The sequence below is a fragment of the Paenibacillus sp. FSL H8-0548 genome (assembly GCF_038630985.1).
GTDB lineage: Bacteria > Bacillota > Bacilli > Paenibacillales > Paenibacillaceae > Pristimantibacillus.
In genome coordinates this window covers 5,100,172-5,157,842 of record NZ_CP152049.1, presented here as the reverse complement: position 1 = coordinate 5,157,842, position 57,671 = coordinate 5,100,172, and the positions used below count along the sequence as shown (strand labels likewise).

50 protein-coding genes and 2 riboswitches (1 of these 52 running past the window's edge) are annotated in these 57,671 nt (G+C 46.0%); of the genes, 39 read left to right on the top strand and 11 right to left on the bottom strand.

From position 1 onward, the window contains the following. Nucleotides 1-490, top strand: partial view of an ABC transporter substrate-binding protein gene (locus MHI37_RS22385; RefSeq protein ID WP_076337945.1) — the end only. The gene continues 524 nt to the left of window position 1, outside the view; the window shows 490 of its 1,014 coding nt (coding positions 525-1,014); its start codon lies off the left edge, out of view; it ends in the stop codon at nt 488-490. Between the two features lie 229 nt (nt 491-719). Then, a protein-coding gene (locus MHI37_RS22380) for an IS3 family transposase (protein ID WP_342556510.1) occupies nt 720-2,275 on the top strand; the annotation gives its coding sequence in 2 pieces (ribosomal slippage) (nt 720-1,350 and nt 1,350-2,275; 1,557 coding nt in all). 143 nt (nt 2,276-2,418) lie between these two features. Here MHI37_RS22380 and hemQ read toward each other — a convergent pair. Beyond that, on the bottom strand, nt 2,419-3,165 hold the full coding sequence (gene hemQ, locus MHI37_RS22375) for a hydrogen peroxide-dependent heme synthase (protein WP_076337260.1): 747 nt from the start codon (nt 3,163-3,165) through the stop codon (nt 2,419-2,421). A 164-nt stretch (nt 3,166-3,329) separates the two neighbouring features. Here hemQ and MHI37_RS22370 point away from each other — a divergent pair, with 164 nt between their 5' ends. From MHI37_RS22370 to MHI37_RS22335, 8 genes are all read left to right on the top strand, one after another. After that, on the top strand, nt 3,330-3,620 hold the full coding sequence (locus MHI37_RS22370; RefSeq protein WP_076337259.1) for a YuiB family protein: 291 nt from the start codon (nt 3,330-3,332) through the stop codon (nt 3,618-3,620). Nucleotides 3,621-3,725: 105 nt separating this feature from the next. Beyond that, complete coding sequence (locus MHI37_RS22365; RefSeq protein WP_076337258.1) at nt 3,726-5,261, top strand: helicase DnaB; 1,536 nt, start codon at nt 3,726-3,728, stop codon at nt 5,259-5,261. An 18-nt stretch (nt 5,262-5,279) separates the two neighbouring features. Continuing rightward, nucleotides 5,280-6,236 (top strand): primosomal protein DnaI, encoded by a 957-nt coding sequence (dnaI, locus tag MHI37_RS22360; protein WP_076337269.1) that lies wholly within the window; start codon nt 5,280-5,282, stop codon nt 6,234-6,236. A 439-nt stretch (nt 6,237-6,675) separates the two neighbouring features. Beyond that, complete coding sequence (locus tag MHI37_RS22355; RefSeq protein ID WP_076337268.1) at nt 6,676-7,779, top strand: sulfate ABC transporter substrate-binding protein; 1,104 nt, start codon at nt 6,676-6,678, stop codon at nt 7,777-7,779. A gap of 34 nt (nt 7,780-7,813) precedes the next feature. After that, on the top strand, nt 7,814-8,647 hold the full coding sequence (gene cysT / locus MHI37_RS22350; RefSeq protein WP_076337257.1) for a sulfate ABC transporter permease subunit CysT: 834 nt from the start codon (nt 7,814-7,816) through the stop codon (nt 8,645-8,647). Between the two features lie 18 nt (nt 8,648-8,665). Continuing rightward, entirely contained in the window at nt 8,666-9,550 is an 885-nt protein-coding gene (gene cysW / locus MHI37_RS22345; RefSeq protein WP_076337256.1) for a sulfate ABC transporter permease subunit CysW, read from the top strand. Between the two features lie 26 nt (nt 9,551-9,576). After that, nucleotides 9,577-9,819, top strand: coding sequence for a YezD family protein (locus MHI37_RS22340; protein ID WP_076337255.1), 243 nt, complete (start codon nt 9,577-9,579; stop codon nt 9,817-9,819). A 546-nt stretch (nt 9,820-10,365) separates the two neighbouring features. Beyond that, entirely contained in the window at nt 10,366-12,351 is a 1,986-nt protein-coding gene (locus tag MHI37_RS22335; RefSeq protein ID WP_076337254.1) for a hypothetical protein, read from the top strand. 471 nt (nt 12,352-12,822) lie between these two features. Here the strand turns inward: MHI37_RS22335 and MHI37_RS22330 are convergent, their stop codons facing one another. After that, complete coding sequence (locus MHI37_RS22330) at nt 12,823-12,969, bottom strand: YqzM family protein (RefSeq protein ID WP_144023693.1); 147 nt, start codon at nt 12,967-12,969, stop codon at nt 12,823-12,825. A 206-nt stretch (nt 12,970-13,175) separates the two neighbouring features. Between MHI37_RS22330 and uvrC the strand changes: the two genes are divergently transcribed. Next, nucleotides 13,176-15,083, top strand: coding sequence for an excinuclease ABC subunit UvrC (uvrC, locus tag MHI37_RS22325; protein WP_076337253.1), 1,908 nt, complete (start codon nt 13,176-13,178; stop codon nt 15,081-15,083). Here uvrC and MHI37_RS22320 read toward each other — a convergent pair. After that, nucleotides 15,049-16,680, bottom strand: a complete 1,632-nt coding sequence (locus tag MHI37_RS22320; RefSeq protein WP_076337252.1) for a CPBP family intramembrane glutamic endopeptidase — start codon at nt 16,678-16,680, stop codon at nt 15,049-15,051. The two genes, uvrC and MHI37_RS22320, sit on opposite strands and share 35 nt — an antisense overlap. Nucleotides 16,681-16,925: 245 nt before the next feature. Beyond that, nucleotides 16,926-17,092: riboswitch (cyclic di-AMP (ydaO/yuaA leader) on the top strand. A gap of 87 nt (nt 17,093-17,179) precedes the next feature. On the opposite strand from MHI37_RS22320, the gene MHI37_RS22315 reads away from it, so the two are divergent. After that, entirely contained in the window at nt 17,180-18,520 is a 1,341-nt protein-coding gene (locus MHI37_RS22315; RefSeq protein ID WP_076337251.1) for a TrkH family potassium uptake protein, read from the top strand. A 12-nt stretch (nt 18,521-18,532) separates the two neighbouring features. Next, nucleotides 18,533-19,201 (top strand): TrkA family potassium uptake protein, encoded by a 669-nt coding sequence (locus MHI37_RS22310; RefSeq protein WP_076337250.1) that lies wholly within the window; start codon nt 18,533-18,535, stop codon nt 19,199-19,201. Between the two features lie 60 nt (nt 19,202-19,261). On the opposite strand, the gene MHI37_RS22305 is transcribed toward MHI37_RS22310, so the two are convergent. Next, nucleotides 19,262-20,170 (bottom strand): LysR family transcriptional regulator, encoded by a 909-nt coding sequence (locus MHI37_RS22305; RefSeq protein WP_076337249.1) that lies wholly within the window; start codon nt 20,168-20,170, stop codon nt 19,262-19,264. 303 nt (nt 20,171-20,473) lie between these two features. On the opposite strand from MHI37_RS22305, the gene MHI37_RS22300 reads away from it, so the two are divergent. Genes MHI37_RS22300 through sdhB form a run of 3 tightly spaced genes read left to right on the top strand, consistent with a single transcriptional unit; the run spans nt 20,474 to nt 23,694 of the window. Continuing rightward, a complete protein-coding gene (locus MHI37_RS22300) occupies nt 20,474-21,145 on the top strand; it encodes a succinate dehydrogenase cytochrome b558 subunit (protein WP_076337248.1) in 672 nt (223 codons plus the stop codon). Between the two features lie 24 nt (nt 21,146-21,169). Further along, complete coding sequence (gene sdhA, locus MHI37_RS22295; RefSeq protein ID WP_076337247.1) at nt 21,170-22,927, top strand: succinate dehydrogenase flavoprotein subunit; 1,758 nt, start codon at nt 21,170-21,172, stop codon at nt 22,925-22,927. A gap of 2 nt (nt 22,928-22,929) precedes the next feature. Then, entirely contained in the window at nt 22,930-23,694 is a 765-nt protein-coding gene (gene sdhB, locus MHI37_RS22290; RefSeq protein WP_076337246.1) for a succinate dehydrogenase iron-sulfur subunit, read from the top strand. Nucleotides 23,695-23,966: 272 nt separating this feature from the next. On the opposite strand, the gene MHI37_RS22285 is transcribed toward sdhB, so the two are convergent. From MHI37_RS22285 to corA, 5 genes are all read right to left on the bottom strand, one after another. Further along, entirely contained in the window at nt 23,967-24,275 is a 309-nt protein-coding gene (locus MHI37_RS22285) for a helix-turn-helix domain-containing protein (protein ID WP_076337245.1), read from the bottom strand. A gap of 91 nt (nt 24,276-24,366) precedes the next feature. Continuing rightward, nucleotides 24,367-25,212 (bottom strand): DMT family transporter, encoded by an 846-nt coding sequence (locus MHI37_RS22280; RefSeq protein WP_076337244.1) that lies wholly within the window; start codon nt 25,210-25,212, stop codon nt 24,367-24,369. Nucleotides 25,213-25,368: 156 nt separating this feature from the next. Next, nucleotides 25,369-26,178 carry a histidinol-phosphatase gene (locus MHI37_RS22275; RefSeq protein WP_076337243.1) on the bottom strand — a complete coding sequence of 270 codons (810 nt, stop codon included), beginning with the start codon at nt 26,176-26,178 and terminating at the stop codon, nt 25,369-25,371. 36 nt (nt 26,179-26,214) lie between these two features. Beyond that, nucleotides 26,215-27,117: a LysR family transcriptional regulator gene (locus MHI37_RS22270; RefSeq protein WP_076337242.1), complete on the bottom strand. Its 903-nt coding sequence runs from the start codon at nt 27,115-27,117 to the stop codon at nt 26,215-26,217. A gap of 139 nt (nt 27,118-27,256) precedes the next feature. Continuing rightward, nucleotides 27,257-28,192, bottom strand: coding sequence for a magnesium/cobalt transporter CorA (gene corA, locus MHI37_RS22265; protein ID WP_076337241.1), 936 nt, complete (start codon nt 28,190-28,192; stop codon nt 27,257-27,259). A gap of 305 nt (nt 28,193-28,497) precedes the next feature. Further along, nucleotides 28,498-28,607, top strand: a riboswitch (SAM riboswitch). A gap of 100 nt (nt 28,608-28,707) precedes the next feature. Here corA and metA point away from each other — a divergent pair. From metA to serC, 19 genes are all read left to right on the top strand, one after another. Further along, on the top strand, nt 28,708-29,625 hold the full coding sequence (gene metA, locus MHI37_RS22260) for a homoserine O-succinyltransferase (RefSeq protein WP_076337240.1): 918 nt from the start codon (nt 28,708-28,710) through the stop codon (nt 29,623-29,625). 28 nt (nt 29,626-29,653) lie between these two features. Continuing rightward, nucleotides 29,654-30,817, top strand: coding sequence for an aminotransferase class I/II-fold pyridoxal phosphate-dependent enzyme (locus MHI37_RS22255; protein ID WP_083676292.1), 1,164 nt, complete (start codon nt 29,654-29,656; stop codon nt 30,815-30,817). Continuing rightward, on the top strand, nt 30,818-31,987 hold the full coding sequence (locus MHI37_RS22250) for an aminotransferase class I/II-fold pyridoxal phosphate-dependent enzyme (protein WP_076337238.1): 1,170 nt from the start codon (nt 30,818-30,820) through the stop codon (nt 31,985-31,987). It begins immediately after the preceding gene. A 164-nt stretch (nt 31,988-32,151) separates the two neighbouring features. Continuing rightward, nucleotides 32,152-33,288 carry a cyclic dehypoxanthinyl futalosine synthase gene (mqnC, locus tag MHI37_RS22245; protein WP_076337237.1) on the top strand — a complete coding sequence of 379 codons (1,137 nt, stop codon included), beginning with the start codon at nt 32,152-32,154 and terminating at the stop codon, nt 33,286-33,288. 180 nt (nt 33,289-33,468) lie between these two features. After that, complete coding sequence (locus MHI37_RS22240) at nt 33,469-34,401, top strand: putative sporulation protein YtxC (protein WP_076337236.1); 933 nt, start codon at nt 33,469-33,471, stop codon at nt 34,399-34,401. 405 nt (nt 34,402-34,806) lie between these two features. Beyond that, a complete protein-coding gene (thrS, locus tag MHI37_RS22235; RefSeq protein WP_076337235.1) occupies nt 34,807-36,744 on the top strand; it encodes a threonine--tRNA ligase in 1,938 nt (645 codons plus the stop codon). Nucleotides 36,745-36,802: 58 nt separating this feature from the next. Continuing rightward, nucleotides 36,803-37,399: a 3D domain-containing protein gene (locus MHI37_RS22230; protein ID WP_076337234.1), complete on the top strand. Its 597-nt coding sequence runs from the start codon at nt 36,803-36,805 to the stop codon at nt 37,397-37,399. A gap of 62 nt (nt 37,400-37,461) precedes the next feature. Continuing rightward, the gene (locus MHI37_RS22225; protein WP_256710541.1) at nt 37,462-37,590 is read left to right on the top strand and encodes a hypothetical protein; all 129 of its coding nucleotides are present in this window, start codon (nt 37,462-37,464) and stop codon (nt 37,588-37,590) included. 642 nt (nt 37,591-38,232) lie between these two features. Then, nucleotides 38,233-39,246 (top strand): cell wall-active antibiotics response protein LiaF, encoded by a 1,014-nt coding sequence (liaF, locus tag MHI37_RS22220; protein ID WP_076337233.1) that lies wholly within the window; start codon nt 38,233-38,235, stop codon nt 39,244-39,246. Nucleotides 39,247-39,252: 6 nt separating this feature from the next. Next, nucleotides 39,253-40,296, top strand: a complete 1,044-nt coding sequence (locus MHI37_RS22215; protein WP_076337232.1) for a sensor histidine kinase — start codon at nt 39,253-39,255, stop codon at nt 40,294-40,296. Then, on the top strand, nt 40,283-40,948 hold the full coding sequence (locus MHI37_RS22210; RefSeq protein ID WP_076337231.1) for a response regulator transcription factor: 666 nt from the start codon (nt 40,283-40,285) through the stop codon (nt 40,946-40,948). Before MHI37_RS22215 ends, MHI37_RS22210 begins: the two co-directional genes overlap by 14 nt. Before the next feature lie 77 nt (nt 40,949-41,025). Beyond that, nucleotides 41,026-41,439, top strand: coding sequence for a YugN family protein (locus tag MHI37_RS22205; protein ID WP_076337230.1), 414 nt, complete (start codon nt 41,026-41,028; stop codon nt 41,437-41,439). A gap of 195 nt (nt 41,440-41,634) precedes the next feature. Continuing rightward, nucleotides 41,635-43,320, top strand: coding sequence for a trypsin-like peptidase domain-containing protein (locus tag MHI37_RS22200; RefSeq protein ID WP_076337229.1), 1,686 nt, complete (start codon nt 41,635-41,637; stop codon nt 43,318-43,320). A gap of 91 nt (nt 43,321-43,411) precedes the next feature. Beyond that, nucleotides 43,412-44,104, top strand: a complete 693-nt coding sequence (locus MHI37_RS22195) for a response regulator transcription factor (protein WP_076337228.1) — start codon at nt 43,412-43,414, stop codon at nt 44,102-44,104. A gap of 5 nt (nt 44,105-44,109) precedes the next feature. Next, nucleotides 44,110-45,627, top strand: a complete 1,518-nt coding sequence (locus tag MHI37_RS22190) for a HAMP domain-containing sensor histidine kinase (protein WP_076337227.1) — start codon at nt 44,110-44,112, stop codon at nt 45,625-45,627. A gap of 43 nt (nt 45,628-45,670) precedes the next feature. After that, nucleotides 45,671-46,657 (top strand): 4-hydroxy-3-methylbut-2-enyl diphosphate reductase, encoded by a 987-nt coding sequence (locus tag MHI37_RS22185; protein ID WP_076337267.1) that lies wholly within the window; start codon nt 45,671-45,673, stop codon nt 46,655-46,657. Between the two features lie 254 nt (nt 46,658-46,911). After that, nucleotides 46,912-47,973: a 3-deoxy-7-phosphoheptulonate synthase gene (gene aroF, locus MHI37_RS22180; RefSeq protein ID WP_076337226.1), complete on the top strand. Its 1,062-nt coding sequence runs from the start codon at nt 46,912-46,914 to the stop codon at nt 47,971-47,973. 333 nt (nt 47,974-48,306) lie between these two features. Beyond that, nucleotides 48,307-49,731, top strand: a complete 1,425-nt coding sequence (gene glnA, locus MHI37_RS22175; protein WP_076337225.1) for a type I glutamate--ammonia ligase — start codon at nt 48,307-48,309, stop codon at nt 49,729-49,731. 215 nt (nt 49,732-49,946) lie between these two features. Beyond that, entirely contained in the window at nt 49,947-51,032 is a 1,086-nt protein-coding gene (gene serC, locus MHI37_RS22170) for a 3-phosphoserine/phosphohydroxythreonine transaminase (RefSeq protein WP_076337224.1), read from the top strand. A gap of 289 nt (nt 51,033-51,321) precedes the next feature. On the opposite strand, the gene MHI37_RS22165 is transcribed toward serC, so the two are convergent. Then, complete coding sequence (locus tag MHI37_RS22165; protein ID WP_076337223.1) at nt 51,322-52,038, bottom strand: response regulator transcription factor; 717 nt, start codon at nt 52,036-52,038, stop codon at nt 51,322-51,324. Between the two features lie 149 nt (nt 52,039-52,187). On the opposite strand from MHI37_RS22165, the gene trmL reads away from it, so the two are divergent. From trmL to MHI37_RS22150, 3 genes are all read left to right on the top strand, one after another. Beyond that, nucleotides 52,188-52,652, top strand: a complete 465-nt coding sequence (gene trmL, locus MHI37_RS22160; RefSeq protein ID WP_076337222.1) for a tRNA (uridine(34)/cytosine(34)/5-carboxymethylaminomethyluridine(34)-2'-O)-methyltransferase TrmL — start codon at nt 52,188-52,190, stop codon at nt 52,650-52,652. A gap of 178 nt (nt 52,653-52,830) precedes the next feature. Then, nucleotides 52,831-53,079 carry an AbrB/MazE/SpoVT family DNA-binding domain-containing protein gene (locus MHI37_RS22155; protein ID WP_076337221.1) on the top strand — a complete coding sequence of 83 codons (249 nt, stop codon included), beginning with the start codon at nt 52,831-52,833 and terminating at the stop codon, nt 53,077-53,079. Between the two features lie 393 nt (nt 53,080-53,472). After that, nucleotides 53,473-54,669, top strand: coding sequence for a PLP-dependent aminotransferase family protein (locus MHI37_RS22150; RefSeq protein ID WP_076337220.1), 1,197 nt, complete (start codon nt 53,473-53,475; stop codon nt 54,667-54,669). On the opposite strand, the gene MHI37_RS22145 is transcribed toward MHI37_RS22150, so the two are convergent. Next, a complete protein-coding gene (locus tag MHI37_RS22145; protein WP_076337219.1) occupies nt 54,653-55,378 on the bottom strand; it encodes a DUF2161 family putative PD-(D/E)XK-type phosphodiesterase in 726 nt (241 codons plus the stop codon). The genes MHI37_RS22150 and MHI37_RS22145 overlap by 17 nt on opposite strands. A 240-nt stretch (nt 55,379-55,618) precedes the next feature. On the opposite strand from MHI37_RS22145, the gene MHI37_RS22140 reads away from it, so the two are divergent. After that, nucleotides 55,619-57,514, top strand: coding sequence for a PrkA family serine protein kinase (locus tag MHI37_RS22140; RefSeq protein WP_076337218.1), 1,896 nt, complete (start codon nt 55,619-55,621; stop codon nt 57,512-57,514). Nucleotides 57,515-57,671: the final 157 nt, after the last annotated feature.

Sequence of the window (57,671 nt, the reverse complement as noted above, 5' to 3'; positions counted from 1 at the left end):
TGCTACGATCATACAGCTGCTTGGGGAAGAGAAGGGCTTTGACTATTTTCGTAAGCTGAATCAATTAAGTCCGGTATACACGAGCTCCGGAAGCACATCTGGACGGGCCGCAGGCATGGGAGATGTCGGAACAGCAATTGCTTTTTCGCATGATGCCATTAAATTGTACAAGGAAGGCTTTCAAAACATCGTCATCTCGTTTCCGAAGGAAGGGACAGGCTATGAGATCGGCGGAGTCGGAATTATTAAGAATGGGCCGAACATGGAAGAAGCCCGGAAATTCGTCGATTGGTCACTGACTAAGCAGGCTCAAGAAATCGGCAAGCAGGTTGGCAACTATCAGATGCTTACAAATCAGGATGCTATACCGCCAGAGGAAGCTATTTCACTTCAATCCATAAATGTTATAACCTATGACTTTAATTGGGCAGGAAGCAATCGTGAGCGTTTAATAACGAAATGGAAAAATGAAGTGCTACAGAAGAAATGATGCTGAGGGTGTGCCAAAAGCGATAAATTCGGCTAGTGTACCCTCTTATTGGTTCCAATTAGCGGCGGGTTATGGTCATTCGGGCGGGTGGCTTTCACTTGTCCATAATCTGCTTATGAAAGCAGCCGAGAATAAATAAAGGAAAATGGCGGTGCAGGAATGATATGCTCCCCATACGGTAGACAGGTGAAATAATTAAAGCCTGTTTACTGTAGGGGGAGCATTTTTTATGCCTAGAAATAAACTGAACGCCTCGGAAAAATTGGCTATCCTTCAAGAGATCGAAGCTGGTCACATTGGAGTAAGGGCAGCTATTAAGAAGTATGGCTGTGCCATGTCTACGCTTGCAAATTGGCAACGTCGTTATCGGTTATACGGTTACGAGGGATTAGAGGTCCGCACACACAATCGTAGTTATTCCAAAGAAATTAAGCATCAAGCGGTTATGGATTATCTAAACGGGGGGTTGTCGCAGAACCAAGTCATAGATAAGTACAGGATCGCTAGTCGAGCAGCTCTCTTTCATTGGATTAATAAGTATAATGGTCATAGCAGCTTAAAAACCTATACAGGGGGAACAACAGCTATGACCACGGGACGCAAGACAACATGGCAGGAGAGGATCGACATTGTACTGTACTGCCTTGCGAATGGACAAGACTACACGAAGACAGCAAAGTATTTCCAGGTATCTTACCAGCAAGTGTACGGATGGATGAGAAAGTATACAGAGGGCGGCCAGGATGCTTTGCAAGATGGTAGAGGGCGTACCAAGACGCCTGAAGAGTTAACCGAAGTTGATGAGCAAAAGCTCGCGATGAAGAAGCTGGGGTACGAAATCGAGCGACTCCGGGCTGAGAATGCTTTCTTAAAAAAGTTACAGGAGTTCGAAAGGGGGCGACCTTAAGCCAACACCGACAAGAGAACATCTACCTTGCCATTCAAGCCATCCAGCAAACGGAGTCAATAACCATACAGCTCTTATGCAGCGTTGCTGGGATTCCGAGGTCGAGCTATTACAAGTGGCTTAATCGAACACCTAGTACACGTGAGGTGGAGAACAGAGAGCTGACGGAGATAATGATGTCTTTGTACGAGAAGGTTGAGGGTACCTTTGGTTACCGACAATTAACGTTGCATATGCGTCGAGAATGGCCACATCCGATTAATCATAAGCGAGTGCAAAGACTGATGAGAATTAAGGGGATCCAGTCTGTCATCCGCAGAAAGAAAAAGAAGTATAATCGTTCTACGCCGCAGCAAGTAGCTGAAAACGTGCTTAACCGCAACTTTCAAGCGGAAGCGCCGAATGAAAAGTGGGTTACGGATGTCACGGAGTTTAAGTTTGGCCATAGCCAGAAGGCTTATTTAAGCGCCATCCTCGATCTTAATGATAAATCGATTGTTTCCTATGTACTCGGTCACTCGAATAATAATCCTCTCGTCTTTCAAACGTTGGAGTTGGCTTTGCAGGCAGCACCTCATAGCAAACCTATGATTCATAGCGACCGTGGTTACCAGTACACGTCACTGCGGTTTAAAGAAATGCTGGACAAGGCTGAAATGACGCAGAGTATGTCCCGAGTGGGCCGTTGCATTGATAACGGTCCGATGGAATCTTTCTGGGGGACCCTGAAATGTGAAAAGTATTATTTGCATACCTATCACACATATGAGGAACTAAAGAAGGATATCGATGACTACATTCACTTTTACAATAATGAACGGTTTCAGGCAAAACTAAACGGCCTCAGTCCCATGGAATTCAGGACAAAGGCCGCTTAACTAACTTTTATTTTTTGTACTGTCTACTTGACGGGGCGCAGTTCACAGGAATGAACTGCACCGCCATTTTTTAAAAAAAGCTCTACTTTAATCCACTAATAGCGAGCTTACTACCCTTTTCTAAAAAAGGGAGGCAGCAGTTTCTATAGTGCAAGCAAAGCAGAAAACTTCTCGCTGTCCAAAATATTTCCGACATAAAACTCGCCGAAGTCCGCATAGCGCGCGCTCACTTCATCAAATCGCATTTCATAGATCAGCTTTTTGAATTGCAGTGCATCGTCTGCAAACAGCGTAACGCCCCATTCCCAGTTGTCGAAGCCGACAGAGCCGGTAATGATTTGTTTAACCTTGCCTGCGTAAGTACGGCCAATCATGCCATGGCTGCGCATAAGCGTCTTGCGCTCGTCCATTGCAAGCATGTACCAGTTGTCTTGTCCATCGCGCCGCTTGTTCATTGGATAGAAGCAGATATGCTTCGCTTTAGGCAGCGTAGGCTTCAACCTTGCGATGATGTCCGGATTTTGCAACGGATCAGTGCCTGGCTGTGCCATGTAGTTGCTAAGCTCCACGATGCTTACATAGGAGTGCACAGGGTAGGTGAAGCTTGCGAAGGTTGTTTTGTTGAAGGCCGTCTCAATCGCGTTTAGCTCCTCCAGCGTTTCACGCAAATGCATGAATACAAAATCAGCCTTCTGTCCTACAATGGAATAGACAGCTGTACTGCCTTCTTTATTTTCTTCTACGGCTGCCCATTGCTGCAGGAATGATTGCAGCTCGTCCTGCGCGCGGCTGCGCTCGCTTTCATCAGCCAATCGCCAAGCGGTCCAGTCGATGCTGCGGAAATCATGCAGCGCGTACCAGCCTTCTAATGTTTGTGCTGCTTCACTCATTGAATTAATGCTCCTTTCAAGCTCGATAATGATGCTGCCCTCATTGTATCGTAATCAGGGTGAGCTGAGCAAATGGCGGTCTTGTGACATTTGCCCGCGGCCAATTGACTTCCTCTTAACCATTAATTAAACTAATAAACGAGAGTCTGAGGAGGGAAGTTCGAATGCTTCAATTAATTATAGCGACAGTGTTGTTTTTAGTTATGATGTTTGGTATTGGATTTATTCTGAATATGCTATTAAAAACGACTTGGTTTCCAATATATTTATTTATTCTCGTCTTGATCCCGCTAGGCATTTGGGCGCCGTGGGATGACTCAGCGACAGCTACGATAGAGAATTTCGCCCATTACACGGTCATCGACTACATACCCGTCATTGGAGCGCTGATCGGCGCTTATGTGAGCGGCTGGGCCATTCAGGCGCTTCGCAAGGGCGGCTACAAAATGTTTTAATCGGGAAATCCCTCATTCGGGGGATTTTTCTATTTTTTGAGTCATCATGAACCGAGGTTTTTATGCTAAAATGATAGAATGAAAGTAAAGGATGGAGCTGATGCTATGCGCATCAATAATATATTGCAATATACGGAACATCATCGATATTACATATTTCGTGATTTTTCGCTAAGCAGCTTGGACTACAAAATGATGTCGCTAATCTATCAACCGATGATTGGTGCTTTTGCAGTCGCTTTTTACCAGCAGCTTTATCACGGAATTGCTGAGGGCACGTCAGGTTATTCTTCTATAGAACCGCAGCGAAAGCTGTTTCTCGGACTTGGGCTGGAGATGAACGAGCGCGGCCGCAAGCATCTGATTGAGCAGGCTTCGAAGCTCGAGGCGGTAGGTCTTCTTCAAACATCAAGACTAGGTGTGCCTGAAAATGCAGATGTTATATATGAATACGAGCTTGCACAGCCTTTATCGCCGTCAGAATTTTTTCGCAATATGCATTTGACGATGCTGCTGCGCGATAAGGTAGGGAAGTATGCGGTCATATCGCTGCGGGAATCCTTTGGCTCAAATGAACCCGATGAGCTCGCAGGTTCACAGCTGACGAAAGAAGATATATCTGTGCCCTTCTACGAGCTGTTTAAGCTTAATATGCAATCGGTAGATGATGAGCTTGAGCAGGCGCTCACCGAGGTTGCACCTTCACGTCAAGCTTCTGCAAGACCTGTACAAGCGACAGCGGGCATACCCTATGGGGAAATTATTTTGCGTTTTCCTCGCAATTCAGCGAATCGCAGATTCGTTGAGCGTCTAAGGAGCGACGAAGAGCAGCTCTCGCAGGTGAACTACGTGGCGTACAAATACAATTTAACGGTTGTAGATATTTGTCGATTGCTTGATGAGGACGGTATTTTTAGTGAGAGCGGAGCGCTTAATATTGATGAGCTTCAATTGCGTGCCAATCAATTTTATCGGCAGGATAAGAAGCGGGAGGGCGAGCAGCAGCGCAAGCTTTCGCGCATTCAAGTTAAGGCAAATGAGGAGCCTGCTGATTCTGATGAATTAACCGAAGAATTTGAAGTGCAGGAGCAGCATTATTTGGAAGTGCCTAATCAGCTGCTTGGACGCTGCGATGTTCAGCAGTACAATATGCTGATGAGAAATGAGCCGCATACCCGGTTTTTGCAGCGATTCTTTCCAGGAGCGATTCCAGATTGGATCGAGAGAGTATTCGAACGCATTGATCTTAATTATAAATTAGCAGGACCTGTTATAAATGTACTCATTCATTATGTAATTGGAGCAAATGATGCACAGCGTGTGACGAAAACTTTTCTGGATGCGGTAGCCTCGAATATGCTCGTTAAACAAATCGATAATTTCGAGAAGGCTGTCATCTATGTGCGTGAGCAAGCGCAGGTCGAGCAGGACAAGGAGCGCCGCAAGGAAGCGGCGCTCAGCTATGCCGGCGGTGGTTATAACAGTGCCAAGGGCGGTGTGCGCAGCGGAGGCGGCAATCGTGGCACCTCGCGCAAGCCTTCGATCCCGATCGTACAGGAGGATCATGCGTCTTCGGAGGTTTCGGCTGATGAGTTGGAAGAGCTCCGCAAGCTGGCGCGCAAATTAGAAGGCAAAGGATAGAGGCGGTGTGGGCAGATGATGGAATCCATGGGCGATTTGCTGAAGGCTTGGCCGTCGGGCAAAGCCATTACAGAGCAAGCGGAGCATAAGCTGACTGAACTGCTTGCAGATCCGCTTGTCGAGAAGCTGAAATTAAAATATCCGGATTTGGATAATCAGACGATCCGTCTGAATTTGAACCGTGTGTATCAATATGTAACAGAATATCGCAATTGTACGAATTGTCCAGGGCTTGATCTATGCCCGAATGATTTTGAGGGACATTATACATTGCTGAGCTCGGAAACGTTAAATGGCCTTACGCAGCTAAATGACCGCAAGGTAGCCTGTAAAAAATTCAATGCCCGTCAAACCGAAAATCAGATCCGCAGCCGTGTGCGCAGCTTCTATATTGATGAGAAGGCGCTGCAGCGCGGCTACTCCTTGGACGAGATCTTGGAAAGTGACAAAGAGCGAACAAAGGCTGTTGGTCAGATCCTTCGTTATATTGATCGAACAAAAGAGAATGGCTTGCAAGAAGAAGGCTTGTATTTGGCGGGACGCTTCGGAACAGGCAAGACTTATCTGATGTGCTACCTGCTGCACGAGCTGGCCAAAGCCGGTTACTCTGGCGTAATCGTCTATATGCCTGATTTTGTTGAGGATTTGAAGTCGCTGATGCATGAGCCGGGTAAGCTGAAGGAAACCGTCGAGATGATGAAGGAGACCGATCTGCTTATCTTTGATGATATGGGGGCGGAAAATTTGAACCCTTGGGTTAGGGATCACGTGCTTGGCGCAATTTTGAATTATCGGATGCAGCGAAAGCCGACTTTTTACACATCGAATTACGAGTTGGATGCGCTGGAGAAGCATTTCAGCTTCACGAGCAAGGACGGCGATGAGCAGCATAAGGGACAAAGGCTGATGGATCGTATACGCCCCTATGTAGAGGTTGTTATGGTAAAAGGCGAGAATAAGCGTGGACGTAAATAAAAACAACAATAGCTTTGGTTGGCAGAATCCTGCTTATAAGGATCTGTCTAACCAGAGCTATTATTGTTTTATCAGAGATGATCGCACCCTAATATTCATAAATAAAAATCAGCTTCTTTATTCCGCAACGGATGAAAGGGCTTCCAAATGAATGGGAAATACGAACAAGTTTAGTGATGTTACGCAAAAGTAAGCTAATTTAGCTAGATTATAAGGCGATCTTATCAAACTTATCATTTTTTTGAAATTAAGTATTGACAGTATATGGGGAGCGCTGGTAAGATTCTTTCATAACCAACTAAACGGGTAGGATTAGTGGTTTCCGACCGGACGAACCGGAGTAAACACCAATTTTGGAAGAAGCACGCAAAAGACGTTTAGTACAGATGTGCAAGTGTTTCTTATTAGCCTGTAAAAATCAAAAGGGGTGTATGGAATGTTGAAAAAAGTGTCTTATATTCGTTCGGTCGTTATCCTATTGGCTTTGGTGCTTGTTTTGGCTGCTTGCGGTCAAGGAGGCAATAATTCATCAAACAAACAAACGAATAAACCTGCGGCAACAAATACAGCAGCAACGGATGCACCGGTAAAAGAAGAGCCTAAGCCTCCAGTGGAGCTGCTCAATGTATCGTATGATCCAACTCGTGAGCTTTACGTAGCATTTAACGACGCTTTCTCGAAGCATTGGAAGGCTGAGACAGGTCAAGACGTTACTATCAAGCAATCGCATGGCGGATCTGGCAAGCAAGGCCGCGCAGTTATCGATGGTCTGAAAGCGGATGTTGTAACGCTCGCTCTTGGCTATGATATCGACGCTATTGTAGAGCCTGGCTTGATCAAGGCTGATTGGCAGTCCCAATTCGAGCATAACAGCGCACCCTATACATCCACTATCGTATTTCTTGTTCGCAAAGGAAATCCGAAAGGAATTAAGGATTGGAATGATCTGATCCAGGATAAAGTTGAGGTCATAACGCCTAATCCGAAAACCTCAGGCGGTGCACGCTGGAACTACTTGGCTGCATGGGGCTATGCTTTGAAGCAAAACGGCAACGATGAAGCGAAAGCACAGGAGTTTGTTGCTGCTCTGTTCAAGAATGTGCCAGTGCTCGATTCCGGCGCACGCGGATCAACAACTACTTTCGTAGAACGCGGAATTGGCGATGTGTTGCTTGCATGGGAGAATGAAGCATTCCTTTCCATTAATGAGCTTGGACCAGATAAATTTGAAATTGTATATCCATCGCTGAGCATTTTGGCAGAGCCGCCGGTAGCTGTTGTTGACAAGGTGGTTGATAGCCGTGGTACTCGTGAAGTTGCCGAGGCTTACTTGAAATACCTCTATACAGAGGAAGGTCAAGAAATTGCCGCTGAAAACTACTACCGTCCGATTTCTGAAGCAGTGGCAGCAAAGTATACAGAACAGTTTAAAACGCTTGAGCTGCTTACAATCGACAAAGACTTTGGCGGCTGGGAAGAAGCGCAAACGAAGCATTTTGCTGACGATGGGGTATTCGATAAAATCTATACACCTGGCTCATAATATGCGAATTGAACAAGATTGGGGCTGACTTCACATGAAAGGTTCCAAGTCCCGTAACGTTCTTCCGGGTTTTGGCATATCACTAGGATTTACATTGTTCTACCTGAGCCTCATCGTTCTGATTCCGCTGACTGCCGTTTTTTTCAAAACGACAGAGCTCACTTGGTCCGAGTTTTGGAGTACGATTACGAATGCGCGTGTCGTTGCGTCCTATCGGATCAGTTTCTTTACCGCTTTTTTTGCAGGGCTGGTTAATGCCGTGTTCGGCCTATTGATCGCATGGGTGCTGGTGCGTTATCGGTTTCCGGGAAAGAAGATCATTGACAGCCTTGTAGATTTGCCCTTTGCACTGCCAACAGCAGTAGCAGGCATAGCCTTAACGGCTATTTATGCCCCAAACGGATGGGTAGGCTCGTTGCTCGCTCCATTAGGCGTTAAGGTTGCGTACACTCCAATCGGAATTACGATAGCCCTAATCTTTATAGGTCTTCCGTTTGTCGTTCGTACTGTGCAGCCGGTGCTGCAGGATATGGAGAAGGAGACGGAGGAAGCGGCAGTTATGCTTGGCGCCTATCGGCTGCGAACCTTCTGGAAGGTCATATTGCCTGAGCTCATGCCAGCACTCTTAACCGGCTTTGCGCTGGCATTTGCAAGAGGCATCGGAGAGTACGGCTCGGTCGTCTTCATTTCCGGCAATATGCCCCTCAAGACAGAGATTACGCCGCTGCTTATTATGACGAAGTTGGAGCAGTACGATTATGCGGGTGCTACTGCCATTGCTCTCGTTATGCTGGTTGTTTCCTTCCTCATGCTGCTAGTCATTAATTTGCTGCAGTGGCGAATGAATCGCCGCACAGTATCGGACTAAGAAGGGAGCATCATCACTATGGCTGGAGCAATTACGGTTCATACCAATAATGAAGCATCGAAACGCCCGAAACATGTTACAGAGTCTGCTCCTGTACAATGGATATTAATTGGAATTGCGCTGCTGTTTCTAGCACTCGTCGTGCTGCTGCCGCTGGCATCGGTGTTCATTGAAGCCTTTAAGAAGGGCGTAGGCGTATACATCGCCGCTATTACGGAGCCCGATGCTTTATCGGCACTTAAACTTACATTGATCGTTGCCTTGGTCGCTGTTCCTGTCAATACGGTTTTTGGCGTGGCAGCCGCTTGGGCCATAAGCAAATTTCGTTTTCGCGGCAAAAATATTTTGATAACATTAATCGATTTGCCATTCGCTGTGTCGCCAGTCATTTCGGGCTTGATTTATGTGCTGCTGTTTGGCGCACAAGGCTTTCTCGGACCTTGGCTCGATGAGCGGGGCATTCAGATCATATTCGCTGTTCCGGGTATCGTGCTTGCCACCGTGTTCGTTACCGTTCCTTTTGTAGCCCGTGAGCTTATTCCGCTTATGCAGGCACAAGGTGTCCAAGAGGAGGAAGCAGCCGCGAGCTTAGGCGCTAAGGGCTGGCAAATCTTTTGGAAGGTAACCTTGCCTAATATCAAATGGGGATTATTGTACGGCGTAATCTTATGTAATGCTCGTGCAATGGGCGAATTTGGCGCTGTGTCGGTCGTTTCAGGCCATATTCGCGGAGAAACGAATACGCTGCCGCTGCATATTGAGATTTTGTACAATGAGTATCAATTCTCGGCTTCATTCGCCGTTGCTTCCTTGCTAGTTATGCTTGCGGTCGTTACTTTGATCGTGAAAAGCATAGTGGAATGGAAGTCCGGCCAACAAAAGTCAGTAGAAGTAACCGATTAAAATGAATTCTGATGGAGGGATACAAAATGTCAAAGCCGTTGGAAGTGGATCAGCAGTGGCTGGAGCGAATCGCAGAGCAGGTAAGCGGTCTTCATTATGGACATGTGACGATAACCGTTCATGATGGAAGAATCGTACAAATTGACCGGACGGAAAGAACGCGTTATGACAGCCCCTCTCAGAAGCAGCAGGCTCCGTCCGGACTGCAGCAGCAATCGAAGCAGCGTGAGAGCCAGTCCTCAGGCGATGCGCTTCGTATCGTTCAGTAATTCCTTTATTCGATAAAGGGGCGTAATGGATTAGAGCGAATGATCATCATACGTTAAGAAACGACTCTATGCCTACGGGCATAGAGTCGTTTTATTTGTGTATAGGAAACTATGCATCCTCTGAACCTGTTGATCATGATGCTACGGCAGCAGCCAGTGAGCAGATAACGAAAGCTAACGGAAGCCAGAGACGCTAAAGTTGCATTTTGGGTTAGCGTCACATTTTAACGGAAGCCAGAGACACTATTCCTCAGAAATGAAGCGAAATCGGGCATGTAGGGTACAAATAGAGGCGCGTGTTTCCGTTAGAATCTTGAAACGAAAAATAAAGGCGATTTAGCGTCTGTGGTTTCCGTTAGAAGTGTGAGCTGACGCGACCGCGATTTCCAATCATCCGTAAGGGTGATTTTGTTCTGAAATATAGGAAAGCGTAAGTATCACATTTATCCTTTTCTGTAAAACCTTCGCAAAGCTTTATATTGCACAACGCTTATTTGTTTTCTAGAATGGTGTAAAGCAATTGAGATTTGGATAAGGAGAATGACGATGCCGGATTGGTCGTACCAAACGTTGTTTCGACCGCTTTTATTTAAGCTTCCATCCCGTTTGAGCAGAGCACTAACCTTAACAGCAATCGGTACACTAAGCAAAATACCAGGCGGCACATTCGTTATTAAGACGCTTGGCCACATGGAGCCGTCACCGCTGCTGAAGCGGAGCTTAGCAGGCATTGCTGTCGAAACGCCCATTGGGCTGTCCGGCGGATTAGACCCGCAAGCGATAGCGCATGGAGCCTTAGCGCAGTTCGGAATTGGTTTCATTGAATATGGACCGATTACGATAGCGCCTATTCACAATGCTGTGCCGATCGTGAATGACATCGCACACGAAAATATTCAATATCCGAATTACTTTGAGAATGAAGGGGGAGAGCGATTCGCTGAATATATCGCAAAGCCCAGGCATCGGCTGCCGCAGCTGGCGCGTATATCGCCAATGCCGCTCGCTGCGCCTGAGCAGGCTCTTCATGAGCTTGAAAGGCTGCTGATCAAGCTAAGCGATGCTGGGGCAGCTGGCTTTTACGTTGATGTGCTGCAGGCTTCACGGAGCTGGGCAGATGCTGCAGCTATCCTAACAGGATTGTCTAGCTATCGATCATCGCAACCCCATCAGAAGAAGCCTTTATTTCTATATGTTCCTCCGGAGCTTCCAGATGAGCAGCTTGTCGCGCTGCTGGATATAACGGGGCTGGAGATGTGGAGTGGAGTAGTTATTGGCGAGGCGATTTGTGCTGGAGCAGAAGAAGGATATCGCTCAGTGGTAGGGAAAGCTGCTAAAGCGTCTACCTTGTCCAAAATAAAGCTTCTCCGCAGCCAAGATACTATTACATCTGATTTCATCATTAAGGCCGGTGGTGGCGCACATGAGCCGCAGGATGCGCTGGACCTGCTGCAGGCTGGCGCGAATGCGATTATGCTTCATAGCGGTCTCGTTTATGCAGGGCCAGGGCTGCCGAAGAGAATGAATGAGGCTATCATCTACGAGCAGATTCAGCATGAGCCGGCCCAGACGGCACCTTCCTTCTGGAAGCATTGGGGCTGGATGTGCCTGCTTGGCATCGGGATGATTATCGGTGGCGTGATCTCTTGGATAGTTGCAGCAACGACGGTACTGCTGCCTTACGATTTGTTATTTTTAAATATGACGTTGGACGAGCTGCATCTGGTGAACCACAATTTGCTGCATTTTATGTCCCATGATCGAATTACGCTCTCGGGCACGATGATCTCCATAGGAATTATTTATTTTCAGCTTGCTAGGCATGGATTGCGGCACGGTCTCCACTGGGCGAGGACGGCGCTGGCTGTATCGGGAATAGTTGGTTTTTTGAGCTTCTTTTTGTACCTTGGCTATGGCTATTTTGATCCGCTGCATGCACTTGCCGCTGTTCTCTTATTACCGATGTTTCTGCTATCGATGCGAAGAAATCCGGATCAGCCATATCGGTTGCCTGTCAATGTAAGGAATGATTCGACGTGGCGCCGTGCGATGTGGGGTCAGCTATGCTTAGTTGTACTAGGCTTTGCGCTCGCAATTGGTGGGTTAACGATTTCGGGGGTTGGTATTTCGCAGGTGTTCGTTCAGTCGGATCTTGTTTATTTGAACACCTCGCATGCCGAGCTGAACGAAACGAATTTGAAGCTGATTCCGCTGATCGCTCATGATAGAGCGGGCTTTGGCGGCGCGCTTCTATGCGATGCGCTCGCTATTCTGATCATTGCCTTATGGGGGATTCAGCCGGGAGCAAGATGGTTATGGTGGACGCTTCTGCTTGGGGGAATTCCAGGCTTTTATGCGGGCCTCAGCGTACATTTATCTATTGGATATGTTGATTTTTTGCATCTATCTCCGGCATTATTTGCGCTGCTGCTTTATGTGCTCGGACTTATATTATTGTATCCTTATTTGATGGGAAGCGGGTCAAGAGGAGCTTATTCCAAGCCATTGCCTAGTGAAGTGAACGCAAGCTAAACGGCTGCGGAAGTGGAGTAGTACCAGCGGATAAAGCTGAAGAATGCGTATTTAGCAACGTATAAGCACTACTGTGTATGGCGTCTATCCTGCACTCTAGCAGGATAGATGCCATTTATTCGCGCTTGCAGAGGCCTATGTTGCACTCCATGCAGGATAGACCTCTGATTACGAGCGAAAAGGATCTATGATAATCGATTCTACTGCGATTATGCAGGATAGATCCCTCATAGTGGCTCAAATACACGAAGTTACTGCAGGAGTGCAGGATAGATCCCTCATAGTGGCTCAAATACACGAAGTTACTGCAGGAGTGGAGAATAGGAGGAGGCAGCAGCTTTACGGATAACGTTCGCAATCTATGATACTATTCTATTGCGGCGGTAGTCTTAAAAAACCGAGGAACGTGAACAGCCGTTATGCCCGATTCGAGGGCAATAAAAAAAGGAGCAGCAGGCTGCTCCTTTTTCCTTATGAAATGATGAATTTCACGATAACCGCTGCAGCGAAAATGACGGTCATAAAACCGAGCATTCCGCCAAAGCCGAATACGACATCCATCAAGTCATGGCGAGGCTCTTCGTTATAATGCTCGCGCGGGTCTCTTACGTTTTCCATCGTTGACGTCCTCCTTGAAAAAGACCGACTGCTTCAATCACAACCTATACGGCCGTCTTTATGTAGTATCGGTTTATTCAACTTATATTAGTATACCCAAACAGCCAAACAGTTGTAAAGCATCTACAGGTGACAATTGTAAGACAAAGAGCGGCTTATTTATGCTAAAATGTGTACAGAATCTTTAGGCAGTCGGAGGCGAGAGCATGGAACATCAACAGACGGATCGGGAGCTGGCAGAGCAGCAGCTTGCAGAGGCAAAAGCGACGATACGGAACAAGCTAGCCTTGCTCCCCGATCAATCAGGCTGTTACCTCATGAAAAACAGCGAGGGCGTCATTATTTATGTGGGCAAGGCGAAGGTGCTCAAGCACCGCGTACGCTCTTATTTTAACGGCAGCCATAATGGGAAAACACAGCGTCTTGTATCGGAAATACGCGATTTCGAGTTTATTGTTACCTCTAGCAATATGGAAGCACTCATTCTAGAATGTAATTTAATTAAACAATATCACCCCAGATATAATGTTCTGCTGAAGGATGACAAAACTTTTCCATATATCAAAATAACGAACGAGAAGCATCCGAAGCTTGAGGTTACGAGGCGGATCGTCAAGGATAAAGGAAAGTATTTCGGTCCCTACCCGAACGCCTACGCGGCTCAGCAGACGAAGAAGCTGCTCGATAGGCTTTATCCGCTGCGCAAGTGCAAGACGCTTCCTGAGAAGGTGTGCTTGTATTACCATCTTGGACAATGTATCGCGCCTTGTGAGTTCGACGTAGAGCAGACGGAATATGATCGGATGATCCAAGAAATATCACGTTTTCTTAATGGCGGACAGGATGTAGTGAAAATTGAGCTTCAGCGGAAAATGGAGGAGGCTGCGGAAAATCTTGAATTTGAACGAGCCAAGGAATTCCGTGATCAGTTAATCGCTATCGATGCGGTAATGGAGAAGCAGAAGATTACGATGTCGGATGCGCTTGATCGTGATGTGTTTGGCTTTGCCGTGGATAAGGGCTGGATGTGCGTGCAAATTTTGTACATGCGGCAAGGCAAGCTTATTGAGCGGCATGGGTCTACTTTTCCGTATTATGGCGAGGCTTACGATGACTTCATTACGTTTGTGACCCAATACTATAGTGATAATCCAGCGCTGCCAAAGCAAATCTTGCTGCCGCTGCCTGAGGAGCTGGAGCACGATGAAGCTGAAGGAGCAGCAAAGTCAGAAGAGGATGAAGCAGCATCGTCGCATGCTGATGATGTGATTGCCTCGCTGCACAGCTGGCTGAAGGTGAAGGTGCTTATGCCGCAGCGCGGTCGCAAGAGCGAGGTAGTAACGATGGCGACGAACAATGCGAAGGTGATGCTAGATGAGAAATTCCGTCTCATTGAGCGGGATGAGGAGCGCAGCGTCAAGGCGTCAGAATCGCTCGCAGGCTGGTTGGGGCTTGATGCGGTGCATCGGATCGAAGCGTTCGATAACTCGAACATTCAAGGGACGAATCCCGTGTCGGCAATGGTCGTGTTCATCGATGGCAAGCCAGACCGCAGGGAATACCGCAAATACAAGGTGAAGACGGTTCAAGGACCAGATGATTACGAAACGATGCGCGAGGTCATACGGCGCCGCTACGAGCGTGTGGTGAAGGAGGAGCTTGCACCTCCTGATCTGATCGTGGTCGATGGCGGGAAGGGACAAATATCGGCTGCGCTTGATGTGCTTGAGAATGAGCTTGGCTTATCTATTCCGGTATGCGGCTTGGTGAAGGATGCCAAGCACAAAACGGCACAGCTCATGACTGGAGATCCGGCTGAGATCGTGCCCCTGCCCCGGGACAGCCAAGAGTTTTATTTGCTGCAGCGCATTCAAGATGAGGTGCATCGCTTTGCCATTACGTTCCACCGCGAGCAGCGCGGCAAGTCGATGGTCGAATCGAAGCTCGACTCGATTCCGGGCATTGGAGAGAAGCGCCGGAAGCTGCTGCTCAAGCATTTTGGCTCGATCAAAAAAATAAAAGAGGCCTCAGTCGAAGACTTTCGGCCTCTATCTATTGGGGATAAATTAGCTTCGCAAATTATAGCTGCTCTAAATGAGGAGGAGCCGTCGTAACTGGCGGTTTCTTCTCTTTTTTGTGGCTGAAATATTTCAGTACAAAAGCTATGATGACAGGCAGCACCGAGAAAAAGATGGCTGAGATGATATTTGGTGCCTGGCCAATGGTGAGCAAGGATAGGCCCACGGCTATGCTGTTAAAGATAGCATGTGTGAACATCGCTGTAATGAAGCCGTATCTGACAAAAATAAAGCTGAACGCCAGTCCGATAATGATCAGCTCGATCAACCTTGTCGAAGATGGATAGAACGGATAGGTCACATGCCCAAGCGCCCAAAACAAGGTTGGCAGCAGCGCTGCAGCGAACGTGTTTTTGAACCATTTGCGGAATAATCCGATACCGAAGAAGCGGAATACAGCCTCTTCAGAAATAGCGGCAGCCCAAGCGAGCACTGGCATGAGCCACAAAATACCGATATTGTACGGAGACTGCGTAACGTCTGTTGTATCCCAGGTACCGATCGATAGCTTTAAACCGATAAAGATAACGGCCTGCACCGCGAATAGAATGATCGCGAACAAATAAGCTAATCCGACGCTGCGCCAAACATAGTCGCCGTAGCCCTTTTGTCCAAAACGCGGCCACAACGAGCGGCCCTGCGCCTTCCAGAGAGCATCGCCCGCGACGATCGAGAAGTAGATGGATGCAGCCATCGGTATGGTTAGCAGAACGGTGAAGATTGCAGTAATCATCGTCGCTTGGCCAGCGATTTCATTTTCCCCGAGCGAGGCTCGAATGCCGTCCAGCACATTTAAATTCATGATTAGATATGTAATAAAATAGACGATGGTCAAAATAACTCCGTATTTGAACGATGTAAATCTTCGGTATAATACGGCATAAATAATGGCGAGAACAAATAGCACGAAGCTCATTAAAAAGTAGCCGAAGCCGGTTAGGTAACCCGCTATTTTATCCTGATTTTTCACATAGCTGATATAGTCATCAGGAGCAACGAAGGCAGGCTTATATTTAGTAATCACAGTTCTACCATTCAAGCTTATAGCATCGACAGTAAGAGCGAGTTTAGCCTCTTCGATGCTGTATTTCTCGGATGCCTTACCCTGCCATTCCCCTGCTGAATTAATCTGACTATTATTAAAATCGATACCACTGAAGCTTTGTGCGGTCAGAAAAGCGATGATATCTTTGGTTTTATCGGCTTCAGTTAGCTCCTCTCCAGAGACTTTCAGATTCCATGCGACAATTTTTTCGCTTTGCATATGAACATATACATGCCCGTAGTTGCCATTTGTAAATTTCAAATCGACCTGATAGGTATCCGTTGGAAAGCTTTGGTCAAATTTGTCGCTGTACGTTTCAAGCAGCTTGTTTTTGGATAAATAGCCATAAAAGATTTTATCGGTTTGGTGTACCGCTTTGGCTGACTTCACCTTTATTCCGGTTTCCTTCTCAGCAAAGGCAGCGGCTCTGTTCTCGGCTGTGGATTTTTCAATGACCTTCATGTTCAATTCACCGGAAATCATTGAAGAGATCATTGGATAAATCTCAACTCCGGCATAAATAATAAAGCAAGCTACAGCAGCCCATAGAAAACGTTTCCATTCGCTAGGCTTAATTGAATCAATCATTGGTTCACCTCAACTATCGATATAATGAAAAGCATATCCTATAACATTAACATATAAATCCCTGAATTATCCAATGCAAAAGCATCATTTCCTTCAATAACACGCGAAATAACGATGTCCACCAAGCTTAAGGCGGGCTGTATGCTTCCCATGCCTGTTTTTGAGCTAAAATCGTGCTTAATGTCATAAAGCCCTCCTTTAAATTAAGACCGCTTTGGGATTATAATCGTTAACATCATACTAATCGCATAGCTACGCCGAATTTCCTAAGGAAAACGGGGGAACCATAAAGCTGTCAGCATTGACAGCATGGGGTGAATTTTTAAAGCGGGATTTATCCTGCTGCAAAATAGGGCTGCCTGTCCAGGCCCGAATCCGACAGCTAACCTCGTAGGCATCTGGAACAGGACTCATCGCACAGAGCACTTGAGTTTCAGTGCTTTTTTTTATGCTTAAAAAGCGATTTCTTACCTTACCATAACGAAGATGAGGCTGCTTAATGAAGGTAAACTGGAATGTTCTAAAGTGGTCGCCCCCACGGATACTTGTCAGTGGGTTTGCTCTTATTATATTACTGGGTGCTCTGTTATTATCCATGCCATTTGCATCGGTAGAGGGGCAGCGGCTGCCTTTTCTCGATGCGCTGTTTACAGCGACGTCGGCCACTTGTGTGACAGGGCTGGTTGTCGTCGATACGGGAACCTATTTTTCCGTTCCTGGTCAAGTCATCTTAATGTGTTTATTTCAGCTTGGCGGTCTAGGCTTCATGACGATGGCCACCTTGGTAGCACTTGCGCTGCGCAAAAGGATTTCACTGCGTGAGCGGCTTTTGCTTCAGGAAGCGATGAATCAGACGAGTATGGAAGGCATCGTGCGTCTGATTCAGCGGGTAATCGTTTATTCCTTAACGATTGAGCTTGCAGGTGCTGTGCTTTTTGCTATTCGATTTGCTTTTGATATGCCGCTTGGTCGAGCCTTGTATTTTGGCGCATTTCATGCGGTATCCTTATTTAATAATGCCGGGTTTGATATTTTTGGCGAGTATCGCAGCTTAACGGAGTATGCTTCCGACCCAATGGTCAATTTAACAGCTGTGCTGCTTATTATTACTGGCGGCTTAGGATTTATCGTTCTATCGGATCTAATGGAATATAACAAAAAACGGAAGCTTTCATTGCACAGCAAGGTTGTATTGTCGATGACGGGCACGTTAATTGCTGTGGGCACGATCGTTATTTTTATATTCGAGTTTTCCAATACGAAGACGCTTGGTTCCATGGATTTTGGTGGGAAAATCTTGTCCTCCTTCTTCCAATCGGTAACGCCGAGGACCGCGGGTGCCAATACGCTTGATTATACGGCGCTGCGGCAGGCGACGATGTTCTTCACCATTATATTGATGTTTATTGGCGCCTCTCCAGGCTCCACAGGCGGCGGGATTAAGACGACTACCTTTACGACCTTGGTCGGTGCAGTGCTTGCCATGATTCGCGGACGCGAGGACATCGTGTTTTTCCGGCATAGGCTCGGCAAGGATAGAATTTTTAAAGCGCTGACGATTACGTTGATTTCACTAGGACTTGTCATTATCGCAACGATGGTCCTGTCCATGACGGAGAAGCAGCCATTCTTGTTTTTGTTGTTCGAAGCTACCTCGGCATTCGGCACGGTAGGCTTATCGATAGGTGTTACGCCCGAGTTAAGCGCAGTTGGAAAAATAGTGATTGCATTTACGATGTTTGCCGGACGACTAGGCCCACTGACGTTAGCTTACGCGCTAGGGCCTCGTACAGAAAAAGAATTGTACCGGTATCCAGAAGGTAAAATTACAATTGGTTAGGAGATACAGTAAGTGGCGACAAAAAAGAAGCAATTTGTAATCATTGGGCTTGGAAGATTTGGCTCAAGCTTGGGCAGAGAGCTTATCCAGCTTGGCAACGAGGTGCTGGGCATCGATAAGGATGAGGAGGCCGTCCAGGAAATGAGCGGCGCACTCACTTATGCGGTATCAGCGGATTGCACAGATGAGGAATCACTGCGCTCGCTTGGTGTTCGGAACTTCGATTGCGGAGTTGTAGCCATCGGAGATGACATTCAAGCCAGCATTTTGACAACGATATTGCTGAAGGATTTAGGCGTAAAACAAGTTGTAGCGAAGGCAATAAGCGAACTGCATGGGCGTGTGCTGGAGAAAATAGGTGTCGACCGGGTCGTTTATCCGGAGAGAGATATGGGAATTCGAGTTGCGCACCAGCTCGTTTCTCCAAACCTGCTGGATTATATTGAGCTATCCAAGGAATATACAATTGCCGAGCTGGCAGTTCCCGCTTGCTTGAATGGGAAGTCGCTGCATGATATTAATCCGCGAGCAAGATTCGGATGCAGCATCGTCGCTATTAATAAACCCGATGGCATCATTATTGCGCCAACAGCGACGGATGTACTTTCTGAACGTGATGTTATGGTCATCATTGGCACGAATGAGCAAATCGAGAACTTTGAGGCAGCGGTTATTCGTTAAGGCTTTATGATGTGGTTTTATATGCGATATATTGGAAATGCTGAGGACAGCAGCTTTTATTTAGAAGCTTCTGTCCTTTTTGTTGTTAAAACGCATGGGCAGCTCGCTGATCCAGAGACGAACCGACGGGCTTAGCGCTGCTGAATCCGCATGAATGAGCGAGGTGGTACGCTTTGTATCCTCGAGCTCGCGAATCGGTATGACGGTAAGATCGTTGTCATCGAGCAGCTGCTTGCGCATATAGGAGCGTGGAAGAAGGGTGGCCGCTCTGCACGTATGAAGCAGCCGCAGTATAGCTTCAAACGAATCAATTTCCATGCGGACGTCGGGCTGAAGGTGATACTTATCGAACAGCTCGTCGGTGAGCAGCCTGTACCAAGTTCCCTTGGAGAACAGAATCATTGGCATACCGGTCAAATATTGAATGCCAAGTGTTCCTTTGTCGGTTATGAGCTGATTTCGCGGCAGCACGAGCGACAAATGATCCTCAAACAAGGGGATGCAGCGCAGTGTTGAATCTTCAATGCTGGAGGCGACGATTCCAATATCCGCTTTATGATCCCTAACAAGCGATACGATTTCATGCGTTTTGCCTGTGATCGCTTTAATATCGATTTCAGGATGTGTCGCCGTCAAAGTTTGGATTAAATCCGGCAATGTCGTTTGCAGCGTCGTCAAGCTTGCGCCGATCGTCAGTGTCGTATGTCCTGCCCAGTTAAAATCGGAGACGGTCTGTAAATATTTACGATGCAGCTGGCGCAGCTCAAGCGCGTACTCATAGGTCAGCTGACCTATCCGAGTCAGCTCAAGCCGTTTGCCAATTCGTCGAAATAAAGGAGAACCGATTTCCTGTTCAAGCTTTGCGATTTTCCTAGAGATCGCTGGCTGCGACAGATTAAGGAGCGCTGACGCTTTATTCATGCTGGATTGCTCAACAATAACGGTAAAGATATGCATTTCTTCATTCATTAAAGGAGCTCCTTATGTTGTTTTGTTATAAGAAATTATAAAAAATAAGCAATTCCATTATAAGCTTAAAAGGAGTAGGATGGGAAGTGTGGCTAATATGTGTCGACTTTTGTTGACGGAGGTCTTTGCTAGGGGTACAATGTAGAATGATTTGCCTAGCGTAAACAGCTATTTTATGCCTTTGGCGGTATAGCGTTTGTTTTGCGCTGAAATATAAGCAATGTATACAGGGATTCCAATACATTCTTATATTTTAAAGAAAAGCATGCTAGCACTCACAGTTTTGAAAGGAGAAGGAATGACATGAAAGGAAATTCGTATTTCTCGCGTAAGCTTCACTCGCTTCTAGGAATCATTCCCCTCGGCGGTTTCATCGTCGTACATGGATTGACCAACTACCAGGCGTTTGAACGCGGACCCGAAGGCTTTAGCAACGGTGTACATTTTATCAACAGCTTGCCTATGATCCCGCTGCTCGAGATTTTCGGCATTTATCTCCCGTTGTTGTTTCATGGTATTTACGGCTTGTACGTAGCGTACCAATCAAACACAAATACGGGACGCTTTAAATACGGAAGGAACTGGGCGTTCACCGCACAGCGTGTAACGGGGGTATTAACCTTCATTTTCGTATTTTGGCACGTATACCAAACACGTTTTCAAGTATATCTTGGCAACATCACTCATGAAGAGCTAGGGTCTACGATGAATTTAATTGCTAGCAGCCCCGTTTATTTTGTGTTGTATGTTGTGGGTGTGCTTGCAGCTGTATTCCATTTTAGCAATGGACTTTGGGCATTTTTGATCAGCTGGGGCATTACCATCGGTCCTAAGGCGCAGCGTGTTTCTTCTTACATTTGCATGGGCATTTTTGTTATCGTTTCTGCGCTGTTCATTCTTTCGCTTGTTGCGTTTAGAGGCGATGAATTCAAGGAAGCTGCAAGTGCGATACTGACACTTACAAATATCGGCTAGGTTGTAGATAAGGAGCGAAGCGTTATGGCTAAAAATAAAATTATCATCATTGGCGGCGGCCTTGCCGGCTTGATGGCTACCATCAAAGCAGCAGAGGCAGGCGTACATGTTGATTTGTTTTCAATCGTACCAGTCAAACGTTCCCACTCAGTATGTGCGCAGGGCGGCATCAATGGCGCTGTTAATACAAAAGGAGAAGGCGATTCTCCATGGGAGCATTTCGACGATACCGTATATGGTGGAGATTTCTTAGCAAATCAGCCGCCAGTAAAAGCAATGTGTGATGCAGCACCAGGTATTATTCATCTTATGGACCGGATGGGCGTTATGTTCAGCCGTACCTCAGAGGGCTTGTTGGACTTCCGTCGCTTTGGCGGTACAAAGCATTCCCGTACAGCTTTCGCGGGCGCTACAACTGGTCAACAGCTGCTATATGCACTTGATGAGCAAGTTCGCCGCTGGGAAGCAGCTGGGTTAGTCAACAAATTCGAGCATTGGGAATTCCTTGGCGCTGTTGTAGATGACGACGGCATTTGCCGCGGTGTCTCTGCACAGGATTTGCGCACGATGGAGGTTCATACAGTACGCGGGGATGCAGTCATTCTTGCATCAGGCGGTCCTGGTATTATTTTCGGAAAAACAACAAACTCGGTTATTAACACAGGTACGGCAGCAAGTGCAGTGTACCAGCAAGGTGTTAATTATGCGAACGGCGAGTTCATCCAAATTCATCCAACAGCCATTCCGGGCGATGACAAGCTGCGCTTGATGTCAGAATCTGCTCGTGGTGAGGGCGGACGGATCTGGACGTACAAAGACGGCAAGCCTTGGTACTTCCTAGAGGAAAAATATCCTGCTTACGGAAACCTAGTGCCGCGTGATATTGCGACACGTGAAATTTTCAGCGTTTGTGTCGATCAGAAGCTCGGCATCAATCAAGAAAACATGGTTTACCTTGATCTATCTCATAAGGATCCGAAGGAGCTTGATGTTAAGCTTGGCGGCATCATCGAAATTTATGAGAAGTTCACAGGCGATGACCCGCGTAAAATTCCGATGAAAATCTTCCCAGCGGTTCATTATTCTATGGGCGGCATGTGGGTAGATTACAATCAAATGACGAATATTCCTGGTCTATTTGCAGCTGGTGAATGCGATTATCAATATCATGGTGCGAATCGTCTGGGCGCGAACTCCTTGCTATCCGCGATTTATGGCGGTATGGTTGCTGGACCAAAAGCGGTTGAGTATATCAAGGGCTTGAAGAAATCGGCTGAAGACGTGGCTTCCTCCGTATTTGATCGCGAGAACAAGCATCAAACAGATAAATACAACAGCATCCTAAACATGAGCGGCAATGAGAATGCGTATGTCATTCACAAAGAGCTTGGCGAATGGATGACTAACAATATGACGGTTGTTCGCTTTAATGATAAGCTTGAGCAAACGATCCACAAGATTAAAGAGCTGAAGCAGCGTTATGCGAATATCAACATTAACGATACTGCGCAGTGGAACAATGCCGGTGTGGCCTTTACCCGTCAGCTATGGAACATGCTGGAGCTTTCGGAAGCGATGACGCTTGGCGGATTGCTGCGCAACGAAAGCCGCGGAGCTCATTACAAGCCGGATTTCCCAGAGCGCGATGATGATCATTTTATGAAATCAACGATTGCGACATGGACGAAGGAAGGCCCGAAAATTTCCTACGAGGATATCGACGTCAGCTTAATCAAGCCTCGTAAACGCGATTACTCGAGCGACAAGAAGAAAGGAGAATAATGATGGCTGAAACGACTGTTGCTACAAAATCGGTTAAGTTTATCATCAAACGTCAAGATACTCCTGATTCAACACCTTATACAGAAGAATTTGAAATTCCTTATCGCGCCAATATGAACGTAATTAGCGGATTGATGGAAATTCAAAGGAATCCGAAGAAGACTGATGGTGCGAGTACAGCACCTGTATGCTGGGATTCCAATTGCTTGGAAGAAGTATGCGGCGCATGCTCCATGGTCATTAACGGCAAACCGCGTCAAGCGTGCAGCGCACTCATCGATAAGCTGGAACAGCCTATTCGTCTCGAGCCTATGAGCACTTTCCCGGTTGTACGTGACCTTGTTATTAATCGTGAGCGTATGTTTGGCGCCCTGAAGCGCGTTAAAGCATGGATTCCGATTGATGGTACGTATGATCTTGGTCCTGGACCAAGGATGGCTGAAACGAAGCGTCAATGGGCGTACGAGCTTTCCAAATGTATGACCTGCGGTGTTTGCCTTGAGGCTTGCCCGAACGTTAACGATCGGAACAGCTTCATCGGTCCTGCGGCTATTTCACAAGTTCGTTTGTTCAATGCTCACCCAACAGGCGAGATGAACAAAGAGGAACGGTTGGACGAGCTTATGACCGATGGCGGTATTGAAGGCTGCGGCAACTCGCAAAACTGTGTTCGCGCATGTCCGAAGGGCATTCCGCTCACGACTTCAATTGCAGCAATCAACAAGGACACGACAAAACATCTATTCAAAAAATGGCTGGGCATGTAGTACAGCTGCCTTAACCTGGAAGTCCTCGTATATGCGAGGGCTTCTTTCTTCTTTTCCTTCTGATATTGATTATTATTATCAATGATAATAGATAGATAAACCTTTGTCAATTACGTTTTGATGATGGCTAATCGTGGATAAAAATAAAAAAACCGCCTCAGCGGTTTCTTAAAATATAGGAAAGCATATCATTTCGCCATACTTTCTCTATATTTCTCCGGAATGAAACGCGCAGCGCCGCCAAAGGACGGCGATAGCCGTTTCACCTTGATTTACATCCAATGCTCGCCCCATGTTTGAATGGTCTCAATAACAGGCTCAAGCTCCCGTCCTTTGCGAGTAAGCTCATACTCAATGCGTACGGGCATCTCAGGGTAAACCTGACGTTTAATAATCGTTAAAGACTCCAGCTCTTTCATCCGGTCCGTTAGCATCTTGTCGCTCATTTCGGGAATTTGTTCCTTAATCTCTTTGAACCTTTTTGGTCCTCCAAGCAATACCCGTATAATTCTGCCTGTCCACTTCTTACCTAATATGTCGGCTGCGGCTTCATACTTTGGGCACATTGTCGAATAATCCAACCGTATCACCCCGCTTTTTGTAATTCTATTGTAGCATATGAACAAACTAAAAGTAAGTTAATATGAGTGGGAATAAATGATTCGTCTTTTTTCACATTCGAATAACAACTAAACCAGCAATCGTGCAAGTAAAGGCTATCCACTGAACGCTCGTAAGCTTTTCCTTATAGAAAATAATAGCGCCTGCCGCAACGACAAGGCTATTTGTTGCAAATATCGGTGCTGCAAGGTTGGCCTGTCCCGATACAAGCGCCATCGCATAAAGCTGCAACCCTCCATAGGAGAAAAGTCCTGCTATAATGCCGAGCCATAGACCTGTTCGATTGGCTGAGCGCTCAGCTGCGGCTTTAGCCGGAATAAGAAACCATGCTAGCGAGAGAGCATAGGCAATGAAAAGAATCGGGGCGCTGGGCAGACCCAGTTCGCCAGTAATTTTGAGGCCGCCATTCCGAAGGGCGAACATAACAATGGCTGCTCCGACGAGAACGAACCAGCGTTTCTCCTTAATCGTGAGCGGTTCCTTGCGTTTATGGGCTATAAAGACGACAGAGAGCAGGAGCAAGGTGATACCGACCGCTTGTGGGGCGCTGAGCGGCTCCTTATACCACCAAGTGGCAAGGGCGATAACTAATATAATATTCATATTGGTAAGCGGGGAGGTTAAGCTGGCAGGGCCAAATTGCAAGGCCTTCATAAACAAAGCATTGCCCCATGCGGAGCCTGCCCCAATCACGATGCCGGCGATCCACACGTGAGAATGAGTTAAAAATCCGAGATTTCCTTCGAGCGCAGCATGTAAGCCAAAGCCGAATGTACCGGATGCATATAGGCCAAGAAGCAGCATTCTTGTTGAGCCGCCGCGCATTTGGGATACCTTCATCCACAAGCCTGCGAGTCCGAATAAAATTGCGCTGCTGATGGCTGTAATAAGCCACATGGTTGTTCAACCCCTCGAATTTGTTACACAAATGAAATAGTTCTGTTACCGTCTCATCACATTAATGGGCTATTATAATAAACAAGACCCCCTTTTTTAATATAAACTTTTGGGACCTGCAGCGTGCAGGTCCACTTTTTTTGTTTACTGCCTTGCTTAGATCGGTACAACCACTGGCTGGCGCTGGCGATAAAACACCCATTGCTTGAAGCCAATTTCCTTCAACCTCTTCTCAACAAGCTCCCACTCATCCCCAACTCTGCTTGGTACATGCGCATCTGAGCCGAACGTAACATTCACTCCAAAATGAAGAGCACGCTCTAAAATAGAATCTGATGGATACCAGCCGCCCACATATTTGGTGCTGCCGGATGTATTAATTTCGATTGAAACGCTGCACTCCGCAATCGTTTTTAACGTATCATCAATTTCTAGACTTGCTGGAATGTCAGAGAACGCGGGATAATAGCCCTTCATGGCATCAATATGTCCCAAAATATCGAACATCCCGCTGCGAGCAGATTGCTTAATTAAATCATAATAGCTTTGTTTCACGCTTACATGCTGTTGTTCGTTTAAAGCTTTCCAGCGATTGCGATTAAAAATGCTGACACCGCCAACTTGATGAACGGAACCGATCAAATAATCGAAGGGAATACCTTCGTAGGCTTTACGATAAACGTCTGCATATTCAGGGAAAAAGTCAGACTCCATACCTAGCAGAACTTCAATTTTCCCCGTATATTTCTCCTTTAAGCGCAGTACTTCATTGACATAGTTGGCAAAATCACTTCTAGCCATTGCGATTCCTTGGGAAGGCTGATCCTCATCATGATAGAAGTATGGCGAGTGATCGGAGATACCGATGACTTGAAGACCAGCATCAATGCCTGCAAGGATATAATCTTCAATGTTGCCGTCCGCATGGCCGCATCTGATATGGTGGGTATGTAAGTCGAATTTCATAATAATCTCTCCCTATCTCGTTGTTATCACTGCTCATTATTCACTGCTGATGAAATGATCCTCAGGCATGCCCTTAAGGTCGCTTAAAAATTGCTGCAATGCGGTATTAATGTAGCGTCCTGATTTGTAGACCACCCCTACAGGATGACTGGTTTCAAGCTCATTTACTTTAATCATCTTTAGAGTGCCCAATCTTAGCTCATTGGCAATGGAGAGCTTCGACACGACAGCAGCACCTAAATTAATCTCAACCATTCGCTTTACTTCTTCACTGCTTGAGACCTCCATCACAATATTAGGCTGTATATTGTACTTGCGAAATATTTGATCGACGAATTTTCGTCCCAGTGTATCAGGTGCGAGCATGATCATCGGAATATCCTTCAGTGTGTCCACTGTCGTATGTGTTAGCTTGCTCATCGAATGCGCGGGAGGAACAACGAGCTCAAATGTATCATAATAAAGGACAGAAGAGGCAACATTGGGATTTTTCTCGGTCAGGTACGTAATTCCGATATCAACAGATCCGTTCTCGACGCTGGTCATAACTTGTGATGAGGGCATGGAATGTATGGTTGTTTTAATTAAAGGAAATTGATTTTGAAAATAGGACAGCACACGTGGCAAAATTTGAATGGCGATGGATGAAGTTGTACCCAGTAGAATATGGCCTTGTGGCGTTAAGTTCATATCGGACAGCTTCTGTTTTAACTCTTCCACAACGGTAAGGATTTGCTCTGCATGCGCCAAAAAAACTTGTCCATGCTCGGTTAAGGTGATGGGTTGATTACGATTGATAAGTACGGTTTTGTATTCATCCTCAAGGCTTTTTATTTGCGCCGATACAGCAGGCTGTGTTAGGTTTAGCAGTTCACCTGCTTTTCGGAAGCTCATCGTCTTGGATATCGTTTGGAGTGTTTCAAGCTGGCTGATATTCACGTCAAACCTCCTTTCAAAATTACATAATGCTCAGGTTCTCATTATGCTATTATAATGGATTGACAGGACTACAGCAAAAAAAAGACTGCAGCCGACTTTGGCATGATGCCAAGCGATTGCAGTAGAGCGGAGCAGGCGGCTATAGCCATTCCTTCTTGCGGAATATAAAAAACATGCTTATGCCGAGAATCATCATAATGCCAAGTAAAATGTAAGAGCCCATCTTGAGGTGAAGGCCAGGAATAAAGTCGAAGTTCATTCCGTATATCCCTGTTATAAAGGTGAGCGGCATGAAAATCGTCGTAATCGCAGTAAACACGCGCATAATTTCATTGGCGCGGTTGGAGACACTGGACTGATAAGCCTCCCGCAAGTTTCCCATAAGGTCGCGGTAGGTGTCGAAGGATTCGGCGATCTTCAGCGCATTTTCATAAATATCGCTAAAATATTTTTGCAGCTGATCGTCAATGAGCTTCAAATCTTTTTTGTTTAGCGTTGCAATGACATCGCGCTGCGGGCCAAGCACCTTCTTCAGCCATAAAATTTCGCCGCGCAAACCGATGATTTCGTTCAAATGCGATTTTTTTGTATGCATCAAAATATCTTCTTCCAGCGCTTCGATGCGAGTATCAATTCGATCGCCAACAAGAAAATAATTGTCCACGACAATATCAACAAGGTGATACAGAAAATAATCGGGTCTGCTGACTTCCTGCTCCCATAGCAGGGGCTTCAAGGAACGTAGCTCGTTAATTTTTTGTTTAGTAACCGTTATAATAAAGTGGCGTCCGAGAAAAATGTTCAGCGCCCTTAGGAAAATTTCCTCATCATCGAAACGAATGCTGTTAATAACGATAAAATAATGACTTTCGTAAATTTCAATTTTTGGACGCTGCTCTTCTTCACTGAGACAATCCTCAACAGCCAAATCATGCATGCTGAACAGCGGCTGCAATACAGCTAGGTCTTCTACATCAGCATCAATCCAGTAAAAGCCTTCTTTCGCTGGAATAAGTGTTTCATTAATATCTTCAATTGTCGTAAAAATACCATTGCTAACGAGGCGTATTTTCATCCGGAGTCACTCCTTAAATTCTGTTAGAGGAAACTGCCGGCTGAAATGGACTTGGCCGGCAGTAACCGTATTCGACTGATTTCGGGCTTAGGTCTGTCGCCTTCCATGTCCGTTTGCACCCCTTATTCGCAAATTTTGTCATCCTAATTCTTGTCTAGTATACTCCCGCATCGGCTTTACATTCAAGCATGAAAACTGTACTTTATCTGCTATTCTTCACAATATGCAAATGAACTCCTTGACGCGATTGTCAGAATGCATTAAAGTTGAAAGAAATGTAACCGCGGAAAATTGAATAGACTACTTTCTTATCAAGAGCAGGCGGAGGGACTAGCCCGATGAAGCCCGGCAACCGGCGTACAATACGTACGGTGCTAATTCTTGCGGAAACATTTATGTTTCTGAGAGATGAGAGAGGCGGATGGCTTATTTATTGAGCATACGACCTTTTCTCACAGCAGAAAGGGTCTTTTTCATGTTCAAGCGGTCATACTGCCTAAAGAGGAGTGAAGATAATGCCAATTAAAGTACCCGACAACCTGCCGGCTAAAGAAATCTTAAACAATGAGAATATTTTCGTCATGGACGAGAGCGTCGCTTATCAACAGGATATTAGACCGCTTCGCATTGCCATTCTTAACTTAATGCCGACGAAGGAAACAACAGAGACACAGTTATTAAGACTGATCGGGAATACGCCGCTTCAGGTTGAAGTCGTGCTGCTGCACCCAAGAACACATACGTCCAAAAATACATCAGCCGATCATCTGGAATCCTTTTACAAAACGTTCGATGAAATTTCGCATGAGTATTATGATGGGCTGATCATTACCGGCGCGCCAGTTGAGCATATGCCTTTTGATGAAGTGAATTACTGGGAAGAGCTCAAAGAAATTATGGACTGGAGCGCTAGGCGTGTAACTTCTACGTTCCATATCTGTTGGGCGGCCCAAGCGGGTTTATACCATCATTTCAATATACCTAAATATAATTTAGATGAAAAAATGTTCGGCGTTTACCCTCATACAATCGAAAAACGCAATGTGAACCTGCTACGCGGCTTCGATGAAATGTTTTTTGTACCGCAGTCTCGTCATACTGAGGTGCGCCGCGAGGATATTGAGCAGATTGAAGAGTTGGATATTTTGTCAGAGTCAGCTGACTCTGGCGTATATATCGTTGCGTCAAAGGACGGCAAGCAAATTTATGTTACCGGCCATTCAGAATATGATCCAACCTCGCTTAAGTATGAGTATGACCGAGATAAAGCCAAAGGGATGAGCATAGATGTTCCGAAAAATTATTTCCCGGGAGATAATCCGGAAGGCGTGCCGGTATCCAGCTGGCGTGCACATGCAAACCTTTTGTTCTCGAACTGGCTTAACTACTACGTGTATCAACAGACACCTTATGATCTAGGTTCAGGCATTTAACATTTTGATGAGGGAGTGTATTTTTACGATGAAAATTGAAAGTCAGCTAGCTCAGATAGGATCTATAAAAGAACCTGTTACCGGCGCAGTGAGCTTCCCGGTGTACCAATCTACCGCATTCCGTCATCCTAAGCTCGGCCAAAGCACAGGATTTGATTACGCTCGTACCAAAAGCCCGACAAGAGCAGTGCTCGAGGAAGCGGCAGCACAACTAGAGTCTGGCGATGCAGCGTTTGCGTGCAGCTCTGGCATGGCTGCTTTGCAAACGATATTTGCCTTATTCAGCCAAGGCGATCATTTGATCGTATCACTTGACTTATACGGTGGCACATACCGGCTGCTGGAGCGGATCATGTCCAGATTTGGCGTAACAGCGTCTTACGTGGATACGAACGATATCGATGCGATGTCAACATTATATACGCCTAACACGAAGGCCGTACTTATTGAAACGCCGACAAACCCGCTGATGATGATTACAGACATCGAGCGTGTAGCTGCTTGGGCAAAGTCCAAAGGCTTGCTTACCATCGTTGACAATACGCTTTTAACGCCATTCTTCCAACGGCCAATTGAGCTGGGTGCAGATATAATCATTCACAGCGCGACCAAATATTTGGGCGGCCACAATGATGTGCTGGCTGGTCTGATTGTAACCAAGGGCAAGGAGCTTTCCGATGAAATGGCATTTCTGCACAACTCTATCGGAGCGGTGCTCGGCCCGCAGGATTCATGGCTTCTCATGAGAGGCATGAAGACGCTGGCGCTGCGCATGGAACGCCATCAATATAACGCGACTACTATCGCCAACTATTTGCTTGGGCACTCGGCAGTCGAGGATGTATATTATCCAGCGCTGCCGCACCATCCAGGACATGAGGTGCAGAACAAGCAATCCTCTGGAAATACTGGTATTTTCTCCTTCCGACTAAAGGACTCGCGTTATGTGGAGCCGATTCTGCGTCATATTAAATTAATTGCTTTTGCAGAGAGCTTGGGCGGCGTAGAATCGTTAATGACATATCCTGCTGTTCAGACGCACGCGGATATTCCACTGGAAATCCGTCAAGCGATCGGCGTTGATGATCGGCTGCTTCGCTTCTCTGTTGGCATTGAGCATGCGGATGACTTGATTGCAGATCTAGAGCAAGCGCTGACAGCAGCAAGAGAAGAGATTGGGGAGGTATTGTAAATGAGCCACGATAAAGAGAAATCACCCCAGGATCGCCGATTTGCAACTAAGCTAATTCATTTTGGTTCTGAAATAGATGAGCATACAGGCGCTTCCAGCGTACCGATTTATCAAGCTTCAACGTTCCATCACCATGATATTTTCAACCCTCCTCAGTACGATTACAGTCGCTCGGGCAATCCTACCCGTCAAGCGCTTGAGGATTATATTGCTTTGCTTGAGGGTGGAAACCGCGGTTTTGCATTCGCCTCTGGCATGGCCGCGATATCGACTACTTTTCTACTGCTCTCCGCTGGTGAGCATGTTATCGTAACCGAGGATGTGTACGGCGGTACGTATCGCTTGCTTACTTCGATTCTTGATCGACTTGGCATTGAAACAACGTTTGTAGATATGACTGATTTTGAGGCGATTAAAGCCGCGCTTAAACCGAATACAAAAGCTGTATTCATGGAGACGCCGTCCAATCCAACACTTAAAATAACAGACATTGCACAAACGACAGCATGGGCGAAGGAGCATGGACTGCTCACGATGCTTGATAATACGTTTATGACACCGTATCACCAGCGTCCGATAGAGCATGGCGTTGATATCGTGCTGCACAGCGCGACGAAGTTTCTAGGCGGACATAGCGATGTGCTTGCAGGGCTTGCGGTTACCGCAGACGAGAGTCTGGGCAAACGCTTGAAGCAGCTTCAGAACGGAATGGGGACGGTTCTGAGTGCGCAGGAGTCATGGCTGTTAATGCGCGGTATGAAGACGCTGAAAACTCGTATGGAGCAAAGCGAGCACAGTGCCCGGAGATTGGCGGAGTGGCTCTCAGAGCACAAGGAAGTAGAAGCGGTCTTTTATCCAGGCCTCGCGAATCATCCAGGCAGAGAGATTCATGAGAAGCAATCACTTGGGTACGGTGCGGTCGTATCGTTTGATGTAGGCAGCGGAGAACGTGCCAAGGCGCTGCTTAGCAAAGTGAAAATTCCGTTGGTCGCTGTAAGCTTAGGGGCGGTGGAGAGCATTCTCTCCTATCCGGCAATGATGTCCCATGCAGCTATGCCAAGAGAAGTTCGCCACGCTCGCGGCATTACGGACGGACTTGTTCGCTACTCGGTAGGACTTGAGGATATCGAAGATCTGCTTGAGGATTTGGATAACGCGCTTCGTTCATAAAAGCGACAAAATTAAAGAAAAGCACGGCATGTCTATAAGGCACGTCGTGTTTTTGCTTATTTTAGACCGATAGGGCAGCATACGGCAAGTGACTTGTAGTAGACATATATGTTAGGATAAAAAGAAGAGTGAATACCTAGAATGAACTAAGGAGGTCTTGCGGAATGGGAACGTTAGACCATATTTTGGATAAAGCATTGCGCGGCGAGCGAGTCTCGCTCGAAGAGGGCATGGAGCTGTTAGCGTCGGATCAAATAGAGAAAATGGGACATGTGGCTAATCAGATTATGCTGAGACACCATCCTGACCCTATCACGACCTTTGTTGTAGGCCGTAATGTAAACTATACGAACGTATGCGATGTTTATTGCCGTTTCTGCGCGTTTTATCGCGCACCAGGCTCTAAAGAAGGTTATGTTCTTCCGGATGAGACGATATTAGCAAAAATTCAAGAAACGATTGACGTTGGAGGCACCGAGATTTTGATGCAAGGCGGTACAAATCCGAATTTGTCGTTTACGTATTATTTGGATCTGCTTCGCAAAATCAAACAGCATTTTCCAAACATTACGATGCATTCCTTCTCGCCAGCTGAAATTCAGAAGATGAAGGTTGTATCCGAAGGTTTGTCATTGGATGAGGTCATTAGGCAGCTGCATGAAGCAGGGCTGGATTCATTGCCTGGCGGCGGCGCCGAAATTTTGGATGACCGGACTAGGCGTAAGATCAGCCGTATGAAGGGCTCGTGGACGGATTGGATGGATGTGATGAAGTCTGCTCACCGTCATGGCATGAATACGACTGCGACTATGGTGTATGGACTTGGCGAAACCGTCGAAGAGCGTGCATTACATATGCTGCGCATTCGTGACGCTCAAGATGAATGCATCGCTAACCAATATGATTCAACAGGCTTCTTGGCTTTCATTTCGTGGCCTTTCCAGCCGGATAATACGAATCTTAAGCTTGAGAAGGCGAAGCCTGAGGAGTATTTGCGAATCGTTGCAGCTAGCCGTATTATGCTTGATAATATACCGAACTTCCAATCGTCTTGGGTAACGATGGGGCCAGAAATGGGTAAGCTGTCGCTCTCTTATGGCTGCAATGACTTCGGAAGCACGATGATTGAGGAGAACGTAGTATCAGCCGCGGGCACCACGCACAAAGTAAATATCGAACTCATCCTTCAGCTCATTCGCGAATGCGGCAAAATTCCTGCGCAGCGCGATACAAAATATAATATTTTGAAAATATACAATGAGTTAGACAAAGCTGAGCTTGATTTTGTTATGCAGAATTAAGCTGGTTGCTATGACTTAAATGTTAAATAAAAAGCAGCGTTTGTTGATCGTTCCCCTTTAAACAGGCAGGAACAATTGACAAACGCTTTTTTATTGCTTGCTCCCTTACATTCCAAAGTCTTCATCGTATATCCCTGTGCGCAGCACCATATACTGATAAGGAAAGAAAGGGGTGAGCTAATGGAGCTATATACAGTTTCGTTGCCTGCAAGCTTGCATGCGTCAGTTGATCAATTGACAAAGCTGCTGACCGAACAAGCGATTGTTGATTTACATATTGACTCAAATGCTGCTCAGTCAGCCATTGTCGAGTTTATACAAATATCGGAGCACGATATAAGGTGTCAGGCCAGATTTCCACAGTTTCAGCTGAAGGTTCATGGTCCAGCTGTCTATAAAGCCGCTTCATTGGCTATTGCCGAGTTTGTAGTGAGCGAGCTGGAGCCAGCGATGCTGGCGTCAATTATACGCAGAAAGTATCGAAACCATATGCCTAGCGAAGCCGCTGCTATCGAGCGCTACTGCCATGATTTGCTGCATGGGAAGGAGTGGGATGGCTTAGGTGCAAAGTTTCATGAAGCTGATCGTTTGAGACGCAAAAACAAGGTTGCTTCAGAGGTTGAGCTGTTTTTGCAGGAGCACACGCAGATTAATATTAAAGGCTTTACTAGCTTTAGGCTAGAGCCCTATCGAAAGGAATTAGCTGAGGTTGTTGAGTATGCATTAGATGAATATGTGCTTGATAAACAATATCAGGAGTTTATTTCCCTGTTAAAATATTTTGTTTTTCTTCAGGATACGAAGCTGTCGATGGTTCATCTGCTGCATAAAGGCGCGTATGACTTTATGCTGTATGATGAAAGCTTTAAACAGCTTGACCCTAATCCGCCAACAGACCGCATAGTAGCGGAAATGCTTGAAACGGAAATGAATATCGAGGATATGGTTATCAGCTCCTTGATTGCGGTTTCTCCAAAGCATATAACGATTCATACAAGGCAGCCCGATATGCAAGTCATACGGACGATTGAGACGATATTTGATCAACGGGTAACCGTATGTGTACAGTGCGCAGCCTGCAACAGCAGCTTGGATGAGCTTGTTCAGCCTTGACCAAATAATGAAGTCAGGCTATAATTACAAGCATATGAAATCTAATCGGCAATGATAAAGATATGTGTCTGCTTATGATGTTTGGCCCAGAGAGAGGAAACTTGGCTGTAATTTCCTTCCACAATGTCCGCAGATATACCCCTTTGAAGCTGTATGGCCCAACCTGTAGTGTTCTCTTCTTTGAGCAGAGCTGCAGCAGTATGCCGTACCGGAAATCTCCGTTAACAGATAATACGAGGACTGCCAGGCTGTTGCAAACATGCTGAAGCAGTTGAAGTAGGGTGGAACCACGAGCACACAAGCACTCGTCCCTTTTTAGGGATGCGTGCTTTTTTTGTGTTCTTTTTTGCTTGGAATCATGTATATAAGCGATTGGCTTAGAAACAAAATGGAGGATGGGTAAAAATGTCGATTCAAATTACTTTGCCAGATGGCGCCGTTAGAGAATATGCCGCAGGCACAACAATTGAAGAAGTAGCAGGCTCGATCAGCACTGGACTTCGTAAAAATGCGATCGCCGGAAAAATTGACGGGAAGGTCGTTGATGTTTATACGCCGATCGACGCAAATGCAGCGATCGAAATCGTTACCGTTGAGTCGGCAGACGGGCTTGAAGTGTATCGACATAGTACGGCTCACTTGCTGGCGCAAGCCATCAAGCGCATATATGGCAACTCTAATGTTAAGCTGGGCATCGGCCCAGTCATTGAGGACGGCTTTTATTATGATATCGATATGGAGCAATCGTTGACGCCTGAGGATCTTGTAAAGATCGAGAAGGAAATGGACAAAATCGTTCAGCAAAATCTCGATATTCGTCGTAGAGTCGTGAGCAGAAACGAGGCTTTGGCTATCTTCACAGAGCTGGATGATACTTTAAAGCTGGAGCTGATTCGTGACCTTCCAGAGGATTCCGTGATTACAATGTACGATCAAGGCGAGTTTTTTGATCTTTGTCGCGGACCGCATTTGCCGTCTACTGGCCGAATCAAAGCATTTAAGCTGCTTAGCGTGGCAGGTGCTTACTGGCGCGGGGATTCCAAAAACAAAATGCTGCAGCGTATTTATGGAACAGCATTTCCAAAAAAAGCACAGCTTGATGAGCATCTCCACTTCCTAGAAGAAGCGAAGAAGCGCGATCACCGGAAGCTGGGCCGTGAGCTGAAAATGTTCACCTTCTCTCGTGAGGTTGGACAAGGCTTGCCGCTATGGCTGCCAAATGGCGCTAAGGTTCGCAGAACGATGGAGCGCTATATCGTTGATCTTGAAGAAAGACTTGGCTATGATCATGTCTATACACCTGTACTTGCCAATGTTGAGCTATACAAAACGTCTGGTCACTGGGAACATTACAGCGAGGATATGTTCCCGAAAATGATTATGGACAACGAAGAGCTTGTACTTCGTCCAATGAACTGTCCGCATCATATGATGGTGTTCAAAAGCGATATGCGCAGCTATCGCGATCTGCCGGTACGGATTGCTGAGCTTGGTACGATGCACCGCTACGAAATGTCAGGCGCATTGACAGGCCTGCATCGTGTACGCGCAATGACGCTGAATGACGCACATATTTTTTGCCGTCCGGATCAAATTAAAGAAGAATTTGCTCGTGTCGTTAACTTGATTCGCAAGGTGTATGAGGATTTTGGCATCAAGGAATATCGTTTCCGCTTATCGTATCGTGATCCTAAGGATACAGAAAAATATTTCCAAAACGATGAAATGTGGGAAATGTCGCAGCGCATGCTGCGCGAGGTTGTAGAGGAGCTTGAGCTTCCATTCTTCGAAGCAGAGGGCGAGGCAGCATTCTATGGCCCTAAGCTGGACGTTCAAATTAAAACAGCACTAGGCAAAGAAGAAACACTGTCGACTGCACAGCTTGATTTCTTGCTTCCAGAGCGCTTTGAGCTTGAATACGTTGGCGAGGATGGCAAGAAGCATCGTCCGGTCGTTATTCACCGTGGAATTATTAGTACGATGGAGCGAATGACAGCATTCTTGCTTGAGAATTTTGCTGGCGCTCTTCCGCTCTGGCTGTCTCCCGTTCAAGCGAAAGTTATTCCGGTATCGACGGCGTACGAGGGTTATGCCCGCCAAGTTGCTGAGCAGCTTCAGCTGGGCGGTATTCGTGTGGAGAGCGATTTGCGGAATGAGAAGCTAGGCTACAAAATTCGCGAGGCACAGCTGGAGAAGGCGCCTTATATGCTCGTGGTAGGCGAGAATGAAATGCAAGCAGAGGCAGTATCCGTGCGTAAACGCGGTGAGGGTGATCTAGGCGCGATGCCGGTCACAGAGCTAATTGCTCTGCTGCAAAAGCAAATTGCCGATAAAGAACAATAATAGAAACGCATAAAGCTTGTGCCATTGGGGCATTATTCTTCTGAGGAGGAAGTACCCGATGGTCACAAGCTTTTTTGATATGAAAAAAGGATTGGTCGCTTTATTGCTTTTGAGTTTCAGCATGATAGGTATAAATACAATAAGCTGCTCAGCGTCAAATGAGGGGGCTGCCCCGCAGCATAACGAGCTAGCTGGCAAGCGCGATGATGATTTGGAAGCAGCCGCCCGTATATCGAAGCAGGGCAGGCTGGATACGGTCGAAGTCATCGCTACCGGTTATACAGCAGGTGTAGAATCAACAGGGAAACGGCCTGGTCATCCGCAATATGGCATTACGTATTCAGGTGTCAAGGTTCGTAGAGATCAGGTTTCGACGATTGCAGCAGATCCGAGGCTATTTCCGATAGGCACTTTGCTGTATATCCCTGGATACGGATATGGAGTTGTGGCAGATACAGGTTCGGCGATAAAGGGTAAAAAGATCGATTTGTATTTTGAAACGATTAAGCAGGTATATGAGCAATGGGGCAAGCGAACCGTTCATGTAGAGGTGCTGCGCATAGGCACTGGAAAGCTATCGCAGGCTTGGCTGAACCAAATTAATCAGGCTGTAGAAGCTGGAAAACCGATTCCACAGACGTATCTGGAATCATAAATTGCCCGTATATTAATCAATGATATTGCCATACTATCAATGAAACGGGAGGTGAGTACACAATGGCTAAAAACAAAAATAATAAAGCACAAAATAATCAATACAATGCAGAATTCTCTCAGGAACTAAATCAAAACAATGCAGCTGGCAAACAAGCAGCAAACAATGCTCAACAAAAAGCAGAAAAGTAAATTCTTTTTGGCGTGTCATAACAAGGAATGAGGGAGGAGCCTATACGGCTCCTCTTTTTTTTGCTGCAACCGCGACCCTTAGGAATGTTCTACTCGCACAGCGCCCAAAACGTAAATCTGTTGTTCAACGGAGCTAGTGGGTTACTTTAGCTTTCTTTCTCTGGTTTTTAGATTGGTCGTGCTAGCTCGACGGGGTCAGCGCTATAGGAAGAGGCTGCGTTGCAGTTTGTACACCGTAATCGACGTTACTCGCCTAACTAGGGTACGTACACTGTAGTTTGTGCAATAGATGGCCTATTCTAGGGTGATATTCGTTGATTTGGCGCTCATTCTAGTGCAAAAGTACAATGTAGCGGTCTGAAACAGCTCTCATGTGGGGTTTTCATTGTAGAAAGTGCAGTGTAGGTGCTTCTCCTTAATCGAGCGGAGACTTTATTGCAGGCAATAGCGAATTTCGGGTCGTACGCAGCTAGAAATTTCTAGTTCATCTTTTATAGAAGATAAGTTGAATTGGATAAATTGTACAGCTGCTCGGTCTAGAGACCGATTGTAATTTCAACCGGACGTCCCTTTTTCTATTCGCTGCAGTCCGTTATACTGAAAATATCAAACAACGATGGAATCGTAAGGAGCTGGTGCCGTTTGAACGGTAATTTTGCAAACCGAGTATTTACTGGATTGGTTATCATTGCAATTGGCCTTTTATTTCTGCTTAGGCAAACAGGTCATGTGACTTTTGATATTGGCAATCTCATTTCTACCTATTGGCCCGTCATCCTCATTTTTTGGGGGGTAAGCGGCTTGCTGTCCCAGCGTTCGAATGGCTCAGGCTGGTGGGGAGCGGTCGTTCTGCTTGTCGGATGTATATTCCTAGGCCGCAATCTAGAGCTGTTCGATTGGTCGGTCGGTGACATTGTTCCTTACATTTGGCCGGTTGTCGTTATTCTCATAGGAATTAATTTAATATGGAAGCCTAAATCGAAGCGCAACGAGCCTCCGAAGGATGACTGGAAGTCGTACCGTCCTTTTTCTGAGGACACCGCTGTCCCACCCGCACCGCCGCTGCATCCTGATCCTACTAAGGAGTCTTTCACCATGAAGGGGCAAGAGCAGAAGCAAGAAGACAAGGGAGAGGATGGATTCGGGGGCTTTCCTACTAACAAGAAAGAATTTAAGGAATGGAAAAAAGAGCATAAGTTTGAATATAAGAAAAACGCCCAGGAGTGGAAGAAACAGAATCATGAGCATGTGGAGTGGTGGAATCATAGCGATCCGAATGTGCAGACACGGTCTGGTTTTATAGGCGATATTCACATCGGTCAAGATTATTGGGATTTGAAGCCGCTTAACATTTCTCATTTTATTGGCGATACGGTGCTGGATTTAACTAAGGCGCAGGTATCCGCAGGTGAAACAATAATTAACGTTTCTTCCTTTATCGGCGATGTGAAGGTTTTTGTTCCTAATGACTATGAGGTAGGTGTGCAGGTCGTTTCCAGTGCATTTATCGGCGATGTGAAAATTCTAGGCCAGAAGGAAGGCGGATTGTTTACGAATATCAATATCCAATCGCCATCCTACCAAGAATCGGACAAGAAAATAAAGCTGGTTGTCAGTACGTTTATCGGTGACGTTCGTGTTACAAAGGTAGGGTGATCTGACATGATGGTGCGGTTTTTGAGGAGCGGAAAATGGGAGCTCATCGGAATGTTCATGATATCCTCTGTCACGTCCTTATTGCTTGGAGCGCTCTTATGGAAAGGGCTTGTGGAGGAAACAGGTAAGACGGAGGTGCGCCTGCTGGCCGCCTCCGTCTTCCTTCTTGTGAGTGCAACGTTCGGTTACTGGGCTGCTCAGCGTATCGGGCGGCGAATTGACACGCTTCATTTATCTTTAAAGCAAGCGGCAAATGGTAATTTTGGCGTTCGGATTACGGAAGGCGGGCATAATTCCTTTATTGAAGTTTACCGAGAATTTAACGAGCTGGCAGAGCAAATGGAAGAGAAGATGAAATGGCTGCAAATGCGCGGCGAAGAATATGTGATGACGGAGTCTGCTTCAAATGAGGCGGCTGTGCTCGAGGAGCGGAAGCGGCTCGCGAGAGATTTGCATGATACCGTCAGTCAGCAGCTATTTGCTATTCATATGTGCGCCTCTTCACTTCCAAAGCTTCAGCAGATTGATCGTGAACGGGCTGATTCTGTACTAGAGCAGCTCGTCAATATGTCAAACCTGGCACAGAAGCAAATGAGAAATTTTATTGCGCAGCTGCGTCCAATGGAGCTTGAAGGACGAACTTTATATGAAGCGCTTGATAAATGGTTTCCTGATTATTGCCGTCAAAACAATTTGCAGGGCGAGCTGGAATGGCGAATGAAGGAGCTCCCTTCAGAGGCGATGGAGCATCAGTTTTTTCTTATTGCGCAGGAAGCGATGGCCAACATTGTGAAGCATGCAGGAGCGAGCGGTTGCACGCTGTCGCTCGCGGATAATGAAAGACAGGTTGTTATGGTATTGCAGGATGACGGAATTGGGTTTAAGCCAGATGAGGTGAGACGAGGCTCCTATGGACTTTCTACGATGCAGGAGCGTGCTCAGAAGCTGGGCGGTTCGGCTGAAATATGGAGTAAGCCTGGAAGCGGGACAAGAGTTAAAGTAACGATACCTAAAATGTTGCGGGGGAGTACGAACGATGAAGGAAGCTGAGTCCATAAAAATAATGATCGTTGATGATCATGATATGGTGAGAACGGGACTTCGAACGTATTTAATGCTGGAACCGAGATTTGAGGTTATTGCAGAAGCAAGCAACGGACAAGCGGCAATCGATTTGTTGAAAGGCAGTACAGATGAGAAGCGGCCTGATATTATTTTGATGGATTTGATGATGCCGGGGATGGATGGGATCGAGGCGACGAGAGAAATCATTGCTGGATTTCCAACGATGAAAATCGTTATGCTGACCAGCTTTCTCGAGGATGAGAAGGTATATGGAGCCATCGAAGCAGGAGCTGTCAGCTATGTGCTCAAAACCGTTTCAGCGGAGGAGCTCATTTATGCGATCAGCGGTGCATTTAAGGGCATGCCAGTAATGACCGCTGATGTATCTCAAGCGCTGACGAGAGGCTTAAGACAGCGTACAGCGAAAGCTGGCGACGAGGGATTAACGGAGCGAGAGAAGGAAGTGCTCCTGCTAATTGCCGATGGCCAGTCCAATAAAGAAATTGCAGAAGAACTTCATATTAGCATTAAGACGGTAAAAACCCATGTCAGCAATTTGTTGATGAAATGCGAGCTTGATGATCGTACACAGCTTGCCGTGCTTGCTCACCGCAAAGGTTGGGCTAATCGCACATAAAGGTTAATAAGGGCGGGTATACTACCTACTAGCAAAAAAAAGAATTAGCCCGAAGCTAGTGTAAAGGAGTAGCTGTCATGATACCGATCTCATCCGTGCTGGAGTCACGGGAGAAACATTTTTTGGAGACGAAGGAGCTGCTGGAATCGCAGCGGTTTACGTTAGGCGGAAACTGGGAATACGATGGAGGCTCCTTTGATCGCTCGCTTGATGAAGAGCATAAAGTATGGCTTCGTATTCCGTTTGGTGTCGTTGTAGGGCATATCGATATTGAAGATAAGGATACTGATGCTACGATCAAGCTCGGGACGCCTTATGTACTTAAGCATTTATACCGGGAAGGAAATGACCCTGAAGCGTCTGTGCGTGTCGTTGGCGCTCTATTCGATCAGTTTCAATCTCCTTCAGATCCTGATGCGAAGGTTGAGTCGCAATGGGTTGAGCAAGCTAAGCAAGTGATGAACGAGGTTGAGCAGCTATTTCCTGAATGATGTTTTATACGTATAGATTTTCGAGAAAAAAACGTATCCATATGCAATTGGATACGTTTTTTTATTTCTTTTTAAATTCCTTTTAAGTTTGTTTTAAGGTAGAATGTGCATGATAGAACTATATTAAATGAGCATGTGTCTAAACGAGAGCAGTTTAGAGGCATGATGGAATAAGATTCAAGGAGGAGAACGTACATGGATGATCAAAACAAAAAAAATGATTTTGATGATTTTTTTCGTAAAAATGAAGATGCGCAAGGTGCGGCTGATCAGAATGAAAGTGGAATAAATGCGGAGTCCGAGGTCTCGAACGAGACGCCGGAGCAAGCGGCTAAGCCATCTTATTACTATTCATATGGTCCTTTTAAAGCGAATTCTCAGGAGAATGGGGCATCTTCCCAAGCAGACAGTGAGGCTAACCAGCCGAAGCTGATTCAAGACCAGCCCTATGGAAATACAGGTGGCTCATCTTCCTCGTCGTCAGCGTTTGGTCTAGGTCAGGAGGTTCAGAAGGAAGCAATTGCCGAGCCTAGCAATGCCGCTCCAAGAGCCCCTCAGCAATCACAAATTCGTTCTTTCACGCCGTCTCCACAATCCGCCAAGGGGCCTTGGCAGGTGCGTGAGCAGCGACGCTCGTCATTTAGAGCCATGTTCCTCTCCTTTCTTGTTGGGGTATTGCTAGTTGGCTCCTTGATGTATGCAGCGGATATGAACAATTGGTTTACGAATGGCAATACTTTGACTACCAACACGCAATCTAGCGGCTCAGGCGCTGGTTCAACTTCAGCAGGCACTGCTGCCGGAAGTGGAGCAGCGACAGTCGCGGCAAGACCGGATAATATTGCACAATTGTTCGAGACCGCAAGTCCGGCAGTAGTGAAAATCGAAACCTATATCAATACGGCAAAACGAAGCAGCAGCAGCAGTATGCTGGACGATTCATTTTTTCGTCAATTTTTTGGCGATAATTACCCAGGCACCACTCAGCCGGAAGCAGGGCAGGGGGGCGAGAAGGACAGCATGCAGCAATCGGGCATTGGAACAGGTTTTTTCTTCGATTCAACGGGATATATATTAACTAATCAGCATGTAGTTGGCGATTCTGATCAAATTAAAGTCATTGTACAAGGCCATGAAACACCATTTACGGCTGAATTGCTTGGCTCCAGCTATGATTTGGACTTAGCAGTACTAAAGATTACTGGTGATGAAGCATTCCCGACACTGCCGCTTGGCAACTCCGATAATATTAATATTGGTGACTGGGTAGTAGCGATTGGCAATCCATATGGCTTCGACCACACGGTAACGGTAGGCGTTCTGAGCGCAAAGGAGCGTCCGATTGATATTCAGGATACACAAGGTGAGCGCAATTACGAACACTTGCTGCAGACGGATGCCTCCATCAATCCAGGTAATTCCGGCGGTCCGCTGATGAATATTAAAGGTGAGGTTGTCGGCATCAATACGGCTGTAAGCTCACAAGCACAAGGCATCGGCTTTGCAATCCCTACGAGTACAATTCAAGAAGTATTGGAAAGCTTGAAAAACGATAAAGAGATTCCGAAGCCTGCGGCACCTTACATCGGCGCTGAGCTGAGAGATGTAACTGCTGATATTGCCAAGCAGCTAGGGATGACGACGGTTGAAGGCTCTATTGTTCAAAATGTATACTATAATTCACCAGCTTATCTTGGCGGGCTGCAGCAATTCGATGTAATTACAGGTATTGATGGAAAAAAATATGATAATACAACAGCATTAATTGAAGCTATTAAAGCAAAAAGTGTAGGCGATAAAGTCCAATTAAACGTTCTTCGTAAAGGCACTGCCGTAAATGTCGACGTAGTCATTGGCGACAAAAATAACCCTACTCAGTAATAACGCTTAGACGATGTAGGAAAGGGTAGCAAAAAGCGCAGAGAGACAGCAGGCTCTGTGCTTTTTGCTGCAAATGAAGGGGGACATGCAGATGAGACAGCATATTGTAGTGGTAGATGATGATGATAAAATTATTTCTTTATTGAGAAGAAGTCTAGCATTTGAAGGTTATGAGGTGACAACGGCTTCTAACGGAATGGAGGGACTAAAGGTACTTCTTAAGACAGAGCCGGATTTGCTTATTCTTGACGTTATGATGCCTCAAGTAGATGGCTGGGAGGTTTGCAGACGTGTGCGGGAGAGCGGAAGCACGGTTCCGATTATGATGCTTACTGCAAAGGATGACATCGTTGACCGCGTTAAAGGGCTTGATCTGGGCGCAGATGATTACCTTGTTAAGCCATTTGCGCTTGAGGAGCTTCTTGCACGGGCGCGTGCATTGCTGCGCCGTAAATCCGATAAGATTGATCAATCTAGCAATCAGCTTCTTTATGAAGATTTAATATTGGATATGGATGCGCGGGAAGCCGTTCGCTCTGGACGCCGAATTGAGCTGACCTCCAAGGAATATGATTTGCTGCTGCTATTTATGCAAAATCCGCGCCGCGTGCTCACTCGCGATGCGATTATGGAAAAAATATGGGGCTATGACTTTAGCGGAGAATCGAATGTGCTGGAGGTGTATATTGCGATGCTGCGCCAGAAGGTAGAGGATGGAGGAAAAAATAGACTTATTCAGACGGTTCGCGGCACCGGCTACGTGCTGCGCGGAGAGGCAGGTTAAGCAATATGTCTATCAGACTTCGGCTAACGCTTTGGTATTCGGGCTTGCTTGCTGTGACTCTGCTTGTTTTTGGCGTTACAATTTATTTGTTTATCAATTGGAATACTTACTCCGATTTAAAAGAGCAGCTTAAAGTACAGGATCGCAATATAGTAATTACAGGCGGAACCAATTTTCTGGATCAACTTGATTTGGATGTGGATCGTCAATCGCGAATTGAAGAGAAAGACATGTATATCCAGATTGTAAACTATAAAGAGGGTGCGATTAAGCAATCCTATAATTTACGACAGCTGGAATACGTTATTCCTTATGCAGATTCTTCTACGAATCCTGAGAAGGGGATAGTCAAGCTTCAAGTAGAGATTGGTAAGGTGAAGTACAGCATGCTGGTCCATCAACGTCCGATCTATTTAAGTGATGGAACATTAGTCGGGCTACTTCAGGTAGGTACAATCCCTTACAATGAAGAAAGATTTCTAGAAGGAGTCCGCACAACGCTTATTTTTGCGTCTTTAATTGTGGTCCTTATTGCATTCACTGTCGGTTTATTTATAGCGCGACAAGCACTGCGTCCTATTGAGAAGGTTATACAAGCCACACAGCAGATCGAGAACGGCGCTGATCTCAGCATGCGGATTCCTGCTATGGGTCCCAAGGATGAGATTGGAAGACTTGTAAGCACGCTTAATGTTATGCTAGCTCGATTAGAGATGGCCTATAATGAGCTCGATGACGCATATAAGGCGCAGCGCAGATTCGTATCCGATGCGTCACATGAGCTGCGTACGCCGCTTACCACGATTCGAGGCAATATTGAGCTGTTAGAGCGAATGTGGAATAAGGTTCGGGAGTCAAATAGCACTTCTAATGCTGAAGAGTGGATGCCGCTTGATTTGGAGCGCTGGGAGATGTCTAAGGAATCGATGAGCGATATTTCTGCTGAGGCTACTCGTATGAGTACTTTAGTCAACGATTTGCTTGCGCTTGCAAGAGCTGATGCAGGCTATACGATGGAGATGACAGCGCTTGATTTAGTGCCGCTTACAGAGGAGGTTGTTCGTCGCGCCCAACTGCTCCCTCGTACAGCTGTATGGCAGGTAGGGGATCTCTCTGCACTAGAAGGAGTACGGGTGAATGCCAATCATAATTATTTGCAGCAGCTGCTGTTTATCTTTATTGAAAATGGCTTCAAGTATACGCCAAAGGGCTCTATTGAGCTGGCTGCTGTAAGGAATGAACAGCAAATCGGTTTTATCATTCAAGATACAGGCATTGGCATGAATCCGGAAGAAATTCCGCATATTTTTGAACGCTTCTATCGGGCGGACGAATCCCGAGGGGTAACCGTTGGAACGGGTCTTGGCTTATCGATAGCGAAATGGATCATTGATGAGCATAAAGGGTCTGTAGAAGTGACAACTCGTGAGGGATATGGCACGAAGTTTACGATCTGGCTGCCAATAGTCTTTGCTGACACGTCTCATTCGTCTATAATGGTAATAACGGATGAATTGCAGTAATTATTATGATGACGTATATCCGGTCAGAAAGCAGGTGCTACAAGTGGAAATCGTTAGAATATCACCGCGTGGCTATTGTTATGGCGTTGTTGATGCGATGGTGCTGGCTTTGCAGACAGCCAAAAATTTAGAGCTGCCGCGCCCTATTTATATATTAGGCATGATTGTTCATAATGCTCATGTAACGGAGGCATTTGAGCAGGAGGGCGTTATTACGCTGGACGGCGAGAATCGTCTTGAGATTTTGGACCAGATTGAGCAGGGGACTGTTATATTTACTGCACACGGCGTGTCGCCTGAGGTACGTCAGCGTGCTCGTGACAAAGGGCTCTCCGTCGTGGATGCGACTTGCCCAGATGTGACTAGGACACATGATTTAATACGCAACAAATCAGCCGAGGGCTACCATATTATTTATATTGGCAAGAAGGGCCACCCTGAACCGGAGGGTGCCATTGGTGTTGCACCGGAGCAGGTTCATCTCATCGAGCGTGAAGAGGAGATTGCTTCACTCGAAGTACCTGAAGGAAAGATTCTCATAACCAACCAGACGACCATGTCACAGTGGGATATTCGCCACATCATCAGTCGCCTTCAAGAATGTTACCCTACAGCTGAGGTTCATAATGAGATTTGCTTAGCGACTCAGGTGCGTCAAGAGGCCGTTGCGGAGCAAGCGGGCGAAGCGCAGCTATGTATCGTAGTTGGAGATCCTCGCAGCAACAACTCTAATCGGCTTGCTCAGGTGTCTGAGGAAATTGCAGGGGTTAAAGCGTACCGAGTGTCCGATGTGTCTGAGATTAAGCAGGAGTGGCTGAAGGGTGTCGACCGAGTAGCTGTAACCTCAGGCGCATCTACGCCTACACCGCTTACAAAAGAGGTTATTACCTATTTGGAGAAGTATGATCATGCGAATCCGGCGACGTGGGAAATTGAGCGTACCGTCAAAATGAATAAGCTGCTTCCGAATATTCGTGTTAAGTCGACAACCTCCCCAGCAGCAACTGCAGTCGAGGAGAAGTCGGAATAATACAAACCACCGATATGAGGTTTAATATATTTTGCATGAGATGACATACATGCAAAATATGTTGGCCTCATATTTTTTTAAACAAATGGGTTGACGAGTGAGGACTATTCTTGTATATTTACTTTAGTGATTAAAAGCGTAGAAGCTAAAAAGCATAAAAGCTATAAAGCGAATAAGCGTTGAAGTGCGAATGAGTGGAAAATATATGTTTACGAAGTAAGTTTTTTTAAAAAAACTTTGGAGGAGTGATCCATATGATCGTTATAACAAATGCAAACATTGCGGAAGAGCGGATTAGTGAAATTGTTGCCCATATTGAAAGAGCCGGTGTACAGGCACATGTATCGAGAGGGACGGATCGCACGGTCATCGGCATTATCGGCCAAGCTGAGCCAACGCTAGCCGAGCATTTGCGTCAGATGAAGGGTGTAGACAATGTCATCAAAATTTCTAAGTCCTACAAGCTGGCCAGCCGTGATTTCCATCCAGATGACACAGTCATTGATATCAAAGGGGTGAAAATTGGAGGAAGCAATCTCGTTATTATGGGCGGCCCATGTGCGGTTGAAACACCGGAGCAAATCGATGAGATTGCTCGCTTAGTGAAAGCAGCTGGCGGTCAGGTATTGCGTGGAGGCGCGTTTAAGCCGCGCACAGGGCCTTATAGCTTCCAAGGCGTAGGGGTAGAAGGTCTCGTAATGATGGCTGAGGCAGGGAAGAAGCACGGGCTTCTGACGATTACTGAGGTTATGACGCCGGAGTATGTTGATGTTTGTGCGGAGTATGCGGATATCCTTCAGGTGGGCACACGGAACATGCAAAACTTTGATCTGCTTCGCAAGCTGGGAACGATCCAGACGCCAGTTCTGCTCAAGCGTGGATTTAGTTCAACCTACGATGAATTTCTAAATGCTGCCGAGTACATTTTGGCAGGCGGAAATCCGAATGTTATGCTTTGCGAGCGCGGTATTCGGACGTTTGAAACCTATACGCGGAATACGCTCGATTTAACAGCTATTCCTGTACTGCAATCATTGAGCCATTTGCCTGTAATTTCAGATCCAAGTCACGGTACGGGGCGTCGCGAGCTGGTAGAGCCAATGTCCAAAGCATCGGTAGCTGCCGGTGCCAATGGTTTGATCGTAGAAATGCATACCGATCCTGACAACTCGATGACCGGTGACGGCGTACAATCATTGTTCCCTAACCAATTCGCTAATCTGCTCAAGGATCTTGAGAAGCTTGCTCCGATCGTGGGCAAACAATTTGATACACCAAAAGCGCCGGCCGAGGCATTCGAAGAATGGAAAATTTAAAGTAGGCTATCGAAAAAAGAATTCCGTCATTGTTAAAATGACGGAGTTCTTTTTTTATTTGCGATAATGAATTATAAAAGCTGACATGGGAAAAAAGATAGATTAGCCTATGCTGCTAAAGGGCTGTGAGGTTTTTTGAGTTTATTATTCAGATGGTATTTGTGACTTACTGTTCAAACTTGTAAGTATACCTAACATGAATTCAAAAAATACCTTACATAGCTATTGACGGAGATTGAAGGCAAGTTTTATAATAACGTCATGGATTTGGAGAAATACTTGAACAATAACTGTTCATAATTACGCTAATGTTCGGAAGTGGAGGAAATTATAATGTCAGTTCAAAATGTTTTGGACAATATTAAAGAAAACAGCATTATGTTCGTGGATTTCCGCTTTGTAGATTTACTTGGTCATGCACATCATATCACGCTTCCTGCTGCTGAGGTGGATGCTGATACTTTTGTAAACGGAGTAGCTTTTGACGGTTCTTCAATTCATGGTTTCCGTGGTATTGAGAATTCAGATATGGTTATGATGCCAGATACGGAATCTGTGTTCTTTGATCCTTTCACAGATCATCCTACTCTAAACATTATGTGTAATATTCATACACCTGAAGGCGATCGTTACGACCGCGATCCGCGCAGCATTGCTCAGAAGGCTGAAGAATATCTTCAAACTACGGGAATCGGAACGACAGCATTTTTTGCACCAGAGCCTGAGTTTTTCATTTTCGACGAAGTTCGCTTTGAAAGCACGATGAATTCTTCATCTTATGTTGTTGAATCCGAAGAAGCTGGCTGGAATACGAATCGCAAAGAAGAAGGCGGAAACCTTGGTTCGAAAATTCCGGTGAAAGGCGGCTATGTTCCTGTAGCGCCAATTGACTCCCAACAAGATATCCGCAGCGAAATGGTTCGCCTATTGCAGGAATCAGGCCTTCGCGTTGAGCGTCATCACCATGAAGTTGCAACTGCCGGTCAAGCAGAAATCAACTTCCGTTTTGACACATTGACAAAAACAGCTGATAATCTTTTGAAATTCAAATATATTATTCACAACACTGCTCGCCAATACGGAAAAACGGCTACGTTCATGCCGAAGCCGATATTCGGTGACAATGGTAGCGGTATGCACGTTCATGCTTCTATCTTTGACGGCGACACTCCTTTGTTCTATGACAAAGGCGCTTATGCAAACCTAAGCGAAATGGCTATGCACTACATCGGCGGCGTACTTTATCACGCTCCAGCCCTGATCGCAATTACTAATCCAAGCACGAACTCATTCAAACGTCTTGTACCTGGTTACGAAGCACCGGTTAACCTTGTATTCTCTAAAGGTAACCGTTCCGCAGCAGTACGTATTCCGATTGCTGCTGTAACTGCTAAAGGCTGTCGTATTGAATTCCGTACACCGGATAACACGGCTAACCCTTACCTTGCGTTTGCAGCTATGCTGCTTGCTGGTTTGGACGGTATTAAGCGTAAGCTTGATCCAGTTGCTCTTGGTTATGGTCCTTTCGACAAAAACATTTACGAATTGCCTGAAGAAGAGAAAAAGGAAATCCGCAGTGTTCCTGGAACGCTTGACGAGGCGCTTAACGCTCTTGAAGCAGACTCTGAGTTCTTGACAGAAGCTGGCGTATTCTCGCAAGATTTCATTGACAACTATGTTGCAGTAAAACGTGCAGAAGCAAAAGCAGTAGCTATTCGCATTCATCCTCATGAATTCAGCCTTTACTACGATTGTTAATCAATCGTTAAGAAATATAAGAAACGGGTCCTATTGGGACCCGTTTTTTTATATATTTTGAATGAAAAATGTATAAAATCCGAATGTTTATGTCGAGAAAACGACATACGTTCGACTTTTAGTTATTTTAATATGAGGAATATACTTGATGCGGACCTCCAAAATTGCTATCATAACGATATTATAATAAAGATGCAAAAGGTGGTTATCTGAAAATGACACGAGCGTTTAATTTTAATGCAGGACCAGCGGCAATCCCGCTTGAGGTGCTGAAGCAGGCACAGGAGCAATTTGTTGATTACAAGGGTGCGGGCATGTCTATTATGGAAATGTCCCATCGCAGCAATCTGTATGAGGACGTTAATAATGAAACACAAGCCTTGCTTCGTGAATTGTTCGGCGTACCAGAAAACTATGAGGTACTTCTCTTGCAAGGCGGAGCCAGCACGCAATTCGCGATGCTGCCGCTTAATTTTCTAACAGCCGGCAAACAAGGCGCTTACGTAATGACTGGAGCATGGGCTGAGAAGGCGCTGAAAGAAGCGAAGCTTGTCGGAGATGCGGTTGTTGCCGCTTCGACAGAAGCTGACAAATTTATGCGCATGCCGACATTGTCGGAAATTGTAGTTCCTGACAACGCTGCTTACTTGCATCTTACTTCTAATGAAACGATTGGCGGAACGCAATTCAAGGAATTCCCTGAAACAGGAGATGTGCCTCTTATCGCCGATATGTCGAGCGATATTTTGAGCAGACCGATTGATGTGAGCAAATTTGGCGTAATTTATGCAGGCGCACAAAAAAATCTCGGACCATCTGGCGTTACAGTCGTTATTATACGCAAGGATCTTGCTGAGAATAGCCCTAAGACGATTCCAGCTATGTTCCGCTACGCTACACATGCAAAGAGCAAATCGCTCTATAACACGCCACCGTCTTTCTCTGTGTACATGATGAAGCTTGTACTGGAGTGGATCAAGGAAAAGGGCGGCGTAGCTCAGCTTGATCAATTCAACCATGACAAAACGAAACTAATCTACGATGCGATCGACCAAAGCGGCGGCTTCTATAGCGGCTGCGCACAGCCACAAAACCGCTCGCTCATGAATATTACGTTCCGCATTCAAACGGAGGAGCTGGAGAAGCAGTTCGTTAAAGAATCGGAGAAGGAAGGTTTTGTAGGCTTGAAGGGACATCGTGATGTCGGCGGTCTAAGAGCTTCCACCTACAATGCAGTTCCACTGGAAAGCTGCCAGGCACTTTCGCAATTTATGCTTGATTTCCAAAAGCGCAACGGGTAATCCTTTTAAAGAAAAAACCTAGCAAAGCTAAAGGGGTTGTTCCAAAAGTAGATAAAACTACTTTGGAACAACCCCTTTTTTTGAAATATTGGAAGAAAATAGTGGGAAATGAAGTTTTAGCGAAGCGAGAAGATCGTTCTGGAGAAACGGAGTGTTCGCCTTTGCAGCTGGATTCTTACCTTCAAATGTCTTAGGAAATCAAAGAATCTGGCTGCAACAGCGATCGTAAGAATGATCTACTCGCGCAGCGTCTAAAAAAGTGAATTTCTAGTTCAATTGGATACGCAAGCTAAGCTAAGGAGCCTTCTGCTAATTGAGGTCCATTCATTTTGTAGCCAACATTGCGAACGGTCATGATATACTCAGGCGTTCGCGCGTTTTTCTCGATTTTGTCACGCAGATGGCTAATATGAACGTCGACTATTCGAGTATCACCAAGAAAATGATAATCCCAAACGCCATGAAGCAGCTGCTGGCGACTAAGCACCTTTCCTTTGTGGCGGCACAGGAATAAGAGCAGCTCGAATTCTTTTGGCGTAAGCTCTACGGGCTTTCCATCAATGAAAACCTCCCGCTGCTCAACCTTGACCTTTAAGTGGCCAATCTCGAAAGCAGTCTCCTCGGTTATTCCTGGCAGTGATTGCATGCGGCGCAATATCGCTTGTATGCGGGATACGAGTTCTTGCGGGCTAAACGGTTTAGTCATATAATCATCAGCACCGTTGTCTAGTCCAGCTATTTTATCTGTAACATCCTGAAGTGCGGTAAGCATAACAATTGGCACGGCGTTGCTCTGCTTACGCAGCTCACGACATACTTGGATGCCGTCCATTTTGGGAAGCATAAGGTCAAGAACAATCAAGTCGGGACGAAAAGGCTTTAGTATGTCGAATACAGCTTCACCATCACCTACGCAACGCACATCATAGCCTGCTAGCTTTAAGTTAAATTCAATCAGCATTGAAATGGATGGTTCGTCATCCACAACCAATATTTTTTTTCGCAAGGTTCAGCTCTCCTTCATGTTTTCAGCCTATTATGCTTTCTATTATGACGGTGTAAATTATGCCTAAGATTAACGGCACGTAAAGTGAGTGTAAAAATATTCGTTATTTTCGTGTATAATTATCAAAATGAGAGGTGAGATAGAACAGCATGGCATTTCATATTGTTTTGGTAGAGCCGGAAATTCCGGCAAACACAGGGAATATTTCGCGCACCTGCGCAGCAACAGGCACGATTTTGCATTTAGTTAGACCGCTCGGCTTCGATACGGACGACCGTACGTTGAAGCGGGCAGGTCTTGATTATTGGCATTCTGTCCAGATCGAGTATCATGATTCCTTCGATGAGGTGCTGGCAGGCTACCCGGAGGGACGTTTTTTTTATGCCAGCACGAAAGCAAAAAAAACCTATTCACAGTTTGAGTACAAGGATGGGGACTTTTTCGTTTTTGGCAAAGAAACGAAGGGGTTGCCGGAGGAGCTTATTGAAGCGAATATAGATAGCTGTGTAAGAATGCCGATGACGGATACCGTTAGGTCGCTTAACTTATCCAATTCAGCAGCAATCTTCATTTATGAGGCGCTTAGGCAAAATGATTTCCCGGGACTAAAATGAAAAAAGATTAAAAATTATACATTTTATGTAATTTTTATCTTTTGGAAACATTTTTTTGTTGCAGGATATTAAGAAATTATGAATTAATGAAGGATATACGGATAAGCCATCGAAACACTATAACGCAGAGGTTTCTCATCAATGACATGCGAAACCAGACACAGAAGAGGTGAAAGTGATGAAACCAGCAGGTGTAGTAAGGAAAGTGGACCAACTCGGCCGTATTGTCCTACCAAAATCATTACGTAAACGTTATTTGATGAACGAGGGCGACCCAGTAGAAATATTCGTCCAAGGTGACCATATTATTTTGGAGCGTTATCGTCCGAAATGCGTTTTTTGCGGCTCTATGGCTGAGGTGCGTGATTTTAAGGATCGTTATGTATGTGGCGTATGTATGGAAGAAATGGCAGTTATTCAGCGCTAATAAGCGTTAATGCTTGCTATTTTAACGAAATAAAGCTTCCGGCTAGAGCATCTATGCTCGGCAGGAAGCTTTATTTCGTTTATAAATAATAAAGAAGTATAGGAACATGCCCTATACTTCTTTATTATTTAGCGTGGAGCAAGCCGGCAAGATGCTTAGCTTACAGTCCACTTGTTTTGTCTTCATTGTAGGAGCTGGTCAGCATCGCAACAATGAACAAAGTAAACACAGTCATGACAATAATAAAGTTCATCTGTGAGACACCTCCAAATATGCTGTCTTTATTATAACCAACGTTAGACAAAAAGAAAACTTTAAAAGTTGTGAACACATTGTTAACATAGAGAAGATAAGCATAGCGAGCAATAAAGCTTGCAAGGAGGAGTATTGGATATGAATTATCGTTTTTCATCTAAGGTAGCACAGCTAAAGTCTTCTGCGGTTAGAGATATTTTGAAGCTTACACAGGGGAAGGATATGATTTCGTTTGCTGGAGGACTTCCAGCGGAGGAGCTCTTCCCTGTACAAGCGGTGCGTGAAGCTGCTGATCGCGTATTTGCGGCAGGAGCGGGCGCTTTGCAATACGGATTAACTGAAGGGTATTTGCCGCTGCGAGAGCAGCTCTGTGAGCGTATGGCAGCTAAGCAAATGAATGTTAACCCTGAGCAAATGATTTTGACCACAGGCTCGCAGCAAGCCATTGATTTATTAGTTGGCGTACTTACAGAGCCAGGGGATTCGATTTTGGTTGAGAAGCCGACCTATTTGGCAAGCTTGCAGGTATTTGCGCTGCATGGGCTCAAAGTTATTGCGGCAGAAAGCGACGAGGATGGCATCATTCCAGAGGATGCGGAGCGCCTTATTCGCGAGCATCGTCCGAAGCTTCTTTATGCTGTGCCGACTTTTGGAAATCCGACAGGCCGTGTCTGGAGTACGGAGCGTCGAAAAAAGCTTCTGGCCCTATGTAAACAAAATGAAATGCCGATTATTGAGGATGATCCTTATGGTGATATTAAATTTGATGAAAATGAACAGTTTCCAACGCTGCTATCGTTAGATGGCCAGGTGGAGGGAGGAACTGTATTCTATACGAGCACATTCTCAAAAACAGTAGCGCCGGCACTGCGTGCAGGCTGGGCAATCGGAGACAGCAGCGTTATTAACATGGTGGCGAAAGCTAAGCAAGCGGCAGATTTGCATTCAAGCGCGATCGACCAGCAAATTTTGAGCCAGCTGCTTAAAGGTTTTAATCTTGATGATCACATTAAGTTAATTTCCAAGTCCTATGGCGAGCGCATGCTCGAAATGCATGAGCTGTTAAAACGGCAAGGGCTTCAGGATGTATCCTGGGTAAAGCCGAAAGGTGGAATGTTCCTATGGCTAGAGCTGCCAGAGGGGCTGGACGCAGAGGCGCTGCTTCGCTGCGCGGTTCAGAAAGGTGTGGCGTTCGTTCCGGGCAGCTCCTTCTACGCCGATCAGCCGCAGCGCAACACGGCTAGACTGAACTATACGTATAATTCCGGTGCACGCACGGAGCAGGGGGTTGAGCGCTTCGTAGAAGCGCTCAGCGAGTTCACGGCGCGGAGTTAATCGAAGCTACCCAATCAGCTATGACCTCGCCATATTCAGTCAGTGCAGCTGCGCCTTCCGGGCGCAGGCTGTATTTGCCGCGCTCGATGCGATCGAACCAGCTGTAATAATTTTTGCGAAGCGTATCTCCGCTGCGGCTGTAGCCGGTCATGGCTGCTACCTCGCGAGGCGCGAGCGGGCCAGCGATATGAAGCGCGTAGGCGCAGCGCAGCGCCTTCTCGCGATAAGCGGTAACGAGCTTGCGGCCGGTACTGCCGCCAACGTTGTAATCGCCGCTGCGCTCTCTGAATTCATTCAGCAGCTGCGCCTGCTTCCTGCGCCTGGCGCCGCGCTGCGGCGGATCACCAGGCTGGCACAGCAGCTCGATGACCGGCGGCTTTGTTTTGTAAAAAGTAACGGTCATGAGTCCAAGACCGAGCATTCTGCATAGCTCAGTCAAATCACCAAATCGTTGGTTGTGGGCGCCGCTCTTCTTGCGGTTTCGTTCAACGGCAAGCACGACATGACTGTTTAATCGAAGACGTTCAACCCCTTGCAGAAGCAAGGCGAGGTTGAACGTTTTTTTCATTTCCACAATAACGATATCGGAAAGCTCAGGATGAATCGCAACTAAATCGCAATGCAGCACTTCGCTTTTTACGGTGAAGCCAAGCTGCTCGTAGTATTTTTTTATAGGCTTATAGAGCTCTTCTTCTCGTTGAACTGCCAATGTTCCGTCTCCTTCCCGATCGATTCTATCGATGCTTTTGATCCCATTATAACAAAGGATTTTGTATGCTTGTCGTAATTTGATGGATGATGGACAAAAATAGTGTGCAATTATCTCCTCGAATAAGCATAGGAATGTAGTATCTCAATAAAAGTTGGCATCACTCGATAGAGCGTCTAGAGACAAATCCCGGGCGTAGAAAGAGTAGTGGAATGCGGAAGCGATGGGAGGAGGCACGGTATGGACATTTTCAAGCGAATATCGGAGTATCAAGCTGAAAGCGAAAAGCTTTCATGGACAGGAACATTTAAGGAGTATATTGAACTGCTCAGAGAGGACCCGTCCCCGGCCATGACTGCACATTCACGCGTTTATGAAATGATTGAATCTCATGGGGTAGAGGACGCAGGGGGGCACAAGCAGTACAAATTTTTTAATCAAGAAATATTTGGACTGGATCGTGCAATTGAGAAGCTAGTTGAGGAATATTTCCATTCCTCGGCACGCCGGCTTGAGGTGCGTAAACGGATTTTGCTGCTGATGGGTCCGGTAAGCGGAGGGAAATCAACCATTGTTACAATGCTCAAAAAAGGGCTCGAGAGCTTCTCCAGAACAGAACGGGGTGCCGTTTATGCTATTAAAGGCTGCCCGATGCATGAGGATCCGCTGCATCTTATCCCTCATGAGCTTCGCCCTGATATTGAAAAAGAGCTCAGCGTTCGAATTGAAGGTAATTTATGCCCTTCATGCCAAATGAGACTTCAAACGGAGTACGGCAGCGATATTGAAAATGTTCTCGTGGAGCGTGTATTCATTTCAGAGGACAATCGTGTTGGTATTGGGACATTTAGCCCTTCTGATCCCAAATCACAGGATATTGCTGATTTGACGGGCAGCATTGATTTCTCAACGATTACGGAGTTTGGCTCGGAGTCCGACCCGCGTGCTTATCGATTTGATGGAGAGCTCAACAAAGCGAACCGCGGCTTGATGGAATTCCAAGAGATGCTGAAATGCGATGAGAAGTTTTTGTGGAATTTGCTCTCTTTGACACAGGAAGGCAACTTTAAGGCGGGCCGCTTCGCTCTAATTTCTGCCGATGAGATGATTATTGCTCACACGAATGAATCTGAGTATAAATCGTTTATTAGCAATAAGAAAAACGAAGCTCTTCATTCCAGGATGATCGTTATGCCGGTGCCATACAATTTGAGAGTATCCGATGAGGAGAAAATTTATAAGAAGCTGATTGCACAAAGCGATATGCGCCATATCCATATTGCGCCGCACGCCTTGCGAGCAGCAGCTATTTTCTCCATTCTTACACGGCTTAAAGAAACGAAAAAGCAAGGTATGGATTTAGTGAAGAAGATGCGGATGTATGATGGGGAGGAAGTAGAGGGCTTTAAGGAAGCAGATTTGAAGGAGATGCAAAATGAATATTTGGAGGAAGGCATGACGGGCATTGATCCGCGCTATGTCATCAACCGAATTTCCAGTGCATTGATTAAACAGGATACACAATGCATTAATGCGCTTGACGTACTGCGTGCTCTCAAGGAGGGGCTCGATAGTCATCCTTCTATCACAAAGGAAGAACGTGAGCGGTACTTAAACTTCATATCGGTTGCGCGCAAGGAATATGACCTGCTGGCGAAAAAGGAAATTCAAAAAGCATTTGTTTATTCGTATGAGGAGTCTGCACGAACCTTATTTGAGAACTATTTGGATAACATTGAGTCTTATTGCAATTGGGCGAAAATTAAAGATCCGCTGACTGGCGAGGAGATGGACCCGGATGAGCGGCTTATGCGTTCCATCGAAGAGCAAATCGGCGTTTCTGAAAATGCCAAAAAAGCATTCCGTGAAGAAATATTAATTCGTATTTCCTCGTATTCGCGAAAAGGCAAAAAATTTGATTTTACTAGCCATGAGCGGCTGCGTGAAGCGGTGGAGAAGAAGCTATTCGCCGACTTGAAGGACATTGTGAAAATTACAACGTCTACGAAGACACCTGATGAGAGCCAATTGAAACGAATCAATGAAGTTACCAAGCGCCTGATGGATGAGCATGCTTATTGCCCAGTTTGCTCCAATGAATTGCTGCGTTATGTCGGAAGCCTGTTGAATAGGTAATCGAGCAGCGCGAGCTCAGCAGAAGCTGATAGACGAATGTCTATCAGCTTTTCTGTACGGTCATGCGTTTAAAAAGAAATTTAATTGCCCATACTATTTCTTATATGTTTTCCGATATAATAGGTGTTAGTGAACGAGTATACACCGAAGGAGTCGG

Excerpts from the sequence above, each read along its gene's own strand:
- hemQ (WP_076337260.1), bottom strand. The coding sequence starts at position 3,165 with ATGAGTGAAGCAGCACAAACATTAGAAGGCTGGTACGCGCTGCATGAT.
- MHI37_RS22370 (WP_076337259.1), top strand. The coding sequence starts at position 3,330 with ATGCTTCAATTAATTATAGCGACAGTGTTGTTTTTAGTTATGATGTTT.
- MHI37_RS22365 (WP_076337258.1), top strand. The coding sequence starts at position 3,726 with ATGCGCATCAATAATATATTGCAATATACGGAACATCATCGATATTAC.
- dnaI (WP_076337269.1), top strand. The coding sequence starts at position 5,280 with ATGGAATCCATGGGCGATTTGCTGAAGGCTTGGCCGTCGGGCAAAGCC.
- cysT (WP_076337257.1), top strand. The coding sequence starts at position 7,814 with ATGAAAGGTTCCAAGTCCCGTAACGTTCTTCCGGGTTTTGGCATATCA.
- cysW (WP_076337256.1), top strand. The coding sequence starts at position 8,666 with ATGGCTGGAGCAATTACGGTTCATACCAATAATGAAGCATCGAAACGC.
- MHI37_RS22340 (WP_076337255.1), top strand. The coding sequence starts at position 9,577 with ATGTCAAAGCCGTTGGAAGTGGATCAGCAGTGGCTGGAGCGAATCGCA.
- MHI37_RS22335 (WP_076337254.1), top strand. The coding sequence starts at position 10,366 with ATGCCGGATTGGTCGTACCAAACGTTGTTTCGACCGCTTTTATTTAAG.
- MHI37_RS22330 (WP_144023693.1), bottom strand. The coding sequence starts at position 12,969 with ATGGAAAACGTAAGAGACCCGCGCGAGCATTATAACGAAGAGCCTCGC.
- uvrC (WP_076337253.1), top strand. The coding sequence starts at position 13,176 with ATGGAACATCAACAGACGGATCGGGAGCTGGCAGAGCAGCAGCTTGCA.
- MHI37_RS22320 (WP_076337252.1), bottom strand. The coding sequence starts at position 16,680 with ATGATTGATTCAATTAAGCCTAGCGAATGGAAACGTTTTCTATGGGCT.
- MHI37_RS22315 (WP_076337251.1), top strand. The coding sequence starts at position 17,180 with ATGAAGGTAAACTGGAATGTTCTAAAGTGGTCGCCCCCACGGATACTT.
- MHI37_RS22305 (WP_076337249.1), bottom strand. The coding sequence starts at position 20,170 with ATGAATGAAGAAATGCATATCTTTACCGTTATTGTTGAGCAATCCAGC.
- MHI37_RS22300 (WP_076337248.1), top strand. The coding sequence starts at position 20,474 with ATGAAAGGAAATTCGTATTTCTCGCGTAAGCTTCACTCGCTTCTAGGA.
- sdhA (WP_076337247.1), top strand. The coding sequence starts at position 21,170 with ATGGCTAAAAATAAAATTATCATCATTGGCGGCGGCCTTGCCGGCTTG.
- sdhB (WP_076337246.1), top strand. The coding sequence starts at position 22,930 with ATGGCTGAAACGACTGTTGCTACAAAATCGGTTAAGTTTATCATCAAA.
- MHI37_RS22280 (WP_076337244.1), bottom strand. The coding sequence starts at position 25,212 with ATGTGGCTTATTACAGCCATCAGCAGCGCAATTTTATTCGGACTCGCA.
- MHI37_RS22275 (WP_076337243.1), bottom strand. The coding sequence starts at position 26,178 with ATGAAATTCGACTTACATACCCACCATATCAGATGCGGCCATGCGGAC.
- corA (WP_076337241.1), bottom strand. The coding sequence starts at position 28,192 with ATGAAAATACGCCTCGTTAGCAATGGTATTTTTACGACAATTGAAGAT.
- metA (WP_076337240.1), top strand. The coding sequence starts at position 28,708 with ATGCCAATTAAAGTACCCGACAACCTGCCGGCTAAAGAAATCTTAAAC.
- MHI37_RS22255 (WP_083676292.1), top strand. The coding sequence starts at position 29,654 with ATGAAAATTGAAAGTCAGCTAGCTCAGATAGGATCTATAAAAGAACCT.
- MHI37_RS22250 (WP_076337238.1), top strand. The coding sequence starts at position 30,818 with ATGAGCCACGATAAAGAGAAATCACCCCAGGATCGCCGATTTGCAACT.
- mqnC (WP_076337237.1), top strand. The coding sequence starts at position 32,152 with ATGGGAACGTTAGACCATATTTTGGATAAAGCATTGCGCGGCGAGCGA.
- MHI37_RS22240 (WP_076337236.1), top strand. The coding sequence starts at position 33,469 with ATGGAGCTATATACAGTTTCGTTGCCTGCAAGCTTGCATGCGTCAGTT.
- thrS (WP_076337235.1), top strand. The coding sequence starts at position 34,807 with ATGTCGATTCAAATTACTTTGCCAGATGGCGCCGTTAGAGAATATGCC.
- MHI37_RS22230 (WP_076337234.1), top strand. The coding sequence starts at position 36,803 with ATGGTCACAAGCTTTTTTGATATGAAAAAAGGATTGGTCGCTTTATTG.
- MHI37_RS22225 (WP_256710541.1), top strand. The coding sequence starts at position 37,462 with ATGGCTAAAAACAAAAATAATAAAGCACAAAATAATCAATACAATGCA.
- MHI37_RS22215 (WP_076337232.1), top strand. The coding sequence starts at position 39,253 with ATGATGGTGCGGTTTTTGAGGAGCGGAAAATGGGAGCTCATCGGAATG.
- MHI37_RS22210 (WP_076337231.1), top strand. The coding sequence starts at position 40,283 with ATGAAGGAAGCTGAGTCCATAAAAATAATGATCGTTGATGATCATGAT.
- MHI37_RS22205 (WP_076337230.1), top strand. The coding sequence starts at position 41,026 with ATGATACCGATCTCATCCGTGCTGGAGTCACGGGAGAAACATTTTTTG.
- MHI37_RS22200 (WP_076337229.1), top strand. The coding sequence starts at position 41,635 with ATGGATGATCAAAACAAAAAAAATGATTTTGATGATTTTTTTCGTAAA.
- MHI37_RS22195 (WP_076337228.1), top strand. The coding sequence starts at position 43,412 with ATGAGACAGCATATTGTAGTGGTAGATGATGATGATAAAATTATTTCT.
- MHI37_RS22190 (WP_076337227.1), top strand. The coding sequence starts at position 44,110 with ATGTCTATCAGACTTCGGCTAACGCTTTGGTATTCGGGCTTGCTTGCT.
- aroF (WP_076337226.1), top strand. The coding sequence starts at position 46,912 with ATGATCGTTATAACAAATGCAAACATTGCGGAAGAGCGGATTAGTGAA.
- glnA (WP_076337225.1), top strand. The coding sequence starts at position 48,307 with ATGTCAGTTCAAAATGTTTTGGACAATATTAAAGAAAACAGCATTATG.
- serC (WP_076337224.1), top strand. The coding sequence starts at position 49,947 with ATGACACGAGCGTTTAATTTTAATGCAGGACCAGCGGCAATCCCGCTT.
- trmL (WP_076337222.1), top strand. The coding sequence starts at position 52,188 with ATGGCATTTCATATTGTTTTGGTAGAGCCGGAAATTCCGGCAAACACA.
- MHI37_RS22155 (WP_076337221.1), top strand. The coding sequence starts at position 52,831 with ATGAAACCAGCAGGTGTAGTAAGGAAAGTGGACCAACTCGGCCGTATT.
- MHI37_RS22150 (WP_076337220.1), top strand. The coding sequence starts at position 53,473 with ATGAATTATCGTTTTTCATCTAAGGTAGCACAGCTAAAGTCTTCTGCG.
- MHI37_RS22140 (WP_076337218.1), top strand. The coding sequence starts at position 55,619 with ATGGACATTTTCAAGCGAATATCGGAGTATCAAGCTGAAAGCGAAAAG.